The sequence below is a fragment of the Acinetobacter lwoffii genome, assembly GCF_029024105.1.
Lineage (GTDB): Bacteria > Pseudomonadota > Gammaproteobacteria > Pseudomonadales > Moraxellaceae > Acinetobacter > Acinetobacter lwoffii.
In genome coordinates this window covers 2701304-2758974 of the sequence record NZ_CP118963.1, presented here as the reverse complement: position 1 = coordinate 2758974, position 57671 = coordinate 2701304, and the positions used below count along the sequence as shown (strand labels likewise).

Below are 57671 nucleotides of genomic sequence, written 5' to 3'. Positions count from 1 at the left end.
CGTGATGTCTATCATCTGGTAGAAAATAACGAAGATTTTCGCAAGATGTATCCACGCTTTGCCGGACAGGTGATGCAGCAGGGCCAGAAAATTTATAAAGGCTTTGTTAATGCAGGCCTGATGGACATGACCGATTCAGAAATTGAAGCCCTGATCATTAACCTGTGGATTGTACTGACCAACTGGACCAACTTCCTGTATATGTCAGGTCATTTAACCGATTCCAATACGCTGGAAGAAAAATGGGTCTGGCAGGCACTCCGTCAAATGGTATTCCTGGAAGGGGCGTATTTACGTGGTGAAAGTCGTCAAACCTATGAAGGTTTATTGAGTAGTTTGGGCTCTTCGGAACTTTTTGCCAGCCTGTCGTCATCTAAAGATTCTGAATCTGAACAAACTATTCAGAATATCCAAGAAACGCGCTAGAATACTCGGCTTATTTTTAATTTAACTGATTAGTGACTTAAACCAACATGAATATGACGACTGCTAACACCGCACGTTTATTGATTACTTGTGAAGACAAGCCGGGCATCGTGCAGGCTGTTTCGAGCTTCTTGTATCATCAAGGTGCCAACATTACTGCGCTTGACCAATATGCGACAGCAGCGCAGGGCGGACGTTACTTCATGCGCGTTGAATTTGAATTAGATAATCTTCAAAGTCGTAAAGAAAGTATTATCCAGACTTTTGCAGCGAATGTGGCAGAACGCTATGGCATGCAATGGCGTCTGGCTCTGGTCAGTGATGTGAAAAAAGTCGGTATTCTGGTGTCTAAAGTCGATCATGCCTTGCTTGAGCTGTTATGGCGTCATGCGCGTGGTGGTCTGCCTTGTGAAATTACCAAAGTAGTATCGAATCACGAGACTTTACGCGAAGCAGTTGAAAATTTTGGCATTCCATTCGAAGTTGTGCCGGTGACCAAAGACAACAAACCTGAAGCTTATGCAGAAATCGACCAGTTGATGCAAGGCAATGACCTGTTGGTGCTGGCGCGTTATATGCAGATTCTGGATGAAGAATTTGTCAGCAAGTGGGAAATGAAAGTGATCAACATTCACCATTCTTTCCTGCCAGCTTTCGTAGGTGCCAATCCGTACAAACAGGCCTATGAAAAAGGTGTGAAGCTGATTGGTGCAACTGCACACTATGTGACTGCTGATCTGGATCAAGGTCCGATCATCGAGCAGGATGTGGAGCGCGTGAACCATGACTTTACCGTTGAGCAGTTACGTGAACTCGGTCAGGATGTGGAACGTAATGTATTGGCCCGTGCGGTAAAATGGCATTTGGAAGACCGTATTATTGTCGATGGCAACAAGACTGTCGTGTTCCAATAAGACTTGCATTGAGTTTTAAAAAGGCATACTTTTAGTGTGCCTTTTTTGTTTTGATGCAAAAAAGTCAGTTAAAGGTAGGATTAGCGGTTGCAAATGAAAACACTTCTCATTTATTATTGGCATACTTTAATTGTGCTAACCGATGAGCTTGATAGTTTGTTCCACATCATCTCCTCAAGGTAATAGATTTAATGAGTCAAGTTGCTGCGCCCCAAATGCCTACACCGCCGAATCAGATGAAAAAGAAAGTCATCTCTATCGTGGCGGCTGTACTGATTGGGCATGTGGGTGTGTTATATGCGATCAGCCAGATGAAAGCACCTGAGCTGACACCCATTGATAAGCAACCCTTAAAAGTGCGCTTTGTAAAACTCCAGGAAGCGCCAAAACCTTTACCGTCAAAGCCGAAGGCCGAGCCACAAAAAGAGCCGCCTAAGCCTAAAGAAGTCAAAATTGTCGATAAACCGCTGCCACCACCACCGAAAAAAGTAGAAAAAATCGAGCAGGTGAAAAAGGCTGAAGCGCCAAAAGTGGTTAAAGCACCACCAGTTGAAGCAAAACCAACCCCAAGTCCGGTTGTACCGACAGTGGTCACTGAAACTAAAATTAAACCGGCACCTGCTCCGGTCGCGCCACCTGCGCCTGTGACACCGCCAGCACCTGCTGCGCCGCCATCCCCGAAAAGTGTATCGATTGGTGGGGGCGTGTCCTGGCAGCGTTCACCCAAAGTCTCGCTCTCTGCAGGTGAATTAAAATCAGCCTGTTCACTGGTAGTAGATGTTTCAGCGAATGAGCAGGGTAAAGTGGTTTCTGCAACTGCACGAAATTCAAGTTGTAGCCCGGCAGTAACGCGCAAAGTAGAAGCCGCGGTACGTCGTGCACAACTCACTAAATATGTTGAAAATGGTGTGGCTTATCCAACCCGTGTGGAACAGCCTTTCGATTTTCAGGTTAAATAACGGCTCACCCATTAGGAGTTCGAATATGAACTTTTCAGTTTATTGGCAACACGCTGATGCAGTCAGTAAAACGCTGTATTTCGTGTTATTGGCAATGTCGATTGCGACATGGACCATTTTTGTGCTGCGTTTGATGGGCACTCGCCAACTGAAACAGATTGCCTATGCTCAGTTATCTCAAGCATTGGAAAAACTGAAAACCAAGCTGGCTCCTTTGGGCTTTGAACAGCGTAAAGCAGTGGCAGAACAGGCGCTGTTACGCCAGATTTCAGCAGAAAAAGCCAATGCCGAAAAAGGTGTATCAGTTCTGGGTACCATCGCATCGATCTCTCCATTTGTCGGTTTGTTCGGTACAGTATGGGGCATCTTCCATGCGCTGGTTGCTGTTGGTAAAAGTGGTCAGGCAGGTCTGGCACAAGTGGCAACCCCAGTCGGTGAAGCGTTGATTATGACTGGCTTAGGTCTGGCAGTCGCGATTCCTGCGGTACTGGCTTATAACATCTGTGTCCGTGCTAATCGTGGCTTGGCTCATGAATTACAAGATCAGGCACATGGTCTGTTGATTGATACCATGCTGCAACAGGAATCTGCTGCAAAAAAGTCTGATGAAAAAGTAACACAACAGAGTTTCGTGGGAGGTCAAGTTTAATGGCTTTTCAACTGGGTGAAGACAACGATGTAGGCATGAATGAGATGAACCTCATTCCCCTCATCGACATTATGTTGGTATTGATGATCATCTTTCTGGTGACAGCGACCGTTGCGAACCCATCAATTCCATTAACCTTGCCACAAACCACTGCGGAGATTATCGATCTGCCGCCTGAAAATGTCACGATCAGCATCAATGCCGAAGGTGACATTGCTTGGAATGGTGATGTACTGACGCTAGAACAACTTGAAACCCGTTTTAATGAAGCGGGCCAAGCTGAACGTCAGCCGACCATTGTGCTGAAAGCGGATAAAGAATCACGTTATGACTCAGTGGCGCAAGTCATGTCGCGTGCGAGTGGAGCCGGACTCAGCGATATTGCTTTTGCAACCGATAACTAAGATTCAGGTAATAAAAAAAGCGACTGATTGCAGTCGCTTTTTTTATGCCCATTTTTCATGAATCTTAATGAGTTTTTAGCAAGGTCGTAAATTTGCTGCGTAATTTATTCAATTTTGGCGGAATGGCAAAATTGCAATAGCCCTGGGTCGGGTTCTTGGCAAAGAAGTTTTGATGATAGTCTTCCGCCGGATAGAAAGTCGGGGCAGGGCTCAGTTCAGTTACCACATTGATGCCATCGGCTTTCAGGGCATCCATCGCCTGCTGCGCCTGTTGCTGCTGTTCATCATTCAGATAATAAATCACAGAACGATACTGGGTGCCGACATCATTGCCTTGACGGTTTAATGTGGTTGGATCATGGGTCGCAAAAAAGACATCGAGCAATTGGTTATAGTTAATCTGGTTTTCATCGAAATCGATCAGAATGACTTCGGCATGGCCGGTATTGCCACCACAGACATCATCATAGTTTGGCTGAGTTGTGTGCCCACCTGCGTAACCGCTGACGACTTGCTGAACTCCCTGAATCTGTAAAAATACGGCTTCAGTACACCAAAAGCATCCCCCACCGAAAAGTGCCTGTTGCATGGTTGATTCCTCATTCAATTAAATAACTCAATCGGGCTGATGGTTAAATTCCAGCTCATCAGTATGAAAGATAAAAAAGCCTGTCCATACAGGCTTTTTGTAGGGAAGTATTAACGCGGCTGAACAGCACTTTCCAGCTGGATCAAGAGATTTCCATGGCGATCCAGTAATTTTAAGGTTTTACCAAACACTTGATAATGAGTCACTTTGGCTAAAGCTTCATTAAATTTCTGATCAAGCTGATCGTTGTTCATACAGGCCATACGGGTAGTGGCCATCTGGCTCAGGGTCAGCGTGTCTTTTGCTGCTGTGTAGCTGCCCATAATCCGGTTACAGCTATCTGAACCTGAAACGCGCTGGGTACTGGCATCAAATTGCAGACTCGGAACATTGCGTGCGGTTGGCACCGTCTTGATTTCAGTATTGCCAATCTGGGTTGCAATCCAGATACGATTTTGCAAAAGTTGTAAATGATTCGCGGTTTGTGTCGTGGCTGTATTGGGTACAGTTTCGCAGCCCATGACCGTTAAAACCGAGCCTAGAATCGCGATTGCAGTTAATTTTTTTAGCATGAGAGATACTCTGATCATTGACTAGCTGTTTGTATATAAACAAAAAAATGATCAAGGTTCCAGTTGATTTTGTATCTTTATTGAAGTGGATTTGCTACACAGTTATTGCATGTCGGGTTTTGGTAGGCCCTGCCGGATCAGGCGTGAATAGTCCTGACTGGAGAGATTAGCGGTGCGTTCTACCCGTGGATTGACATGTGCCCGTTGATACCAGGTGTGCATATCCCAAGACTGTTCCAGTACTTTAAGATCATAGAGATAATTCGGTAAATAGCCGGAGGCAAGCAACCGGTAATCTGAGGGTAGCTGTTGTTGCGATATCGCCTGAACCATATCAAAGACTAGTGTGGTGCAATTACTGGTCAGGGTATTGTACCATTTTGGCTTTTGGGCCAGTTCATCGGCCTGACGCAGATATTCCTTGAATAGCGCTTTAGCCTGAGCTTGCGGCATTTTGACTGGGAAAAAATAGACCTGTTCACCACGGACATTGCTACGGGTATAGACAATATCCTTTTCATCCGATGCGACCAGACTCAGTTCATATTTTCGGAAAAAACCACCAATCGCTGAAAACTCTTCATTCTTTTCCTTGCGAATTTCAATCGAGAAGGTGAGTGGCTTTTGATTGGCAAAATCGAAGCTGACCAGGGTATGGGCAATTTTAGGCCCCATCCAGTAGGAAGTAATGATGTTCACGCCAGTAATCTGATTCAGATCAAAACTGCGGCTTTCCCAGCGTTCGATATAGCGACCATCGGCCTGCCAGTCAAAGTTGCGGATATTGTGTAAGGTAACCTGATCGCCTTGCTGCTCATAATGCAGAAGCTGGGAAACCTCAGGATTCCACTCTCGATCCTGACGCGCTTCCAGACTGAAATATCCCAGCAGACAGAATAAAAAGGCCAGAAGATAAAGAACGCTATCCACTTGGCGGGAGATCAGATGCCGGGTGAAATAAATCCCGAGAACGACCAGTGCAAAGGTCAGCCAGAGTCCAATCAGCATCAAGCTGCCGATTTTTCCAATAGGTTGATGCACCCAAAGCATCAGGCTGAGCCACAAACTCGACAGAATGACGAATAAAGTAAACAGACTGCCCAGCAGCCACAGACTCCAGTGCCTGGAAATATATTCGCGTCCCTGCATCATCACTTTTTCATGAGAAATAGGTTTTATTTTCTGTAGGTTGCGAACTCAAAAGCAATGCCGGTTTTGTCGTCGATATGTTGCTCGGCGGCGACCTTTTTAAATTCCGCTGGAATCTCTGGATAATAGGCATCGCCCTGTACATCCAGTTCGACATGCGTCAGTTCTAGACGGTCTGTAATATTCATGGTCTGTTTAAAGATTTCACCGCCACCAATGATGAAAATGGTTTCGGGTTTTTCTGAAGCCTTTACATCTGCAACGGCCTGACTCAACGCATCTTCAATGCTATAAGCGACTTTGGTGCCTGCAAATGCCCAGTCTGGATCACGGGTAATCACCCAGTTCACCCGTTTAGGCAGAGTACGTCCCATCGATTCTAGTGTCTTGCGACCCATCACCACCACACCGCCTTGGGTGATTTCCTTGAAGTGTTTCAGGTCGGCAGAGATATGCCAAGGTAGATCATTGCCCTTGCCGATACAACGCTGCTGATCCATGGCAACGACGTGTACAACTTCTAAATCTTGAAATGACATGTATTGAATCCTTCTTATCAAGCCCAAAGTCCTTCGTGTAATTTTTTACTGGTACGAAAGAAAGGTTAAAAATCTATATTGATTGCCTTCATGCTTTAGGGCTAGGAATATATTTTGAAAGGAGGTGGCGATTCACGCGTGGTAAAAAACCTCTTCCTAGCCCTCTCCTAGGAGGAGGGGGAACTTTATAATAAAGAAAATTAAACAGCGACAGGGGCTTTAATTCCTGGATGAGATTCATAACCGACAATTTCGATATCTTCAAATTTGAAATCGAACAGGTCTTTAATCTCGGGATTTAGTTTTAATTGACAAAGGCCGAGTGGCTCACGGCTGAGCTGTAATTGTGCCTGTTCAAAATGATTGCTGTACAAGTGGGTATCGCCACCAGTCCAGACAAAGTCACCAACCTCCAGATCACAGACTTGCGCGATCATATGCGTCAACAAAGCATAGCTGGCAATATTAAATGGTACACCCAAAAATACATCGGCACTGCGCTGATACAACTGACAAGACAATTTGCCATTGTGCACAAAAAACTGGAACAGGGTATGGCAAGGGGGTAAGGCGACCTGACCCGCTTCATTCGGGTTCCAGCCGGACACGATCAGACGACGCGAATTCGGATTAGTTTTAATTTCATTGATCAACCATTTGATTTGGTCAAAACCGTCCTGATTATAGCTATTGTCTGCATTCTTGCTGGCCCCAAAATTGCGCCATTGGTGACCATATACTGGGCCTAATTCGCCTTCAGGACGGCCAAAACGCGCAGTTTGTTCTGCGGTCGCCCATTCATCCCAAATCGAGACTTTATTGTCTTTTAAATACTGAACATTGGTATCGCCTTTCAGGAACCACAACAGTTCGATCACGATAGAACGGAAATGAACTTTTTTGGTGGTCAGTAAAGGAAAACCTTGGGAAAGATCAAAGCGCATCTGATGACCAAATACCGAACGTGTACCTGTACCGGTACGGTCGCCTTTATCGCCGCCGTTGTCGAGGATATGTTGTAATAGGTCAAGATATTGGCGCATAGGTCTCTCTTAAAAATTTGTTTAAATTACCTTTTTTTTCAGCAGAAAAAGTTTATCTCGGATAAATCCACTTTCTGTCGAGCTGGGTAAATTGAATTGAATGCATCATAACATTTTTTTCTAATATTTCTGATATTGCATCTTCTGCAAAAAAGATCGGCAAGCACCCAATCAAAAAAAATACCCAGTGCGGGTGCTTGTTGTAGAAAAGGTTTAAGCGGTTTTATGGCCAGTATGGACGGTATGAATCAGATCAGACAGATCATAACCTAAGGGTGCTGCATAACTTAAATATTCGCGTTGAATGGTTTCATCCAGACTGGTACCGCGATGCAGTAGCCATAAATATTCTTTATTCGGTTCGCCTACAAGCGCGGTCTGATAATCTGGATCGATTTTTAATACCCAGTAATCACCCTTGGTGAACGGAATCCAACGCAGGCCTTCAGGTAAAAAGCTGACTTCAAGCTTGGCATGTTCTGCATCGATAATGGTCGCTTCAGCAATGGCTTCATCCACCTTGCCATTTTCATTCAAGCTCTATACCGCAGAAATATCGGTGCTGTCTTCAGGTTGGCGCTTCATCGGCAAACGTGCAATTTCATACCAGGTCCCTAAATATTGTTCTAAATTAAAATTTGAAACGGTGCTTAAAGTCTGACTTATTTTTCTTCTCCGTTTGGTTCAATATTTAAAAATGCCGCATCAGTGTAATATAGGGTGCAAAGCTCAAAATGATGTAATCATGTAGTGAAATGTTGTCTGAAAATGGCCGAGCTACAAATTAAATCCATAAGGTTTAAGTAGAAAAAAATAAGGACTCATTTTGCGTATTTCAGGCTAAAAAGGCTTTGCAAGGCATCGAAGTTGGCTTTGCTTTACATTTTTTTTGCAAAGATGATGGGTTTTGTAACTGTATGAGAAAGAACGGCTTAATTTGAATGCCGGAAAAATAGACAAATTTATTTACATTTTTAATGTGAAAGATAACATTTAAACGACTAGTATTCTCGGCTTGTTAACAATATGAAAGCCTAAATTACAGGCGAGGAGCGGTTGGTAAGGCATGATCTATGATCATCAAGTAAACATGAGCGAAGTACATGCTCCTGTCCAAGCGAATATCATGGTGCGTTCCCAATCGGAGCAAAGACCTAAAAAGTCATCCCAAAAAGCCACTGTCCGTAACGCTTCAGGCGTAAGCAATGGCCATCGTATCAATATCGAGAAATTTACCAGTTATCTGCAAGGCATTACCCGAAATACCAGTACACAGAAATGTGCGCGCAGTATTCGTGTCGGTCTGCAATCTTCTGGTGCGAAAATTGTGAATCATCCGGTCGCAGCAGCAGATTGGGGAAGTACCCTGATGCAGCTGGGTTATAAGAAAATTAATGCTTCTTTTGATCGGCCGAAAAAAGGCGATATCTATATTATTGACCGTACTCAGGGACATAAATATGGACATATCGCGGCTTATTCAGGTAGTGCCTGGGTATCGGATTTTAAACAGCGAGATCATGCGGTTTATCGCAATAAAAACGTGACTTATAGTTACTATCGTCTGGAAACTTACTTCTAAGAAAACACTGCGAAGTGATCAGTCCTCAAAACGCTTCGCACGGCTTTCATAGATTGAAACGATAAATAATCCAATCGCGGCAAAGCCAAGACATTGCAGACCCAAGGCAAATTTGCCCCATTGCTGGTGCTGTTCTGGTAAATAGCCAAACAGGGTAATTAAGGCAATGATGGGAATCACCCGGCTCAAGGCGCTAAAGCCATTTGCATAGGGATTGGATTTTGAGATTTTCAGGCGGAAATGGTGCAGTAAATGCACGACAATCCCAATCGCTAAACTCACCCCAACAAATACCGGACTTAACTGGACCACAGTCGATGCTGCATAAATCAAAATACAGGTCGCGATGATGACGATGAGTTTGATTTGACGGGTACAGCGTTCGGAATACCAGAACTCAAGCACGGGGTGAACCCTCATCTGATTTGTTCTGATTGAGCAGCGACAATGGTGAAAACAGGCAAATCGCCAGTGCCATAAATGCAATGCCTTGTGCACCCGGAATCAGGATTTCGCCCTGTTGCATATTCATAAAAACTAAAGCAATCAATAAGGCAATTGGAATCCAGGTCAGTAATCTATACAGCAAACCGGTCGGGTTTTTGCTGGTAAAGTGGATTTTGCAGTAACGACAAATCAGAAAAATGATGCCGGTACCGATAAACATTAAAATCGAATCTAAGGGCAGTGGTTCCATCCAGTACAAGCCTGCAGCTGTCGCTGCAATCACAATAAAGATCAACAGTTTTTTGAGAACAGATACCTGCGGATTAAACCAGAACTCAAGCATAATGATGAAAGAATAGAAGAGATAATCGGCACTTTAGCATATTTTGAGTATAAAAAAGCGAGGCCTTTGCCTCGCTCAATTACGCGATTTTCTCAGCTATTTTTGTTTGGACCCCAGTCATATATTTTCTTCTGGTAGGCATACCACATCATCCACAAGCCAATCAGGATCATTGGTAGGCTCAGGAATTGTCCTTTGCTCATCCAGCCAATAAACAGTTGGCCATTGTCCGGCTCACGGAAGAATTCAACCACAAAACGTGCCAGGCCATAACCGATCAGGAACAGTGCGGAAACTGCCATACGTGGACGCGGCTTGGAGCTGAACCACCATAGGACAATAAACAGGATCAGGCCTTCACATAGCGCCTGATACAGTTGTGAAGGATGACGAACCAGTTGCAGGGGATCAGTCGGGAAAATCATGCCCCAGGCAAAGTTTGGGTCGGTCACCTGACGGCCATACAGTTCGCCACCAATAAAGTTACCAATTCGGCCAAACATCAAGCCTGTCGGTACGCAAGGTGCGATAAAATCCAGAGTCTGGAACCAGGTCATCTTATATTTCTTGCACCACCATAACATGGCCAGAATAACCCCGAGGAAACCGCCGTGGAAACTCATACCACCGGTCCAGATCTGGAACAGCCATAAAGGATCGGCCAGGAACTGGGAAAAACCGTAGAAGAAGACATAACCGACACGGCCACCGATGATCACACCGAGTGCACCGAAAAAGATCAGGTCAGACACCATATCCGGTGTCCAGCCACGTTGTTTGGCGCGAAACGTCGCCAATCCCCAGGCAAATAAAAATGCCAGTAAGTACATCAGTCCATACCAGTGGACTTGTAAGGGCCCGAGCGAAATCGCTACGGGATCAATATTGGGATAGGTGAGCATTCCTGTTCCTTGTGATTCTGTTTTGCACAGATTTTAGCTGAAAGCAAAGAAAAATGTTGTACATTCAATGTGTAAAGATCGAGAGCGTAAATTATGTGTATCGTGGCATTGGCTTGGAAGGTTCTGGATCAGAGCCCATTATGTCTGATTTCAAATCGGGATGAGTTCTATCAGCGTCCTACGCAGGAGCTGCATGAATGGGAGAATAGTCCTATAATTGCCGGGCAGGATCTACAGTCGGGCGGTACCTGGATGGGGATTACGGCTTCCGGTCGCTGGGCGGTGATTACCAATTTTCGTGATGGACAGGACAAAGGGCATTATCCGACTTCACGTGGACATATCATCCAGAACTTTTTAGATTCTGACTTAACGCCCATTCGTTTTGCCCAAGATCTGGAACAACGTCAATGTGACTATGCCGGCTTTAATCTTTTTATTGGAAATCAAGATCAGGCCGTATATATGAGCAATCGCGGTGAAGCACCACAAGTACTGGCGCATGGCGTCTATGTGGTTTCCAATGGTCTGATGAGTGAAGACTGGTACAAGACCCGACATTTGCGCAAACGCTTTACCCAGGAATTTTTACCGATGCTGCAACAACAGTCAGTTTCGGAAGCTGATCTGTATCATGCAGTCTGGGATATTCTGGAAGATGAACGCAAGGTGATTCCTGAACTTCTGCCAGATACCGGTATCTCGGTTGAAATGGAACAGCTGCTGTCTTCGACTTTTATTCAGAGTCCGGCCTATGGCACCCGCTGCTCAAATTTTTTGATAATGCAGCAGGAACAATGGCACTGGATCGAGAAGTCACAACAAGGTGCGACCACAGGTCAAACTATTGAGAAAATAATTAGCCTGAAATAATCACCGAATATAAAAAATGCCGACTAGAAGTCGGCATTTTTTAGGTCACTTCAGGGTTTAAGCTTTAGGGGTTTCTAACGATTCACCTGCAATGACACCGCCATCTTTACGGGTAATCACGACTGTTGCTGAGCGTGGACGTGAATATGCACGACCAGTACTGATTAAATGTTCAGCTTGGTTTGCAGGCCAAGTACCACCTGGATGTTGCACGTTTACAAAAATGGCTTTGTAGTCAGGTGTCATAGTGACCCCTGTAATTTCACAGCCAGCAGGACCAACCAAGAAACGACGTAGCTTCGAGTCATCGAGCTTCGCACCCATAGGTGTTTTTTGTGTGCCTGTCCCCGCTGTTGCGGTTTGTACAGAACCATCGCTCACTGAACCAGGAAGTGCTGCCAGCATCATGCAGTTGGTTGTATCCGTATATGCACCATCGTCAGTTTGTAACCATAATACGCCTCGGTCATCAAACCACATACCATCTGGGCTAGAGAAGTCATTTGCATCCGTCAAGCCAGAAAGGTTTACACCTGGGATTGAATCTGCTTCGGCACCAAATAGGAAAATATCCCATGTAAATGATGTTGCAGTAACATCGTCGCCTGTTTCACGGAAGCGAATCACGTGACCATTAATATTGCCACGTAGGCGGTTCGTTGTATCATCATCATCTGAATATTGGCGTGGATTAGCTGCATCAATTACATGTGCTGAACCGCGTTGTGAGTTATTAGTTAATGTGACATACACTTCGCCATTATGTGGATTTACCGCAACCCATTCAGGGCGGTCCATTTTAGTTGCGCCCGCTGCATCGGCTGCGATACGTGCATTGACCAAAATATCTGCTCGGTCTGCAAATTTGTATTCTGCATAGTTGGCAATCTTTGGATTAGACAAAGAGAGTTCTAACCATTGGCCTTTAGCTTCACCCGTTGCTTCATTGAAATCAAATTGCGCAACATAAAGCTTACCGTTATTCATGTATTTGTCGCCAGCCGCATAGCCACCGTTGACATCAGTAGGATTCCATGGAGTATCTGAGACAAATTTATAGATGTATTCGCCTTGTGAATCATCACCCATATAGAATGCAAGTGGTTTACCTGCAATGGCACGGCTAGCACGGCAGTCTTCATGAGCAAAGCGACCTAAAGCGGTACGTTTTACTGGCATACTACGATTATCAAACGGATCTATTTCAACAATCCAACCGAAAGTATTAATCGAGTTGCGATAATCCTCTTGTTCCGATGCACCGCTGATGACTGTGTTCCAACGGCTGAAATAATCTGGCGTAAAGATTTGTGGATTTCTAATGCTTTGCCAGTTATAACCACGTGCGCCATTATTGACTTTATAGCGTTTTAACGCATGTTCGGTATTGGCATCGCGTACATCCCCGCCTTCGGTGTCTTTTTGACGTGCGAGATATTGGTTGAAGTTTTCTTCAGTGGTGAGATAAGTGCCCCAAGGGGTATAGCCGTTACCACAGTTGTTGATGGTGCCACGTGTTTTGGTACCATCTGGGCTAAATGCTGTTTGTACCAACGTATTACCACGTACAGGGCCACGGTATTCCATTTCAGTTGCTGCTGTAATACGGCGGTTAAATGGCGAGTTTAAATCGACCGTGATTTCTTGTGTCTCAGGATTTTTGTTGATTGCAACAATAGAAACACCATGAGAGTTCACTTCACGGATCACTTCATCTTCAGTGATATCATCTTGATCAAATATGCTACCACGAGGGTGTAAGTCATCACGTTGTAAATATTCGTGATTCATCACCAATAAGCCAGTGTCCGATACAGTCGCATCAAAATTTTGCTTGCTGGTATTTAAACCAAAAAAGGTCATACCATCATGGTTGTCACCGACACGGCGTTCGTAGGATACACCACTAGGAATATTGTTTTCATCCCATACAGGTAGGCTTGGGTGTAAAGGATCACCTACCGCATGTAGGACTTTAAAATCATAGCCTTCAGCCACAGTAAATTGCTCTAAAGTGTTTTTATCCACTGGTTTGAAGGTTAATGATTTAGGTGTTGCAGTTAAATCTGGTTCATTCGGTGTTGCAGGTATGCTTGGCGGAGTTGATTCTTCATCATTATCGCTACAGCCCGTAAGTGAGGCTGCTAAGGTTAATGCTACTGCACCACCAGCCGTCTTTTTAATTAAATCGCGACGACTCATCTGTTGGTTAAACAGTTGGTGAAATTCTGGGTTCCCCGAAGTGTTGCTGTCATAATCATCATTAAAAGCAATTTGATCAGTCATATTTTGTTCCTAGCAGTATGTGCTTGGTTGTTTTAAATGGTTATGAGTAAATTAACGGCTAAAAATGACAGGGAAGTGAAAGAATTGTTTCAATAAAATTAAATAAATCAGTATTTTATTGAAAATTAAAAACAAAAAGACAGCAAGAGCTGCCTGAGTAAATCGATATTTTTGTTGTTTTGGCTGGTTATTGTTATTCGGTCTTTAAACGACGTTTCTCAATCAGTTTCCCTGCCAGCAAACCCAGTTCAAACAGTAGCCACATTGGGACAGCCAGCATGATCATCGACAGGGCATCCGGAGGTGTAACAAACATTGCCACAAAAAAGCAACCCACAATAATAAAGCGCCGTTTCTCTACCAGAGTCTGTGTCGAAACTGCGCCAATCAAGATCAGAACCAGGGTAATAATAGGAATTTCAAAGGTAAAACCAAAGACCAGAAACAGCTTTAAACAGAAGCTGAGATAACTGTTAATGTCGGTCATCGGTGCCACAGTTTCCGGCGAAACACTGATAAAAAAATGCAGAATTGAGGGCAATGCCACAAAGTAGGCAAAGCTGATGCCAGTATAAAACAGCACGATACTACCGATCAGAAGCGGCAAGGCCAGGCTCTTTTCTTTGGCATATAGTGCAGGCTTAATAAAGGTCCAAAGCTGATATAGGATAAACGGCATCGCGATCATCAGCGCGACAAAGAAGTTCAGCTTAAAGGGTGCCATGAAGGTTGCAGTGACATCCGTAGCAATCATGGTCGAGCTGGCAGGTAGCTGTGCACGCAATGGTTCAGACAACCATTGATAAGTCTGATTGGCAAAGGGTAATAAGCAGAAAAACAGGCCAATCAGGACAGTAACCACTTTAAACAGATGCTTTCTTAAGATGATCAAATGCTGGGTAATCGGCATCTGTTCAAGGTTCAGCGCTGCAGCATCATTTGAGGCTGGTGTGGTCGGTAAGGATGTCATACGGCCACCTTCATTTCTGTATAGCGTGGTTCTGAAATCACGGTTTGAGTTGCTCTAGGCTTAGGTAAATACACGGGGGATACAGGCTGTATCACCGGCTGATAGCTGAGCAAGGGCTGAACAGCTTGCGATTTTATTTTTACTTCATCGGTTGCCATCGGCTGCTGCAAATCTGTTATTTGTGCCTGCATCTTGGCTTCCAGTTCCTGAATCCGTTGCATTTCAGCTTGCATCTGTTCACGTAGCTCGGACAGGCGCAATTCACGGTCAAGATCATTCTGAACATTGCTCACCATACGCTTGATCTTGCCGTACCATGTTCCGACAAAACGGACTGCTTCCGGAAGCTTATCTGGCCCAAGGACCAAAAGTGCAATAATTCCGAAAATCAGCAGCTCGGTCATTCCAATATTGAGCATAGCGAACTCTTAACTTTTAACCGAATGTTCAGGCGTTTTGACTTGGGCCTCAATAGTGCGCGGCTCTGCAAGTTTGGCCTGTTCAGCTTCTTCATCTTTGACTGATTTTTTAAAGTCTTTAATCGCGCCGCCGACGTCTTTACCCAGATTTTTAAGTTTCGATGTGCCGAACAATAAAATCACTACAATTGCAAAAATCAGCACATGCCAAATTGATAATCCTGCCATTATTTTATCCTCTATATTTCATGCACCTATCTCAGCAGGCTTGTATGACAGCGCGGTGACGCTTTGATGACAGTTTGCCGACACAGCAGCGGGGTAATGAATCACTCAGATCAAAAATTCTATCATTTGAGAAAAACTAAGCTGTGCTAGCATACAGCCTGATATGGAAATCTCAGCAGCATTGTCATGGCCTTGATTCTTCCCCTCCTGTCTTTTCTGATCGGTTATTGGGGGGTGCAATATTTAAAACCGATTCGACCTTTTTTGGCTGCTTTATTGGCACGGGTACTGATTCCGGTACTCATTATCTACAACATGGTGTTTTACCAAGAGGGTAGTTTGTGGCTGATTGCCTTCAGTTTTTTCTGTTCCTGTCTGTTTTTTGCCTTATTTTATTTCACCCTGAAAAATAAACTGCGTGCCTTATGCCTGAGCTATTTAAATGGGGCATGGCTGGGAATTCCTTTTGCCTTGGCAGTTTTTGGTCCACAAGTGACCAGTACCGTGGTGGCGTTGTATATTGGTGGTTCTTTGTTTGGCAATGTCTGCGCAGTAATGGCAGTCAGTGAAGCCCGACAAGACACGCGTTATATTTTAAAAAATGTGTTGTTCTCACCTCCGGTGGTCGCTTTGTCGATGGCAGCTTTATTGTCATTTTGGGATTTGAGTCATTGGCAGCAAGTGCCTTGGATAGAGATACTGTATCAGGCCAATAAAGTACTGGTCACTTTTAGCGGCATGTGTGTGCTGGGAATGTGGCTGAGCAATGTGCGGATCAGCCGCTTCGATTTAATGCGCAGTCTGCAACTTATTTTTTGTCGTGGGCTATTTGCTGTTTTACTGTGTGTTGCCGCCTATTATTATTTACCTATTCCGCAGCAGACGCTGACCTATGCGGTACTGCTGATGTTCTTTTTATTGCCGCCTGCAGCCAATATTGTGGCACTGGAAACCCATTATCAGGGAACGGGCCATTCCGCCAAATATATTGCTTCGGGAACTTTGGCCAGCGCGATCTTGATTGCCTTATATGGGGTAATCGTGCATGCGTTGATGCCTACGCTATAGATTCCCTCTCTTTTTAGGAGATGAGAAACGCTGTTTCGCAAGGGGAGAGATGTATTTTAAAAATCCCTCACCCCAGCCCTCTCCCAAAGGGAGAGGGGGTAATGAGAGGAGGAACTTACTTCGCCAAACTCTTCTTAAACAACTGCATCGCCTGACCACGATGACTGATTTTATTCTTTTCTTCCTTGCTCATTTCTGCACTGGAAATTCCCAGTTCCGGTAACCAGAACAACGGGTCATAGCCAAAACCATTTTTACCACGTGCAGCTTCCAGAATTTCCCCGTGCCAGATACCCTGAAAGACTTGCGGTAAGGGATCTTCGGCATGTTGGACCAGTGCCAGTACACAAACAAACATGCCTTCAATTGCTTCACCATCTTGGCGTAAGGGTTTGAGATCGGCTAGCAGTTTTTCATTATTGGCGGTATCGTTGCCATGTTCCCCAGCATAACGGGCCGAGTAAATGCCGGGAACGCCTCCAAGAACTGGCACACAAATGCCTGAATCATCTGCAATAGCAGGTTTTCCGGAAATTTTAGCGGCATGGCGGGCCTTAATAATGGCATTTTCGACAAAGCTTAAACCGTCTTCGATGGCATCTTCGATATTCAACTTGCCTTGAGCCACGACTTCAACCGGGAGTTGTAGCTCGGCAAACAGTTTTTCAAACTCGGCAATTTTACCTTTGTTATTACTCGCCAATACCAGTGTGCCTTCGGATAACCAGTCAGTTGCAGCCATGTTAAAACTCATTATTAGATCAAGAATGAGTACTATTTTAGCAATGGATCAGGAACTTGCGGCAATAAAAAAGCACCCGAAGGTGCTATTTATACCATTCAGCTTATTGTGCCTGAATCCATCTGTCGGCACGATCACGCGCCTGACGGATCTGCTCTTGGGTTAAGTTCGCTGCCAAGGCAGTTTTTCTGCCTTCCGACAGCGTAATCACCTTATTGTCGAGCATGCCATCACGGGTAGACAGTTCATACCACTGGTAAGCGCCCATATAGTTTTTCTTTTTCTCTTCCATCATTGCCAGATTAAAGCTGGCACGGTTATCGCCACGGCTGGCCGCTTTTTCAAAATACTGACGCGCCAGCGCTTCATCTTTTCTGGTGCCAATACCATCTGCCAGCATACGGCCGACATTCAGCTGGGCAACTGCCAGACCTTGATCCGCAGCAGCTTTATACCAGGCAAAGGCCTGTCGTTCATCTTTTTGAATGTCTTTACCATACTGGTATTTGGTGGCCAGATAAAACTGTGCGCCGGCCTGACCAGCTTTCGCTGCTTTGGTCAGACTGTTGATATCCATGATGGAATACTGAGCCGCTTGACTGGCAACAGATGGACTAGGTGCAACATAATCTGCATGGGCTTGCATGCCAAAAAGTCCCGCCAGTAGCGTCGTACTTAATAATAATTTTTTCATAGCGCGCTCACTCGATAAATTGCGACTTCACCAAATAGATTAGGGAGATGCTTGCTCAGCAAACTATCTTCTTGATTCCCGTTCACAGCGAGTCGATTAATAATTTTGATGTTATTTTCCGCACAAAGTGCTTCAAAATCACGAAATGTACATAAGTGGATATTCGGGGTGTTATACCACATATACGGCAAGGCTTCAGAAACCGGCATTCTCCCTTTGATTGCCAAGAAAGAACGGGTCTTCCAGTGGGCAAAGTTCGGGAAGGTAATAATAGCCTGTTTCCCCACACGCACCATATCACGTAATAATACGTCAGGCGCATCTACAGCTTGCAAAGCTTGTGCCATGACCACATTGTCAAAAGACTGGTCAGCAAAGCGGCTTAAGCCGAGGTTTAAGTCTTGCTGGATGATATTTAACCCGCGACTGACTGCAATTGCAATCTTTTCCTGATCAATTTCTAATCCGTATGCACGAATATCGTGCTTTTTGCTCATTTGTGCCAGCAGTTCACCGTCGCCACAACCAAGGTCGAGTACGCTGGAACCTGGCTTGATCCACTTTTCAGCGAGTTGTTGATCGATACGCATTATATGGTCTCCTTCGGTGTTGCTTTCAGGTGTTCTTCACCACCCAAGAATGCACGCAAAGATTTTACATAGAGCGGAATCGGGAACAGGAAGGAGTCATGGCCTTGCTCCGCATCAATATCCAGATAGCTGACAGGTTTGTGATTGCTGATCAAGGCATCCACGATTTCCTGTGAGCGGGCAGGGGTAAAACGCCAGTCAGTGGTAAATGACACCACCAGGAACTTGCACTGGGTATTGGCCATGGCTTTTTTGAGCGACTGTTCATATTCACGCGACGGATCAAAGTAATCCAGTGCCTTGGTCATGATCAGATAGGTATTGGCATCGAAGTTACGGCTGAACTGTTCACCCTGATAACGCAGATAGCTTTCGACCTGAAATTCGACATCGAAACCATACATAAATTTGCCTGATTTTAAATCACGGCCAAACTTCTGCTTCATGGCTTCTTCGGACAGGTAGGTAATGTGGCCGACCATACGCGCCAGAATCAGGCCACGTTTAGGATAGCTGTCATTTTCCAGATAACGGCCATTATGGAAATCTGGGTCTGATAAAATCGACTGACGTGCCACTTCGTTAAAGGCAATATTCTGTGCAGAAAGCTTTGGAGCGCTGGCAATAATTACGCATTTTCTTAAACGGTTTGGATAATCCACTGACCATTGCAATGCCTGCATACCACCCAGTGAACCACCAATAATGGCATCCCAGGTATCAATCCCTAAACGATCAGAGAGCAGGGCCTGAGTTTTGACCCAGTCACGGACCGTAACCAAGGGGAAATCGGGACCATAAGGACGGTTATCATTTTCAGGGTTTGGCGAGATTGGGCCGGTAGAACCGCTACAGCCACCAATATTATTCAGTGAAACCACAAAGAATTTTGAAGTATCAATGGCTTTGCCGGGGCCAATGCATGAATCCCACCAGCCGGCTTTTTTATCATCTTCATGATGATAGCCTGCGGCATGGTGATGACCGGAAAGGGCATGACAAATCAGAATGGCATTGGACTTATCGGCATTGAGTTCGCCATAAGTTTCAACCATCAGTTCAAAACGTGGGAGGATGCGACCGCATTCAAGCTCTAACGGCTCTTCAAATTGGAACTTTTGTGGGACAACAATGCCCACTGAGTCAGCTGGAAAAGACACGGGGAGGATTCGCCTTAAATCTTTAGTATGAATAATAAAAGGATACCATTTGCCGGTATCCTTCTAAAGTCATTTTAGTGCTATGAATTATCGCAAATTCTAATACAGCCGTTTAGACTGCAGCAGCAATTACCTGATCAGTGCTTAATACACCCTGATCAATCAGGCGATTGGTCGAGGCAATAATTGCTTCAATAGAAGAGGTCACGATGTTGTCATGTACCCCGGCACCAAAGGCAGATTTACCGGTACCTTTCACCTGAAGTTCGATCAAGGCCAAGGCTTTGGCATGAGCACCTGAACTGATGCTGCGCTCTTCATAGTTCACCACGTCAATTGGCAACTGAAGTGCATCCAAAATCGCAGAAATTGGACCATTGCCTTCACCGCGAACACGACGTGACTGTCCATCAATTTCAAGATCAAGCTCAATCACCTGATTGCCATTATCATCTGACAATTTGTAATTTTTCGCAGAATAGTGAACGTTTTTAGCATCCACATAAGTTTCTTTGAATAACTTCCAGATTTCAGTCGCACTGATTTCAGTGCCTTGCTCATCGGTACGTTTTTGTACGATCTGAGAGAATTCAATCTGTAAACGACGCGGCAAGATCACGTTGTAGTTCGATTCTAACAAGTAGGCAATACCGCCTTTACCTGATTGTGAGTTAACACGGATCACGGCGTCATAGTCACGGCCCAAATCTTTCGGGTCGATTGGCAAGTACGGCATATCCCAGATTTCTTCGTTCTTCTGGAACTCGAAACCTTTTTTGATCGCATCCTGATGCGAACCCGAGAATGCAGTAAACACCAAATCACCGGCATAAGGATGACGCGGGTGCACAGGTAAACCAGTACATTCTTCCACAGTCGCAATGATTTCATTGATGTTGGAGAAATCCAAGTTTGGTGCTACACCTTGGGTATACATGTTCAAGGCAATCGCAGCCACGTCGACGTTACCGGTACGTTCACCATTTCCGAAGACACAGCCTTCAACTCGGTCAGCACCAGCCATAATTGCCAATTCTGAAGCGGCAATGCCACAGCCACGGTCGTTATGACAATGCACAGAAATGATCACACCGTCACGACGCTGAATGTTACGGTGCATCCATTCGATTTGATCGGCATAGATGTGTGGACCTGAAACTTCTACCGTTGCAGGTAAGTTTAAGATCACTTTATTCTCTGGAGATGCTTCCCAGATTTCAGTGACGGCATCGCAGACATCTTTCGCGACTTCTAATTCGGTTGCAGTAAAACATTCCGGGCTGTACTGAAATACGAATTCAGTTTCCGGCTGTTTTGCGGCATATTCTTTTACTTTCTGTGCAGCATTAATGGCTAACTGTTTTGCACCTTCAACATCAACATTCAAGACTTTGTTGCGGAATGTCGGCGAGTTGGAATTATAGATATGTACAATGGCACGTTTCGCACCTTGTAAAGATTCAAAGGTACGTTGAATCAAGTGATCACGTGCCTGAACCAATACCTCAATATAGACGTCATCCGGAATATGACCTTCTTCAATCAATTTACGGGTGAAATCGAAGTCAATTTGCGATGCTGACGGGAAGCCGATTTCAATATGCTTGAAACCGATTTTGACCAACATCTGGAACATCTTGAATTTCTGCTCCATGTTCATTGGCTCAAAGATCGCTTGGTTACCGTCACGCAGGTCGGTACTCATCCAGATTGGCGCTTTGTTGATTTCATTGTTCGGCCATTGACGGTCTGGTAAGTCCACACGTTGATACATGCGACGGTATTTTTTACTTGGATCAGCCAACATCATGAGAGAGCTCCTTATGCTAACTTGGGTACCGTAATCTTGGTTAAAGCGGTGCGTGGGTCAGCGACATAGATTTTGTCTATTCATCTTGGGTATTTAGTGACAATCTGGTTCAAACCTGAAATATGGTCTAAATATTGGTGGTTTAGCTTCGCCAAATGCACTAAATGCCTTACTTATAATTTAAAGTTTAATCCACTTATCCCGAAAAGTTTTTGCTATTTTTATGGATTTTAGTCGTATGGTAATAAAGATTTTCTTATAAAGTTTAAGTGGTGAGAAATATTTTCACTTATTTTAAATATTGTATTTTATATTTTCTCTATTTGGGCATAATTCGTTATTTATTACGTTCAATAGTGCCATAACGCAGTATATTTTAATAAAAAATAAATCCAATGATTTTCAAAGATCATTGACGTCAGGGCATCTTTTAAAGTTCAGCCCATTTACGCATTAAATTATGATACAGATTGGTCAGTTTCATGACCTCTGCATGCTGATCGCCCAGCTGCATTCTCAGGTTTTGAATACTCTGATCCAGATTAAACAGCATATGCCGTTCTGCATCATCACGGATCATGCTTTGTACCCAAAAAAATGAAGCAATTCGACAACCGGAAGTGATCGGGGTGACTTCATGCAGGCTGGTGGATGGATACAGAATCATATCACCGGCAGGCAATTTTACTTCGTGATAACCGTAAGTGTCTTCGACCACCAGTTCACCACCGACGTATTCTTCAGGTTCACTCAAGAAAACCGTACAGGATAAATCCGTTCTAAGGCGTTCATTGCTGCCGCGAATACGACGAATCGAATTGTCGACATGAAAGCCGAAAGCTTCATTATTTTCATAGCGGTTAAAAAGCGGGGGAATGATATCCAGCGGAATCGCCGCCGATAAAAACAAAGCATGCTGTCCCAGAGATTCAAGAATGATCGTGCTTAAATGCTGGGTCAGGGAATGATCTTCAGGCAGTTGCTGATTCTGTTTCACCGTTGCAGAGAGTGTACCTGCGGTAACCTTGCCATTGACCCACTCAATCTTATTCATCTCCTCACGGAAATATTGCACCTGTTCTTTGCTCAGTACATTTGGAATATGATGCAGCACTGGAAACCCCTGAATAATCGTATTTTAAAAATAACATAGCCCCCATCAGGAGGCTATGCGGTTGCATTGAATTAATATTTAAAGTTGACTGCCAGCACTGCGCTACGGCCTTCTGCTTCGGTCGCATAATGAGATGAATAGGCTTTAGTGAAGTAACGTTCATCAGACAGGTTGTTGACGTTCAATTGTAAATCAACGTTTTTATTCACGTTATAACGTGCCATGGCATCATAGCGAACATAGCCCGGTACAAACTTGGTATTAGTAGCATTACCATAGACTTTGTCCATTGCGACGGCACCAGCACCTAGAGTTAAAGCAGGAGTTACTGCATAAGTAGTCCAAAGGGTTGCACTGTTTTTCGCGACGTTTTGAACTTGGTTCCCATTGCTAGGATTTGGCGCATATACAGCAGGTTGACCTGTAGCGGCAGTATTTACAAATCCACCATCAATCATTTCACTGTCTAAATAAGTATAACCCGCAGATATAGCCCATTTATCCGTGATGTTGCCATTTACACCAAGCTCAATACCATCGACACGAGTTTCACCAATATTACTTGTGGTGCCATCATCTCCGGTCGCACGAGTATTGGTTTTTTCCGTGCGGAAAATAGCTGCAGTCAGATTAAGTTTGTCATTGAGTACATCCCATTTAGTTCCTAACTCCATGGTCCGGACTTCTTCAGGTTTAAGATTATTTATTGCAGCAGTAATCCCTTCAGAGCCATCGCCACCATCTACGCCGACTGGATTTGCAGATGTTGCATAACTTGCATAGATACTGCCATTTTCAACAGGTTTAAAGGTCAGGCCAGCTTGATAGTTGATAAAGTCTTTATCATTTTCAAGTTTAACAATTGTTCCTGCTGGAGTCGTAGTATTAAAACGACCTGCAAGCATGGTTTGCTCAGTTGAGTAGTGATCCCAACGTACGCCTAAATCTAAAAGCCACTGAGGGGTGAATTCAATACTATCCAGGAAATAAACAGACTTTGATTTGCTTTGAATATTGTACTGGTCGGCACCATTGGTACTTAATGTACCTGTCCATGGCCCACGGTTTGGGTTTTGTACCGAAGTACACCAGCCCGAAGTAATATCACCAGCGTTACAGGCATTGTGTACATTACCTGTAGCGTTAACCCCATCAATAATGTATTGGGTACGGTCAGTTTCTTGGTCTGAATATTCGGCACCTAGATTAAAACTATGTTTAAGCATACCGGTATTAAATTTACCGGTTAAAGCAAGTTGGTCGGTAAAAGCATCAGTATCTGCCACACGTGAGTTGGCACGTGCCCAGACATTTCCATTCAGTAAGAAGTTGCCTCTTGAGTCATCCGGGTTAGTCCACAGGTAATCATTTTTAGACGTGTTATACACTGCGGTATTGCTAATGGTTAAGTTGTCCGTCAGATCATGTTCTAATTTAAGCGTTCCTGACTGATTTTCCTGTTTCTGGAAGTCACGATCTTTCCAGCCATAGTATTGACCTTGTTTAATATCAATTGGCTTGCCGTTGCCATTCAATCCTACATTTGCATTTGTGAGCGCAAATGGATTGTTATAAGGAATACCTGAATCAGGTGTGTCATCGGTTTTTAAATAGTAATAACTTAAAGTCGCGCGGGTAGGAGTGTCCAGACCAAATACAATACTCGGTGCAATACCGGCACGTTTATATTCGGCACCATTTTTCTGGCCAGCTTTTTCATTATGGTGACCCATCACGGCCACACGTGCTGCTATACCATTTCCAAAATCTTTATTGCCATCCAAGGTTATGCGTTGATAGTTGTCAGTACCACCCGCGACAGAACCTTCTAGAAAGTCACCCGCTTTAGCAACTTTAGAAATCATGTTGATACTACCACCAGTCGTTCCTGCACCGCCCATAGCAGATGCAGAACCTTTGGTGACTTCAACCTGTTCGACAGCAAACATTTCACGGTTCTGTGAAGTGGCGTTGCGTACGCCGTCTACATACATCGAGCTTTCAGAATTATAACCCCGAATAAAAGGACGATCACCGTTTGGATTGCCACCTTCACCTGCGCCCAAGGTAATCCCCGGAACTGTACGCAAGGCATCACTTAAGGTAGTGACTTGTGTATCTTCAATTAACTGTTTTGAAATGACCGAAACTGACTTAGGGGTATCGAGTAAAGGCGCTACAAATTTGCTGTTTGCAGATTTGTTTACTTTTAAGCCAGGTGCTTGTTCAGCTCTAACCTCTTGATGAATAGTCTCTAACTGGATCACCTGTTCTTCTGCCATCGCAGATCCAGCCACCATTGATAAAGATGAAACAATTGCAGAGGAAACGATTTTTTTACGTGTTTTAATGAAGGTCATGTTAAACCTAGAAAATGAATATTAAAAAAGTATGAGAATAATAATGATTCTTGTTTTTATTTTTATCCTTTTGTCATGGGAATTCATGATCTTTAAGAAAATATTAAATGAGATTTTAAATGTAATGATATAACAATAAGTATTTAAGTTTTTGATTTTATTTAGTATTGATAAAGAAAGCGGATTGCTGGCTTTTTATTGAGAATAATGATGTTTATAAAAGGGCACAAATTAGGGAGGTTTCATGGAGTACTCATTGAGTGATAAAAAACCCTGCCGAAGCAGGGTTTTGAATCATGACTTTTATATTAGAAGTCGTATGAAACAGATAACCAGTAGTTACGGCCTGGAATATAAGTACCCGCTAAACCACTCGTCGTTTTAGTATATAGGAAAGCATTTTCAACTTCGTTATCACTATTAATAAATGACTTATAGTCGCCAAAGTCTTTGTTCAATAAGTTATTCACACGACCTGAAACAGTAACTTGATTGTTGACTTTATAAGATGCACCTAAATTAAATAGCTCATAGGCTTTTAACTTATTGCCGACAGCATCAATTTCACGACTTACATTGACATCGCTTAAATCAGGATCTATGAAACGTACACGGTCAGATTTATATTCAGCTTCTAACCAGGTAGTGAACTTATCATTCACATACCAAGTTCCTGTGAAGTTCAAAGCGTGACGAGGTGTATTTTCAATAGGATTACCTTTATTTTCACCTTCGGTAATTTCAGACTCTAACCAAGTATAGTTTGCTTTTACATCAAAGCTTGGAGAAATTTCATATTTAGCACTAAGTTCCACACCGTAGCTTTCAGCTTCGCCTGCATTGCCTTTAAAGCTAAAGTTTTGCTGATTATCAAAACTGCCTACAGTCATGCAGTTGTTTGCAGGTGCTTGTCCTGTTGGGCGACCTGCCCATAAACAGTTTTCAACGACGCGTGCATCACTGATGATAATATCTTTAAACTGAGTAAAGAACGCAGTGGTAGCTAAAGAGAAATTAGACAAGTTGTCGTAAACGAAACCAAGTTCATAGTTTGTGGTTTCTTCAGGCTTAAGATCTGGGTTGCCCAAAGTCACGTTTCGGCCTTGTGAGCTAAAACCATTGATTCCATTATGAAGGTCATTCGCTGTTGGAACTTTATAGCCAGTACTTATACCACCTTTTAAAATCAACTGATCATTGGTGTTCCAAACTAAATATGCGCGAGGTGTAAAGTGACCACCAAAAGCACTATGGTCTTCGTAGCGACCACCGAAAGTGAATGCAAGAGAATCCGTTAGATTCCATTCATCCTCAGCGAACACAGACCAAGAATCTTGTTTAAAAGCAACTCCATTACCTGCTGAGTTATCGATGGTTTCACCATCTTTATATTCAACACCAGCTGTAAGTTTATGGTTGCCAAGTGTTGAAATAATACGAGAATCAACGGTTAGGTCTTTATTTTCTAAAATACGATCTTGTGTACCATCTGAATAATAATTGTATTCAGGTACATTTCCTTTTGGAAGACGACGGCCTTCTTGTTTAGAAGAAACATAGTTTGCAAATGTTTTCCATTGACCTAAGCTAAGCTCAGCATCTACACCTGCAGAAATACGATCTCTTAAGAATTTGATCTCGTCTTTATATGAACCAATTCCTGATGGTAAACCTGTCGTACGGTTGAATTCGTAAAGTTCACCTAAACGGGCATCACTATTATCAAAACGTTGTTTAGCATGATCAAAGTCTACCCAAGTAGAGACATTATCATTTACATTTAGCGTAAGTTTTGTACCCACAGCATAATTATTTGCTTCTACTGTACGTGGGTCACGACCTTGGCTACCTTCATCAATAGTTTTTGCGGGGGTAACAAGTCGATCTGATTGATCGCGGTGGAAAAACTCGCCACGTACTTGTATACCAAGTTTATCTTGAATCACTGGACCATTAACAACTGCACTGGTTTTCCAGTTATTACCAATATCAGAATTTTCTTGAATATTCTGTTCAACAGAAACGTTACCATTCCATTCTGATGCAACTTTCTTGGTAATAATATTAATGATACCGCCCATGGCATCAGAACCATAAAGGGTAGACATAGGACCACGAATGACTTCAATACGTTCAATAGAAGCTAATGGTGGCATAAAGCTTGTACTAAATTCACCAAAACCATTTGGACCAATTGAACCAGAAGTATTCTGACGCTGACCATCGATCAAAATAAGAGTGTAAGATTGATTCAGACCACGCATTTGGATATTTAAACCACCAGTTTTGCCTTGGCCATTTCGTACGTCGACACCTGGTACTTCACTGAGCGCATCTGCAATACTGGTAATACCTTTTTTCTTTAATTCTTCTGCGGTTACTACACTAATTGAAGCAGGCGCATTTTTAATATCTTGTTCAAAACCCGCCGCTGAAACCACAATCGTAGACATTTGATGTGTTGTTGTAGGAGTCGCTGTCTCGTTCACAGTCTCTGCAAAAGTAGATGTTGCTGTAACCCCAAGAATTGCCAATGTAAGTGGACGAAGACTAAAACTATGCATGACCAGATTCCCGAACCGAAGAATAAATTAGTATTGTTGCTCAAATAAGAAACTGGATATTAATGATAGTATTTATCATTTGCAATAAAAATATACATTTTCTCTATTTAAATTGGGTTGACTAGGTATCTGGAAAGGTGGCAATTCAAGTGAAAAAAGGGCTTAAAAACTGGAACTCGCGCGTATTTTTTGTATATCCTTAAATGTTGTCATATAATGTGGCACATTTTTATAAACCTGTTATAACCTAATATATAGAGGAAGCCATGCAAGTAACTTCTGAAGCGGTTTCGGGCGTTGCCCGTCGTTTAAATGTTTCTGTACCGACGAGCCGTATTAATGAGCAATTTGAAGCTCGTTTAAAGCGCACTGCTAAAACTGCGAAGATCAACGGCTTCCGTCCAGGTAAAGTGCCTGTAAACGTAGTTCGTCGTGAATACGGCGCGGGTATCTACCAAGAAGTAGTAAACGATATTATTCGTGACACAGTTTTCGAAGCGATCCAGCAAGAAAAAATCAATGCTGTGGGCATGCCAAACATCGAAAAAACTGAAATGAAAGACGACGCGCTGGTATATACAGCGACTGTTGAAGTTTATCCAGAAATCGAAGTGAAATTCGACGGTTTGGAAGTTGAGCGTAAAGCAGCTGAAGTAAATGACAAAGACGTTGAGAAGATGATTGAAAATCTTCAAAAACAACGTGCTGCTTGGGCTGAAACAAAAGGCATGGCTAAAAAAGACATGCAAGTAACTTTTGATTTTGAAGGTTCAATCGACGGCGAAAAATTTGAAGGCGGTTCTGCAGAAGACTTCAAACTAGTACTTGGTTCTGGTCGTATGATCCCTGGCTTCGAAGACGGTATCGTTGGTATGAAGAAAGGCGAAGAGAAAGTGATTGATGTAACTTTCCCTGAAGACTACCAAGCTGAAAACCTTGCTGGTAAACAAGCTCAATTCAAAATCACTGTGAAGCTTGTTGAAAAGCAAAAACTTCCAGAAATCGATGCTGAATTCCTGAAAATCTTCGGTGTATCTGAAGAAGAAGGCGTTGAGAAGTTAAAAGCTGACGTTCGTAAAAACATGGAACGTGAAGTGAAGAATGGCCTTCGCAACCAGGTTAAAGGCGCGACTTTCGATGCACTTGTAGCTGCAAACGAAGTTGAACTTCCAGCTGCTATGCTTGCTCAAGAAATTGACCGTCAACGTCAACAAATGATCCAGCAGTTCACACAGCAGTTTGGTGCTCAAGGTGCGAAAGCATTTGATTCAAGCATGCTTCCAGACGAATTGTTCAAAGAACAAGCTGAAAAATCTGTAAAACTTGGCGTACTTGTAAGCCGTGTTTTAGCTGATGCGAAAATTGAAGTAGATGCTGCACGCGTTGAAGCGTACATCGAAGACATGGCTTCTTCTTATGAAGATCCAAACGAAGTAATTGAATACTTCAAAAACGATGCGCAACAACGTGCCCAAATCGAAGCAGTTGTACTAGAAGACCAAGTTGTTGATTACATTTTGGCTTCTGCTAAAGTAACTGATGCGACTGTAAGCTATGAAGACTTATTGAAAGAGCAGCAAGCTCGTCAACAAGGCTAATTTAGCTTTCGATAAAAAAGGCGCTTAATGCGCCTTTTTTTCATATTGATGCCTGAAAAAAGCATTTCTGTTTTTCACAAAACTAATGCAAAAAATATAATGGATTTGTTGGCGAATTTTTTGCAATTTCAGTGATTATCCCTCATATTGTGATTATGGGTTAGGTCACAAAAAATTTAGGAATAAATAAACGTATGTATGTTCCAACGATTGAAAACGCTTTAGTGCCAATGGTGGTAGAACAATCCTCTCGTGGTGAGCGTTCTTTTGATATTTATTCACGCCTTTTGCGTGAACGTGTAATTTTTATGACGGGCGAAGTTGAAGACAACATGGCGAACCTGATCGTTGCGCAAATGTTGTTTTTAGAGGCGGAAAATCCAGATAAAGATATTCATCTATATATCAATTCACCAGGCGGTTCGGTAACTGCGGGTATGGCGATTTATGACACCATGCAGTTTATCAAACCTGATGTCGTAACGTACTGCATGGGTCAGGCAGCATCAATGGGTGCGTTCCTGCTGAATGCCGGTACCAAAGGCAAGCGTTATTGCCTTGAAAATGCCCGTGTCATGATTCACCAGCCATTGGGTGGTTTCCGTGGTCAGGCTTCAGATATTGAAATTCATGCACGTGAAATCCTGTTTATTAAAGAACGTTTAAACCGTTTAATGGCTGAACACAGCGGTCAGGATTACGAGAAAGTTGCACGTGATACAGACCGTGACAACTTTATGACTGCTCAGCAAGCGAAAGAATACGGTCTTGTGGACGAAGTTTTAACTAAACGTCCATAAGTTTTAAAGATTGAGATAGTGGAGTAAATATGTCCGAACATCCTCAAGGACAAAAGCATTGTTCATTTTGCGGTAAAACGCAGTCTGAAGTCGGGAAGCTGATTGCAGGCGAGGACGCATACATTTGTAACGAATGTGTGGACGTATGCTTAGATTTGGTTCAAACCAGTCAGCAGGTGGAAACCAATGACTGGGCCAATCGACCTTTGCCGAAACCGCATGAAATTCGTGCGGCCTTGGATCAATATGTGATTGGTCAGGACGTCGCGAAAAAAACCTTGTCAGTTGCGGTTTATAACCATTACAAGCGCTTGAAAGTGCAAAATAATGGCAAGAAAGCTGATGATTCAGTCGAGCTTTCAAAAAGTAATATTATGTTGGTTGGTCCGACAGGATCGGGCAAAACCTTGCTTGCACAAACGCTGGCACGTCTTCTTGATGTTCCATTTGCCATGGCAGATGCAACGACACTGACCGAAGCCGGTTATGTGGGTGAAGATGTAGAAAACATCGTACAGAAGCTACTGCAAAAAGCCGATTACGATGTCGAAAAAGCGCAAAAGGGCATTATCTATATCGACGAGATCGACAAGATTACCCGCAAGTCTGAAAACCCATCCATCACGCGTGATGTATCGGGTGAAGGTGTTCAGCAAGCATTATTGAAAATGATTGAAGGTACGGTTGCATCAATTCCGCCACAAGGTGGACGTAAGCATCCGCAGCAAGAATTCATTCAGATTGATACCTCGAACATCCTGTTTATCTGTGGTGGTGCATTCTCAGGACTTGAGAAAATTGTACAGCAACGTCAGGAAAAAGGTGGCATCGGCTTTACTGCAGAAGTGCGTAAAAAAGATGAAACCAAGAAGCTGTCTGACTTGTTCCGTCAAGTTGAAGCAACTGATCTGGTAAAATTTGGTTTGATTCCAGAATTTATTGGTCGTTTGCCAGTAATTGCCACTTTGGACGAGTTGGATGAAGAAGCACTGATGCAGATTCTGACTGAGCCGAAGAACGCCTTGACCCGTCAGTATCAACATCTGTTTGATATGGAAGATGTGGATCTGGTCTTTGAAGAATCGGCATTACGTGCAGTGGCTAAGAAAGCAGTTGAGCGTAATACAGGCGCGCGTGGTCTACGTTCAATTCTTGAAAATTCATTGCTGGAAACCATGTATGACTTGCCAAGCCGTAGCGATGTCGGCACTGTCGTCATCAATGAAGCTGTGATTAAAGGTGAGGCAGAGCCGGAATACCGTGCTGAGCGTCAGCCACATGATCAGCAAGAGACAGCGACAAAAATAGATTTAAAGGTGGTAAATAGCAAATCTGCTTAATTGCTATTCGTCCGAAACGTGCGAAAACTCCGTGTTTTCGCACGTTTTTTATTTCCAAAAATAAAGCTCGGTGTTAATCTGATTCACTAGGCGTGGATGCCTAAAACTTATAAAAAACAAATCGCAAAGCACTTGCATACAAAAGAATAAAGACGCAGTGAGGGATAAGCATGCGTGGAGTCGCAATTGTACTCATCAGCAGTTTGGCATTGCTGGGGTGTCATGGTAAGAAAGCCGTGGTTGAGCCTACACAGCCACTCAGCACTTTAAAAAATATCGATCTTGAAAAAAAACCGGGCTTCGTCGAGCAGCATCGTATTGGCATGTTCACCATTGGCGGTTGGGTCAATCAAAAGCAGGGCAACCGTTTTCAGACCGTAAAAGCGCAGCATGATGAAGCCGCCATCGTGTATTTATACCGGCCCGATTCTAAATGGAATCGTCAGGAAATTGTCGCTGCCAGCCTGTTTATCAATCAAGAACATATTCCAAGCTTATTGCACAACCATTATTACTGGATTGAACTGCCTGCCGGAACTTATCGGTTGAGTACCAGTCGACCGCTAGGAGCGCTGCATTTCCAGAAGCCGAAATATCTGGATTTTACTGTCGAAGCGGGACAGTCTTATTTTATTAAATATGATGAAGAGAATATCAGTACACGCCGGAGTGTTTCAGGGCCACTCATGCTGATGCCGGAAAAAGTTGGTCTGAACGAAATTGCTTTTACTCAGCTAAAATCAGACAGTTTTAACTTTGTGGCACAAGATCAGGAAACAGGCCAGATTCGTAAAAAAGCCCAAAAAATTGAACCGACTGCTTATGATCCATCATTAGATGTACAGCTAAAAGCACCTTTTAAACTTTGGGATCCACGGACTTGGTAATTTGGACATTTCTTTAAGCAAACACAATAAAAAAGCACCCATTCAGGGTAATGCCAGTCAGTTAAGCAAAAAAAGTTAAAATGCTGTAAAAAGAGCGTATGTAAATACGCTCTTTTTTTATGAATTTATCTCAGAATCTAGATTTAACATTAAAACAAACCCTACCTTCACTTTCACAATTCAGTGAATTGATTGATTTAAACTGGATTGAAGATTGCTTAGACCAAACAGGTAAAGCATCAATTCGAAAAAGAAAACTGCCTGCTGAACATGTTGTTTGGCTGGTAATCGGACTTGCTCTATTTCGAAATCAACCGATTTGGTATGTGGTTCAACAATTGCAACTTGTTTTCGGTACGGCAGAATACTGTGTACCGAGTGCATCCGTACAAGCAAGACAACGCTTAGGCTTAGAACCCATGAGTGCTTTATTTTCGACATTAAGTCAGGCATGGTTTAAAGACTCACAACAACAATATAGCAACTTTCACGGTCTATGCGTTTGTGCTGTAGATGGTGTGGTTTGGTCTATGCCTCATACAGAAGAAAACTTTAAGCACTTTGGTTCATCCAAAGGCAAAACAGCAGCTGCACCTTACCCACAAGTTAGAGCGACTTGCCTGGTGAATACCAATACCCATGAAATGATTGATGCCCAAATGGGTAGTATGGATCAAGGTGAATTAACCTTAGCCAGTCAATTAAAAGCACCAGTTCGCAGTATTACCCTATTTGATCGTGCTTACTTCTCTGCTGATTTTTTAGTGAGCTGGCAATCTCAGGCAGAAGAGAGTCATTGGTTGATGCGAGCAAAGGACAACCTGCGTTATGAAGTGATTCATCATAATGCGGCCCATGACTTTCAGATCAAAATGCCTGTTTCAGCAAGAGCAAAAAAGATAAATCCGTCATTGGGTGACTATTGGGAAGCACGTTTAATTGAAGTTGAATATGCAGGAAAAATAAGACGTTACATTACATCATTAACAGATTCTAAAGTTTATCCATTCAAAGACCTTGCAATGCTTTATATCCAGCGTTGGGAAATAGAAATGTGTTATCGGGAAATTAAAAGTGATTTACAGGATGCAAGGATTTTAAGAAGCAAACAACCTGATTTGGTCTATCAAGAATTGTGGGGGGTATTTATTGCATATAATATCTTAAGAAGACAGATGAGGTTTATCGCTGAACATGCAAAGGTGAGTCCTTTAAGGATCAGTTTCCATATTGCATCTATGAGTATTATCAATATCTTAAGGCACACACCTTTAGAATCAGCAGGAAACCTACCCAAACATTTAGCGCAATTATTTGAACAATCTAAAATATTTGTATTACCTGAAAAAAGGCAAAGGCAATGTCCGCGAGTAGTGAAAATTAAAGCACAAAAATATCCAAGAAAATGCCAGTCAATTTCTTAACTGACTGGCATTACCCATTCAGGGTGCTTTTTTTCTTGCAGTAAAAATTAGCCCGCAGCAGCGTCAACTACTGGAATCTTACCAATTTTTGCTTGCCAGATTTTAGGTGCAGTCGCGTGAATAGAAGTACCATTCACATCAACTGCTACCGATACCGGCATATCTTTTACCACAAACTTGTAGATCGCTTCCATGCCTAGGTCAGCAAAGGCAACCACTTCAGCTTCACGGATGGCTTTAGATACTAAGTAAGCAGCACCACCGACAGCCATAAGGTAAGTCGCCTGGTTATCTTTAATTGCTTCAACGGCAGCAGGACCACGGTCTGCTTTACCGATCATGCCGAACATGCCAGTTGCTTCAAGAACTTGACGCGTAAATTTATCCATACGCGTAGCCGTTGTTGGACCTGCAGGACCAACTACTTCATCACCGACTGGATCGACTGGACCTACGTAGTAGATAAACTTGCCTTTCAGATCAACAGGAAGTTCTTCACCGTTGTTCAGCATGTCGACCATACGTTTGTGTGCAGCATCACGACCTGTATAGATTGTACCGTTAAGAAGAAGTGTATCGCCTGGTTTCCAGCTATTCATTTCTTCTTGGGTAATCGTGTCAAGGTCAACACGTTTAGAAGATGAAGAATCCCAAGTCACAGCAGGGTAGTCTTCAAGTTTAGGTGCTTGAATATGTGCAACACCTGTACCATCTAACTGGAAGTGTGCATGACGAGTCGCAGCACAGTTCGGGATCATACCAACTGGTTTACCTGCAGCATGACATGGATAATCTTTGATTTTAATATCAAGTACAGTGGTTAAACCGCCAAGACCTTGTGCACCAATACCCAAAGCATTTACTTTTTCGAAGATTTCGATACGAAGCTCTTCCATTTTGCTTTGTGGACCACGACGAAGCAATTCGTCCATGTTGATCTCTTCCATCAATGCTTCTTTGGCAAGCATCATGGCTTTTTCAGCAGTACCACCGATCCCGATTCCCAGCATACCTGGTGGACACCAGCCTGCACCCATGGTTGGAACAGTTTTCAGTACCCAATCCACGATTGAATCAGATGGGTTTAACATTGCTAGTTTAGATTTGTTTTCTGAACCGCCACCTTTGGCTGCCACAGTGATATCTACTTTATTACCAGGCACAAGCTTGTGGTAAATCACGGCAGGAGTGTTGTCTTTGGTGTTCTTACGACCAAATGCAGGATCAGCCAGAACTGATGCGCGAAGCACGTTCGAGTTTTCTAAATAACCCTGACGTACGCCTTCATTGATTGCATCATCCAGGCTCATGGTTAAATCGAATTTAACGTCCATGCCCACTTCAACAAATACGTTGACGATACCGGTATCTTGACAGATTGGGCGGTGGCCTTCTGCACACATGCGTGAGTTAATTAAGATTTGTGCGATCGCATCTTTAGCAGCTTTGTTCTCTTCACGATCATACGCACGGCTCATCGCTTGGATAAAGTCTTGTGGATGATAATAAGAAATGAACTGAAGCGCATCTTTAACTGATGTGATCAAGTCATCTTGCTTGATAATAGTTGTCATACAAATATCTCTTGAGCGGGCTGATAGCTAGCGGGCTAAATTATAAGACAAAAGAATCAGGTTGTGGGCATTTTGGGCGAGCATTGGCCGAAAGTTTATAGTTTAAGCAATCTGAGCAAGGACTTTAGCTATTCCATGGGTCAAATATGACAGCAAGTTGTCATATTCAGTGTCATATTTCAGATTAAAAATACGCATAATTTTGCTTATTCCGTTTTAAGTAATTGAATTTTATTAATTATTTTAAATCTAATAAAAAACCAGATTGTCATATAACTGTCATAAAACTTTTACATAATGCAGCTATTGAAACGGGAGATCCTAACAATGGTTACAGGTATTTTGATGGCAGCTGGTTTTTGTGTATATATCGCTGCAACTTGGATGTACGGTCAGAAAGAAGATCAAGCCTAAGCTTTATCTTCTTTTTTATTTTAAGACCTCAAAGAATTAACCTATCTTCAAATCTTCAAATCTTCAAATCTTCAAATCTTCAAATCTTCAAATCTTCAAATCTTCAAATCTTCAAATCTTCAAATCTTCAAATCCAGTTATAAAAATATTTGAAAACTCAAATTTAAAAAGTATCTTGCCTATAGCTTACTCAAGCCATGTTGCCCATTTACATTTTTAACCCAGAAAAACTCAAAGCCTGAAAACCCTTACACATGCGGCATTTTTTATTGCTTAGACTGTTTCTCTCAACTTCTAGAAACAGGCAAGTAGAATGAACAATTTTAATGCAAGTGATATTAAAGAACATGCTTCAGTCATTGCTTCATGTGGTACTCAAGTCGGGAAGGTAGACCATTTAGAAGGTCAGGATTCAATTAAATTAACAAGAAGTGATGATGAAAATAATGAGCATCATCTGATTCCCTTGAGTTGGGTAAGTGAAATCAAAGACAATAGCGTGGTGCTCAATAAAACGGCGGAAGACGTGCATAAAGAGTGGACCACCTTATAAAAAACTAAAGTCAGTGGACTGAAAAACAGGGCTGCCTCAGCTTAATTTTTTATGTCACAGACTTTATGGGCAATCGTTGAAAATGCCAGTTCGAAAGACTGGCATTTTTATTGTTTATTAAAACGAGATAATGATCGCGTGCTGAATTTATTGAAGCTATGAGTGTTTTTTTATAAAAAAACCACCTGATTTTTCAATCAGATGGTTTGGAAAACTTAAATTCAAGAAGTATTAAGCTTCTTGCTGCTCGGCCTGAATCGCGGTTAAGGCAATGGTAAACACGATGTCATCGACCAAGGCACCACGCGACAGGTCATTGACCGGCTTATTCAAGCCTTGCAGCATTGGCCCGACACTGACTACATTGGCAGCACGTTGTACCGCTTTATAGGTCGTGTTACCGGTATTCAGATCCGGGAAAATAAATACATTGGCACGTCCAGCCACTTGTGAATCAGGTGCCTTTTGGCGCCCCACGCTTTCCACCGATGCTGCATCATATTGTAATGGCCCATCAATCAACAGGTCAGGACGACGTTCTTTGGCAATGCGTGTAGCTTCCGCGACTTTTTCCACATCTGCACCTGTACCAGATGTCCCTGTTGAATAACTGATCATGGCGATGCGTGGGTCAAGACCAAAGGCTTTGGCTGAGTCTGCGGATTGAATCGCAATTTCGGCAAGCTGTTCCGCATTTGGATCAGGGTTGATCGCACAGTCACCATAGACACACACTTCATCAGGCAATAGCATAAAGAAAATCGATGATACCAGTGAGTAATTCGGTGCGGTCTTAATGAGTTGAAATGCAGGTCGCACCGTATTGGCTGTGGTATGAATCGCTCCCGAAACCAGACCATCTACCTGATCCAAGGCCAACATCATGGTGCCAAGTACAACAGTATCTTGCAATTGTGCTTTGGCTTGCAACGCATCCAGCTTGCCTCTGCGTAACTCAACCATTGGCTCGATATATTGATCACGGATAGTGTCTGGGTCAATAATCTGTAGATCAGCAGGGAGCTGAATCCCACGTGCCTTGGCAACCTCGGCAACAGACTCTGGTTTTGCCAAAAGGATACATTGGGCAATGCCACGTGTCTGGCAAATCACGGCAGCCTGTACAGTACGTGGTTCATCACCCTCTGGGAGTACAATACGTTTTTTCGCTGCAATCGCTTTCTGTACCAGCTCATAACGGAAAGCTGATGGAGAGAGGCGAGGATGTAGGTTGTTCTGAGTATGTTGATCCAGCCAGTTATTGTCAATATGACTTGAAACAAAACGGGTAACCTGCTCAGCGCGTTCAATATCATCAATTGGAATTTCATTGCCAAAACGATTTAAGCGTTGTGCTGTTTCAAGTGTATCAAGTGAAGTATGCAGAATTGGCAAACCTTGCTTAATTGCACTTTGGCAAAACTCTAAAACATTGTCTGAGGGTGGCGCCTGTTCAGTTAAAACCAATCCTGCCAATGGTGTACCATTGCTACTGGCGAGACTGGCTGCAAGCAGGGTGTCGGTACGCTGTGAGGCACTGATGATCAGCTCACCCGCAATAAACTTGTGCAGTTCAGATTCAATATTTGAGGCAATCAGGCTGGTATGTAAAATACGGCGCTGTTTTGCTTCGCCCTGATGCAGCCATGTCCCCTCAACAATTGCTGCAATATCCAAACTACGTGGCACACTCAGGATATTGCTGAATGGAACCAGACCGATAATTGGCAATTCATCTGTTCCCATAAAGCGGTTATAGCGTTGCAGCTCTAATGAAAATTCGGCAATTTGCTGGTCCAGACGTAGGCTTGGGTCAAGTGTGACAGGAATTTCAGCCGTGCCGTCTGGAAGCCCCTTGGTTCGCATGAACAGAACCCCTGTAGTGCGGGGTGAGGCTGCGCCGCCAAACTGACGTAGATGGGCATCGACTTTTTCTGCTGTCTTGCGTGGATCAGCAAGATCGGCGGTACTGACCAAAACCACCTGGGCATCCAGCGCCTGCGCAAGCGCAGCATTGATTTCACTGGCAAAATGGTCTTGTCCATTGGGAACAAGGCCCTCGACAATAATTACATCATGATCAACCGCAATCTGGCGATGCAATGCAACCGCCTCTTCAAGCAGTTCATCTGTCTCACCTAATGCAATCAGTTGAGTCAATCTTTCATAAGTAATCGGTTCAACCGAACGACGATGGAATAGATGACGATATAGGGTGGTAGTGCGGTCAACCGTCGTATCTGCAATTTGTGAAAATGGCTTGAGGAACCCCGCATTAATTCCTTTACAGTCCAGTGCGTAAATCATGCCTAAACAGGCAGAGGTTAAACCAACACCCTCACCTGTAGGAATCAGTAAAATTGTATTCATAATGACCTTGGTATTATCTAAATATGATTGTTTAAGCTATTTGTGCAAGCACCTGACGGGTCTCTTTGGCGATACGACCTTCTTCATCAGTTGGAATCACCCAGATTTGTGGGCCTGTACCTGAATCAATTCGGCCTTCGGTACCGCGTTTCAGCTCATTATTGGCATTTTTATCCAGACTGAAACCGAAATGAGGCAGGTAAGTCATGGTTTTTTCGCGGATATACGCTGAGTTTTCGCCAATGCCGCCAGTGAAGAACAGACCATCAAGACGTGGCAGACCACAGCTCAACGCTGCCAGAGACTTAGCTAAACGGTAGCAGAATACTTCAATCGCCAGTGCGGCATCTTCATTGCCTTGCTCTGAAGCTTCAATCAGGGTACGCATGTCATTCGACAGGTCAGACAGACCCAAAAGACCACTTTGGCTATTCAGCATCTTGTCAATTTTATAAATGTCCCAACCCAGGTTTTTCGCCAAGAAACTATGCAGGCTTGGATCGACATCACCACTGCGTGTGCCCATAACAATGCCTTCAAGCGGAGTTAAGCCCATTGAAGTATCTACACTTTGCCCATTCCAAACGGCACAGGTCGAGCTACCATTACCTAAATGCGCAGTTAACCAGCCACCTTGTTTGAAACTACCTGCCAGTTCAGAACCACGTTCTGAAACATAGGCATGACTAGTCCCGTGGAAGCCATAGCGACGCACACCATGAGCAGTATATAAAAATTTCGGCAGGGCATAACGATAAGCATGCGCTGGCATGGTTTGATGGAAGGCAGTATCAAATACTGCAACTTGTGGTAATTCCGGGAATAAACGTTTGGTAGCTTCAATGCCAATCAGATGAGCCGGATTGTGTAATGGTGCAAGCGGTGTTGCTTCACGAATTTTTTCAATAATTTCGTCATTGATCAGTTCAGCCTTGGTCAGGCTGCCACCATGTACGACACGGTGACCGATCGCATCCGGACGGTAGTTGGCCAGACGTTCCAGACCCACTTCGAGTGCTTTTTTGTGGTCAGCAAATGGAATGTGGATATCGACCGGCTCATTGCCAACCGTCACGCCTTTAATGCGAGCATTCTCTGTGCCTAAGTTCTCAGCTAAACCATGAATACGGAAATTCTGCTCCTCAAGAAGTAATGCAAATTTGATTGAAGAAGAGCCACAATTAATAACTAATACTGACTTAGACACGATTGATTACCCAATTTTTAATTAAAATTCTCGTCCATTTGCTTGACCCAATTGCGAACAATGAAGCAGCAATCCAGATCAATGAATATGTTTTAACATTTGTTTTTTTTCTGTCCTAGATAGACTTTAGCAGATTAGACTTAAGCATTATCGACCGATTTAACAATAATAACTAAAATTTATCAGTTCATAGTTTTCATTTATAAATAAAATGATGCTAAAGAGATGATCAATAAGAATACTAAATTCTGCTTAAATTTAATTTTAGAACAAATTGGTTTTTAGTTTAGCGCCTGAAAAGGCAAATATTGTTTCTAAATACAATTCTATAAAGAGATTCATCAATAAAATGACCTGAAGGTTCTGATCCATGTATTTCAGTGTGAATTTATCTGTCCATAAAAAAACAGCCTCACACATGAGGCTGTTTTAAATGAGCGATCTGAATACTTATTGGCGAATCTGACCATCACCAAAGACAATCCATTTCTGCGAAGTCAGGCCTTCAAGACCGACTGGGCCACGAGCATGGATTTTATCGGTCGAAATCCCGATTTCTGCGCCTAAGCCATATTCAAAACCATCTGCAAAACGAGTAGAGGCATTGATCATGACCGAACTTGAATCTACACCCGCCAGAAATTCGCGTGCCAGACTGTAGTTTTCCGTAATAATAGAATCAGTATGATGCGAGCCATATTTGTTAATGTGCTCAATGGCTTCTTCTATACCAGAAACAACTTTGATCGCCAGAATCGGGCCCAGATACTCGGTATACCAGTCTTCTTCGGTTGCTGTAATGACTGCATCTCCAAGAATACGCTGGGTTTCCCGGCAACCACGCAGTTCGACTTTTTTCTCTTGGTATAGCTCTGCGATGCGTGGCAAGAATTCTTCAGCGACTTTTTCATCGACCAGCAGGGTTTCCATGGCATTACATACGCCATAGCGATGGGTTTTGGCATTGAGCGCAATCGGCAAGGCTTTCAACAAGTCCGCTTGAGCTTCCACATACACATGACAGTTGCCATCTAAATGTTTAATGACCGGTACGCGTGCTTCCTCGGTAATTCGTTCGATCAGGCTCTTGCCACCACGAGGCACAATCACATCCACATATTCGGTCATGGTAATCAACTGACCCACTGCAGCGCGGTCAGTCGTATTCACCACCTGTACGGCAGCCTCAGGCAAGCCTGCGACTTTCAGGCCATGCTGAATCGCGACTGCAATTGCCTGATTCGATTCCAGAGCTTCTGAGCCGCCCCGTAAAATAATGGCATTGCCTGATTTGAGCGCGAGTGATGCCGCCTCCAACGTGACGTTAGGACGTGACTCGTAGATCATGCCGACCACACCCAAAGGCACACGCATCTTGCCCAGTTGAATCCCGGATGGGCGATAAGCCATACCACTAATTTCACCAATCGGATCTTTCAGGCCAATGACATCTTTCAGGCCCTGTAACATACCTTTAAAGCGCGCGGGGTTGAGTTCTAAGCGATCAAGCAGGGCAGGGTCCAGATTGTTATTATGCGCCTTAGTCATATCTTTCTGGTTAGCAACCAAAATAGCAGCTTGGCTATTTTCCAAAGCCGTATAAATAGCGGATAACGCATTATTTTTAGTTTGGGTGGACGCGCGAGCCAAAATGCGAGACGCTTGGCGTGCCTGCTGTCCTACCGTTTGCATGTATTGTTCAATAGACTCTTGCATAGCGGTTTGATCACTTAGAAATTTCATTTCGATATTAACAGCCTGCTGCTGCACAATGAAGCCCATCTGTTAAAAATCATCCGTTTTCGCAGACTTCTAAACATTTTGAAAATGTTTTCTGTTTAAAAGCAGATAAGTGGTCACTGAAGCGGTTGCTTGTGAAAAGCAGCTCTGTATAGAATGAAACACGCGACATTGATGTCATTTATAATTATTAAAGAGCAGGATGCGTGTTCAGGCACACCGGAATGTGCCTGAATTATAAGATCTGTTAAGCATGACTTGCACAATAAAAATAAGGCAAGGACGGAGGAAAAGGAATATGAATTCCATTATCCACATGGACGCCCATGTATTGGAACAACATAGACACGATGGTTTTTTTGATTTTTATGATAAGCACAGTTTTAAGCAGCCACCACGCACCACCTGGATGGATGGCTGGAAAATCGAATATATGGCGATCGCCCGTCCGGATACCTTACATTTAAGACCCATGGTGATTATTGGGGGAGCTTTTCAGAATTTTAATTCCTACAAATACTGTGTAGAACAGCTTTTTGATGCAGGCCCCATTATTCTGATTGACCTACCATCCATGGGGGCCAACCAGCAGATTAGTAATGTCGACACAGGTCTGTCTGCCGGAACACTGGAGCTTGAAGACCTTGCTGCGATGCTGGGGCGCTGGCTGGAACAGATGCAGCTGCCGCAAGTGGCAATTCTAGGCATGTCCTTGGGGTCAGTGGTGGCTTCCTGTCTGGCAGATCAGCGTCCTGAACTGGTCGATCGGATGATTCTGATGGGTGTGATGCAGAAAACCCGTAAAAGCTGGCGAATGCTGCTGGAAGAATCCCTACACCTGATGAAAGAACAGCGTATGGATGAATTTGGTCAGGCCGTGATTTTATATCTGGTCAATCATGCACGTTTAACAGAAACCCGGATGTCACCGACTGCAAAGCGTTTATTCTTTAAACAGATGGCGGAATTTACGGCCACCGAACAGGATCGTTATGATATCAATTGCAACCGTTTATTACGTCTGACCAATGTGCCGATTCCACAGTGCAAAGTGCTGGTGGCATGTGGGCAATATGACAGTTTTACCTTGCCACATGAGAATGCCAATTTTGCCCTGCAATGTCCGAATATGCAGTATGTACAAATTGCAGGCGCCGATCATGTACCGCAGTTACAACGTCGTAAAGAAACCATGCATCTGTTTGCAACCTTCTTACGTGATGAACCGGTCGATCAGTTGCCGGGAATTATTCCGTTTAGCCCTGAGCAGATACAGCAGCTTGAACGTCGCGGTGAAGAGCGGATTCAGGTGCAAGATTCACAGCGTTTCCTCAGTCATCGTCATTCTGATCTCATTTTAAAAGCAGAGATCGTGGACATGAATTTCTTTGGGGTATTGCTGGAGTTAGATGTAGAACAGGCAGTATGCGCAACAACTTATCCACGTGATTTGGCCTTGCATCTGGAAGATGAAACAGGGGAATTTCAGATTGAATGCCTAATCTTTGAACAGGATGATACTCAGCTGCGTGCCTTATTCAAACATGGCAGTTTTGAAGTCGCAGAACGCTTATTACGCTTTGTACAAATGCAAAAAGTACTGTCACAAACTGAAGTATTTGATGCGGCAATTTAAAAACATCATCTTTAAAAAACAGCGTACTTAAACGCTGTTTTTTTTCACGGCATGAATCATCCAGACCAGATCACCTAAATGTTCATCCTGTTCATGAGTCGGGTTTGGCTGATGAGGCTCGGCAAAATAACGTTGTGGTTGTTGTACCTCAACCTGGTCAAATCCTGCATCTTGAAAAAAGTGCTGTAGTTCTTGAGGGGATTTAAAATGAAAGGTAAACGCACTTCGAGACATGAATTTAAGCAGACGGCTACTGCTCCAGATAAAGTTCGCTAGTTTATTTTTCACCGGTTCGGGGTAAATATCGCTGAGATAGTGAACTGCCGGGAAATACTGCGCATTTTCTGTAATACCCTGCATCAGAATGCGTAACATCTGCTGATCAAAATAATTAATCAGTCCTTCACTAATGACCACTAAGGGCTGGTTGCGGTCAAACATCTGAAAAATACAGTCCAGTTCTTCACTAAAAATATCGGCAGTCAGGACTTCAGGTGCATGCTGATCAATTTGCTGTAAAGCCTGCGTCTTGATCTTGGCCATATCCGGCAGGTCCAGTTCACGATAATTAATCTCTGGAAATTTCTGTCTGAAATTCCAGCTGCGTGGAGATAGTCCGCAGGCAATTTCAAGAACCTGAAGTTGTGGATGTTGCTCAATTAGTTGACACAAATGCTCATCAATCATTTGATGACGCTGCTTAAGTGTCGTACGCATGCTACCGCCGACATGGCGTTCTGCCCAGGATTCAAGTGGGTGAAGCAGTTTGGCCAGAATTTTACCTTTAGTGGTCGCAAAGGCTGGATGCGAGATCCCCATTTGATACCAGATATAGCCGGTATAGTGCGCCGTAAAAGAAATATGGCGATGTTGCGAAAGTGAGTCTGTCATATTTATTCTGACCTTATTGTTATTTTTAAATTGATTAAATAATTGTGTAACCTTTTCATTACTATAATTAAAAAGGAACACTTTGTCGTGTCCCTTTTTCCTATTGATTGGATTTAAAAAGCTTTAGCTCATCTGCTGTTTGAACGCCAGTATTTCATCACGGATCTCGCGCCATTCTTCACCCAGATCCAGTTCGTCACCAATCTGGATGTCCGGGATGTTGCCGCGCATGCGTTCCAGGCGTTGCTGGTTCGGGAGGGGCAGATTTTCAATTCCTTCCAGTGCGATACATTGTGCCGCACGATCATTGCAGACCAGCCCCATATCACAACCAGCTTTAAGGGCGGCCTGAATTCGGGCATCGGCACCGCCTGCGACACATGCTGCCTGCATGCTTAAATCATCCGAGAACAGGACACCGTCAAAGCCCAGCTCCTGACGTAAAACTTTCTGAATCCAGAATTCTGAGAAGCCTGCCGGATTTGGATCAACCTGGCTATAGATGACATGAGCCGGCATCAGTGCATCCAGTTGTGATTGTAACTGGATAAAGGTTTGCATATCTTTTTGCTGGATTTCTGCATAGGAGCGCGTATCAATTGCTGCAGCAACATGCGAGTCTGCTTTAACAGAGCCATGACCTGGGAAATGTTTACCAGTTGAAGCCATACCGGCACGTTTCATACCTTTTAGAAATGCGCTGGCGAGTGGAATAATGTCCTGAATATTTTGGGCAAAGCTACGATCACCGATCACATCACTGATGTCATTCAAGTCCAGTACCGGTGCAAAGCTGAAATCAATGCCAACAGCCAGCACTTCAGTCGCCATCAGCCAGCCGCATTTTTCAGCCAGCTCTAGGGCACGCTGTGGATCGCGCGTATAAAGTTCGCCAAATTTCCCCGTGGCAGGCAGCAGGGTAAAGCCTTGTCTTAAACGCTGGACACGACCGCCTTCCTGATCTACCGCAATTAAAATATCAGGATGCACCTGACGCATATGATCGGTCAAAGCACGGACTTGCGCCGGAGATTCAATATTGCGACCAAATAAAATCACTCCACCGACTTGCGGCGCACTTAATAGTTCAATATCTTCTTGAGTGAGGGTTGTGCCTGCGATGTCGAGCATCAATGCGCCAATCATATGCGGAATCCGTTTTAGAGTTTTCGGAGAAAACAATACCTGAATTCTGCAATGATTTGCTACACTTTGTCAGCACAGAATATGATAAAACTACACGACATAAACATATTAAGTTGTTTAAGATGCTGAATACGTTAAATTCTGGTCGAAAAGCAACACGGTCACATTGGTCTCTAGGCCAAGGAAGTACGAATTATTTATGAAATTTCAAACTATAGCTTGCGCAGTTGCGATTGCGACAGGTGGATTCTTTTTTACCCATGTAGTGAATGATGCGATTGCGGCCAATAGTAATGAAGTGGTCAGTAAAGCAATTCAGCCATCTCAAGAGCAGGCGCTGGTGTCACGTCAGCTGGCAACCCTGGTTGACCGTCAGCATTATTTAAATATGCGTCTGGATGCCCAGACTTCGCAGCGTATTTTTGATTTCTATATTGATAGTCTTGATCCGGAACACAGTCTGTTTCTGGCCCCAGAAGTTGAAAACTATAAGAAACGCTACGGTGCCAATTTTGGTGCCAATCTGAAAGCTGGCAATTTGTCTGGTCCTTATGAAATGCATGCGCAATATCAACAGCGCTTGCACCAGTTCTACACCTATATGTTGAATGAGCTGAAAAAACCGCAAAATCTGAATCAGCCGAATGTTTATATCGAAACGGATCGTGAAAAAGCACCGTTCTTTAAAACTGAAGCTGAACAGCGCGCGCATTGGTCAAAAATGCTGGTGTCTCAGTTGATCAATCTGACCATTAGTAAAGAAGAGGAATTGGCCAAGCAGAAAGCCCTGAAAGCCAATCCGGAACTGGCCAATGGACAAGACCTCACGGGTCCTGAAGATCTAACGCCTGCGCAAACCTTGACCAAGCGTTATACCCGTCAGCTGGAACGTCTCAGCCGCGTCAAAAGTGATGATGTGCTCGACAAGACACTGAACGCGATGATGCTGACTTATGATCCGCACAGCAATTATTTCCCGCCTGTGGATGCGATGGAGCTGAATCGTCAGACGACTTTACAGCTGGAAGGCGTCGGCGTATCGATTCGCCCGGAACGTGGCAATGAAGATTACACCAAGATTGAAACCATCGTTGAAGGTGGTCCAGCCAGCAAATCCGGTCAGGTGAAATCAGGTGATCGTATCATTGGTGTGGCCCAAGACGGCGAGCAAATGGTCGATGTCATTGGCTGGCCAAGTAATGAAATTGTCGGTCTGATTCGCGGTAAACGTGGCACTAAAGTCACTTTACGCTTACTCGGTGCGGGTGCTGCCATGGGGCAGGCACGTAATGTGACCATTACCCGTGACGTGATTCAGGAAGAAGATGCCGGTGTACGTACACGTGTAGTCGACATTCAACGCGATGGCAAGAAATATCAATATGGTGTGATCGAAATTCCGTCGTTCTACCTGAACTATCGCGCACGCCGTGCCGGTACCGATTATCGTTCGGTGTCTGAAGATACCAACAAAGCCTTGAAAGAGCTGGCAGCGAAGAATGTTGCCGGAATTATTGTCGATTTGCGGAATAACCCAGGTGGTTCACTGGAAGAAGTGGCACGTATGTTGGGGCAGGTAATCAAGTCTGGTCCAGTGGTACAGATCCGTGATGGCAATGGCAATGTCAGCGTCTTTGAGGATGATGATGGCGGCGCACAAACCTATGCAGGTCCACTGGCAGTGATGGTGAATCTTGCCTCTGCATCGGCCAGTGAAATTTACTCTGCTGCGATTCAGGATTATGAACGCGGGATTGTGATTGGCAGTACTACCACCGGTAAAGGTACAGCACAAGTACAATTGGATAGTCTGGCGCATGGTCAGGCGACATTGACGCAGCGTAAATTCTACCGTGTGACCGGTGGCAGTACCCAGAATAAAGGGGTCGTTCCGGACATTAAACTGGTCGATATTTATAACGAGGAGTTTGGTGAGCGTAAGGCCAAAAATGCCCTGCAGTGGGATACTATTTCAACGGCACCATTTAAACGCGAAGGTGCAGTACAGAAATACGTTCCTGAATTGGCTAAACTTTCTCAGCAACGGGTCACACTGGATTCTCAGTTCAAGTATTTAGAACAGCGTAAAGCCGTGATGAAGAAAGCTGAAGAAGAGAAACGTCAGGTACTGGACTTGCAACAGCGTAAAGCTGAGTTGATTGCCATGGAGCAAAAAACGCTGGACGCAGAAAACACTCGTCGTGCTGCAACAGGTCTGAAACCTTATCCAAACTGGGAAAGTTATCAGGCTTCACTGGATGCCTTGATTGAAACACGTGCCAAGATGAAGGCCAAAGAACGTCCGGCTCTGCCTGAAGAAGAAGCGTTTGTGATTGAAGCGGCAAATGTGTTACTGGACTATGCCAAATTACAGGCAAAACCCTAAGTTTTAGCCTCATTGATCGTTGATAAAAATAGCCTGTTTCGACAGGCTATTTTTTTATTTTGCAAATCTGCATAAAAATCCAAATAAAATTTTGCTATGAAGTGCCATCTGTCTAAATAAAAAGAAAAAAATTGTGATGGTGATCGAATAAATGAGCTAAAAAAATGAAGCTAAATATTTGCTTAAATTTGAAACACTTCTAATATATAAGTTGTATTTTATTTTTCTGTTGAGTTTTATTTTTGGGGCAATTCTCAACTTCAAAAGAAAGAAATATAAATTCTAAATTTTAGTTAAGACTGATGTTGTTGCAGACCAATTGGCTTGCATGGATAGTCAGTCTTGAGATTTTACTGAGTTCAAATTTGACCGGGTGAAAATGGAAATATCAGTGCAGAGAATAATAAAAATGATCACCGATGGGGAACATTTTTTATGATTGATATTCAGCATGATATTGGTCTGTTCATCGGGTCCATTCTTTCTGCATTGGTTGCTTGCTATCTCATCGCACGGATTAAAAAATTTGCTTCAGGCGCTTTACAGCTAAACTTTAAAACCTTCAATTTAATGCTAACCGCCATGCTATTGGGCCTATTCATATGGTTGATCCATTTTATTGGGCTGACAGCAAGTTTTGTGCTGAATAAATATGAGATGGATTTGGGCCTGATGCTCCTGTCTGTTCTGGTGATATGCATTGCATCTATGTTTATCCTCTGGTTAAGTACCAGAAGTACCTGGTCATTTTTCCGGTCAGTTCTCGTATTAGGTGTGATCGCACTCAGCATCTTTGGCATGCACTCTATTAGCATGATGTCATTCAATTTTACTGCCGCCCATATGCAACAGTCACCGGAATTAGTTCAGGCACATGATCAGCTATTTCTGGCCATGATACTGATGAGTGGATTGCTGCTGGTAACGCTGATTTGTATCATCGTGTCCGAACTGCGTGTGGGATTACGCAACCGTCAGCTTGCATGGGCCAATCAACAAATTGAAAATCAGACCATTCAGGACAATCTGACCAAATTACCTAACCGTTTGTATCTGGCTGAATATGCAAATCTGCTGTTTTCAGGTCAGTCCGAACAGCAGCATGAAATTGCTTTTTTATATATCGATCTGGATCGTTTTAAGGCAGTCAATGATGTGTTTGGCCATCTGGTCGGCGATCAGTTGCTGATTCAATTGACCACGCGGATTCATCTGTTATTAGGCCATCATTCCAAGCTGCTCAGAATCGGTGGGGATGAATTTCTGCTGGTACTGGAAAATACTTCAGTCGCCAAAGCTGCAAAAATGTCAGAACAGATTCTTGAACTGATTCAGGAAAGTTTCCTGATTGAAGGCAAGAGTATTCATATCTCGGGCAGTATTGGTATTGCCATGTATCCGGAGCACGGCAAAAATTTACAGGATCTGCTGGTCAATGCTGATGCCGCGATGCTGAGTTCCAAGTATCAGGGACGCAATACCTATTCAGTCTTTAATTACTCTACCGATCAGGATGAAAGCAAGAGTCAGAGTACCCTGATTAATGATCTATATAAAGCCGTGGAAGAACAGCAGTTTGTGCTGTTTTATCAGCCCAAGTTTTGGACCAAGGATCGTAGCTTGTGTGGGGTAGAGGCATTAATTCGCTGGAACCATCCCCAGTTTGGGCTGCTCGGCCCGAATCTGTTTATCAATGCAGCTGAAAAAACCGGACTGATTATTCAAATGGGCTATTGGGCATTGGAACTGGCTTGTCAGCAGATTCAAAAATGGCAACGGACACATACTGAATTTTTCCCTATCGCGGTCAATTTGTCTGCGGTACAATTTGAACATAAGCATCTGTTTAGTACTTTAGAAAAGTTATTTGCACAATATAAAATCAGTCCTCAGCATTTAATGATCGAGATTACTGAATCGACTGCCATGCATCATATTGATGTGAGTATGCGCAGCTTTAAGCGCTTAAGACAAATGGGCATCCGTCTAGCCATTGATGATTTTGGTACAGGGCATTCCAGTTTTCTCTATTTAAAGAATTTCGCCGTAGATGAGTTAAAAATTGACCGTGAGTTTATCAAAAATCTGGCAGTCGGCTCCACAGAAGAAATGATTCTGGAAAGCATTATTCAGCTGGCCATAAAACTGGGCTTGGTGGTGACCGCCGAAGGTGTTGAAACAGAAGCGCAAGCAGAAATTTTAACCCGGCTCGGTTGTGAACAGTTACAAGGCTTTTTGCTGGGCTTGCCGGGAGATGAACAACGACTAGAAAACTTACAATTCCATGAATAGCGCTCTAATTCATTGAGCGTCAGGATAGATAGACAACATGGCTCACGGAACTCCACCCTGAAACTCTGCTACAATATCGCCAATTTTTTTCATATTGATCGAATTTGATCTCGAATGCTGTGCATTGAGCAGTAGGTATATTTCATGAGCTTTAAGCAAGAACTGGCGGCACAAGTCGCCCAGCGACGTACGTTCGCTATTATTTCCCACCCCGATGCCGGTAAAACCACCATGACAGAAAAATTGCTGTTATGGGGTCAGGCCATTCAGGTTGCCGGGATGGTAAAAAGCCGTAAATCTGACCGGGCCGCAACATCGGACTGGATGGAAATGGAAAAAGAGCGTGGTATCTCGATTACGACCTCGGTAATGCAATTCCCTTTTAAAGACAAGATGATCAATCTTCTGGACACCCCGGGACATGAAGACTTCTCGGAAGATACCTATCGTACCCTAACCGCAGTAGACTCTGCGCTGATGGTGATTGACGGGGCAAAAGGTGTCGAAGACCGTACCATTAAACTGATGGAAGTGTGTCGGATGCGCGATACTCCGATCATCTCATTCGTCAACAAAATGGACCGTGAAATCCGTGAACCGCTTGAGCTTCTGGATGAAATCGAAAACGTTCTGAAAATTAAATGTGTCCCGATCACCTGGCCGCTCGGTACAGGCCGTGATTTTGCAGGTGTATTCAATTTAATCGAAGAAAAATTCTACGTGTATAAAGCCGGTTTCGGTTCAGTCATTACCGAGATCGAAGTGCGAGATGGTTATGACTATCCTGATCTTCGTGAGAAAGTGGGTGAACTGGCTTGGGCGGCATTTGAAGAATCGCTGGAACTGGTACAAATGGCCAATGAGCCTTTAGATCGTGAAGAATTCCTGGCCGGTCGTCAAACGCCTGTGTTGTTCGGTACAGCCTTGGGTAACTTTGGTGTCGACCATGTTCTGGATGCCTTCAGTCAATATGCACCATCTCCTAAAGCCCATCCGACCCAAGATCGTGTTGTAGAAGCGGATGAAGAAGGCTTCACCGGTTTTGTCTTTAAAATTCAGGCCAATATGGATCCGAAACACCGTGACCGTATTGCTTTTATGCGGATCTGTTCAGGCAAGTATGAAAAAGGTCTGAAGATGAAGCATGTACGTCTGGATAAAGATGTGCGCATCAGCGATGCCTTAACTTTCCTTGCCGGCGATCGTCAGCATCTGGAAGAAGCTTGGCCAGGTGATATTATCGGTCTGCATAACCATGGCACCATCCAGATCGGGGATACATTTACCTCGGGTGAGAAACTTCAGTTTACCGGTATTCCACACTTTGCCCCTGAAATGTTCCGTCGTGTCCGCTTGAAAGATCCACTAAAATCTAAGCAGCTGCAAAAAGGTCTGAAAGAGCTTTCAGAAGAAGGGGCGACGCAGGTGTTTATGCCGCAGAATAACAACGATCTGATCGTTGGTGCTGTAGGTGTGCTACAATTTGAAGTGGTGGCTTACCGTCTGAAAGAAGAATACAAAGTTGATTGTGTTTACGAACCGGTCAGCATCAACACAGTACGTTGGGTGTCTTGCGATGATGAGAAGAAATTCAACGAATTCAAGAAAAAAGCTCATGACCAGTTGTCTGTCGATGGTGGTGGTCATTTGACATATCTCGCACCAAGCCGCGTGAATTTGCAGCTGATGCAAGAACGTTATCCGGACATCGTGTTCCACAATACGCGTGAACACTAAACTTTAACGTTCCGCAGCTAAAGTTTAAAAATATCAAACAGCTTCTCCGGAAGCTGTTTTATTTTATGCTACATTTAAGCAATTAATAACTCGATAGATATAGCAAAGAGAATGAAGCTCAGCAAGGAAGTCGTCCTCGGTTCTGTGATTGGTTTAAGTCTTGTCCTGAGTGGCTGTGATCAAAGCGAAAAAGAGCCTGTTAATACTCCGCAAAATGAGAAAATGACCGCAGCTCAGCAGACCGCAGATGTTTTGCCTTATCTGAATATTCAAGAGCAGCCGGCTAAAATTGCCTTGCCATTTTGTGAAAATAAAAACTGTATCAATCTGGATATTCAGACCTTGCATACGGTTGATCCATGGATGAACCAATGGATTGAAAAGCAGCAGGCCAAAGTGATCCAGGATCAAATTGGGTTGAAACAGGACATGAATTTACAGCAGGCGATCAATGCCTATGTAAAAAAATCGGATGCCTGGCAGGCGCAGCTCAATCTGAACAAGGCTTATGAGTTATCGCTATATACCCGCATTCCCTACCAGCGCAATCAATATGTATTGATGCAGATTGGGGTCGATACCAAACAGGAAAATGTCAGCGTGCATGAGCGCTATTATTTTTTTGTGGCTGATCGTCGCCAGCAGAAAATGCTGACTCCACTGGATATTATTGATCCTAAGCAACAGTTATTAATGGATCAGATTATTCAACAAGCTTATGAGACATGGCTCAAAGAAAACGATCAGCAAGTTCAGCAGAAAGCACCGAAAAAACTGTATTGGGGACAGGCTGACTGGTTCTTTGATCAGGAAGGCATTGGTCTGCATTTTCGCAGCCATGAAATTAGCAAAGATGCCAAACAACTGGATATTTATTTAACAAAACAACAAACACAACAGGTCTTGAAAGCTGATATCTATCAGCATATGTTTTAAAGCTCATGATCCTGCGAGATTACAGGTTCCAAAAAGGTGAATGAATGCCAAAATACAAGAATATCTTTTGTCTATCTATCCTGGCATCAGCGATCTTGCTGAGTGCGTGCCAGCCGAAGAGTAATGAGCCGGAAGAATCAAGTGCTTCCGAGGTGCTACAAGCCGAAGCTGAAGCACTTAAACTCAGCGGCGATACCGAAAAGCTCAAGCTGGCGATTCCAGAATGTGAAGACAAAAGCTGTCCGGAAATCTCGATCGAACGTCTGAACAGTAATCAGAGCTTTATTGATGAATGGATCGACCAGCAGATTCTGCAACAGTTGAAAAATATCCTGTCTCTTGATGCGATTGAACCGGCAAAAGTGAGCGCTGCCAGCGAAGCGGACGTTGCCGCCTCTGAACCCAAAGCTGCTTTAGCAACAGTGGTGACACCAAAACAGCAGCTTGAGCAGCAAACTCAACCTTATATGCAGACTTTCTTGAATCTGGATAAAGAGCTCAAGGCCCTGAGTGCCAGTCATAGTATTAGCCTGATGATTAAGCCCAAGATTCTGCATTCGGGTGATCCTCTAGCGACAGTAGTTTTGAACAGCAGTTATTATCTGGGAGGCGCACACGGGGCATCTGCACAGACTTATTATAATTTTGATCTGGAACAGAAAAAGCTGATCAAGCTGGATGACATTATTGCGGTCAAACAGAAAGCCCAACTGGAAGCGCGTGCTTATGATGCGTTTAAAACCTGGGTGGTAGAGTCCAAGCTGGCCAAAGATGTCGCCGAATATGAACAGGCCTGGAAGTTCAAGCTTACCGATAACTTCTATCTGGGCAAAGACGGCTTGATATTGCAGTATGCCGAATATGAAATTGGGCCATATGTTGTTGGCTTGCCACGTCTGATGATTCCTTATGAGCAGTTACAAGGTGTGCTGAAACCCGAATATCTGCCTCAAACTGAAAAAGCTGCCTCCGAGGCACAGCCAGCATCTGCTGCAAAAGCCAAATGACCTTAAAACTGTTTGATACGCATACCCATTTTGATGTTCCCGATTTTGATCCTGATCGGGAACAGTTGGCCTATACGGCCAAAGCGGTAGGTGTCGATCATCTGGTTTTAATTGGTTTTTTGCAAAACCGTTTTCAAGATTTGTTAAGGACCCATCACTTCATCAATGATCTGGAAAATGCCCCGCAAAGCCATTTGGCACCCGGCTTGCATCCGTTTTATATTGAACAGCATCAGGCTGAACATCTATACGATTTGGAACGGCTGCTCAAAACTGAACCATGCATTGCCATTGGCGAAATCGGTCTGGATACCTTTTTAAAACAGCACAAACAGGCGGAAATTTTTCAGAAGCAAAAAGATTTTTTTGCTGCACAGCTTGAACTGGCACAGCAATTTGATAAGCCGGTTTTGCTGCATATCCGCAAATCGCATGCGGAGGTTTTGCAGATTTTAAAACAGCAGCAGTTTAAACAGGGCGGCATTGCGCATGCCTTTGGTGGTGGGATTGAGGAAGCCAAGGCTTTTATCAAGCTGGGATTCAAACTGGGCATCACCGGGCAAATCACCAATCTAAATGCCAAAAAATTGCATCAAGTGGTGCAGTATGTCGGACCAGAACATTTGGTATTGGAAACTGACTGTCCGGATATGACGCCACTCTGTTGTCAAAGCTCGACCGAGCAACGTACCCGAAATACACCTGCAAATTTACCTTATGTGCTGCAAGGACTGGCAAAGAGCCTGCATATGCACAAAGAGGAACTGGCTGAACAGCTCTGGCAAAATACTCATCAGGCCCTGCATCTGACCATTTAAGTTAATACTCTTAACTCAGTCTTAAATTCCCAGTTCATCATAAATCGAAAAAAAGGTGCATTATGCAATTTCTAAAATGCTTCAGACTTGGCATCATGCCATATACATTCTTTTAGGTGAGATTCACATGGCACAAGGACTTTTGGCGGGTAAGCGCTTCTTGATCGCGGGCATTGCGAGTAAATTATCGATTGCTTTTGGTATTGCTCAAGCATTGCATCGTGAAGGTGCTGAATTGGCTTTTACTTATCCAAATGAAAAGCTGAAAAAGCGGGTAGATGACTTTGCTGAACAGTTTGGTTCGAAACTGGTTTTTCCTTGTGATGTGGCAGTCGATGCTGAAATTGACCATGCATTTGCCGAACTGGCTAAACACTGGGATGGTCTGGACGGCGTAGTGCATTCTATCGGTTTTGCACCGGCACATACGCTAGATGGTGACTTCACCGAGATCACGGATCGTGAAGGCTTTAATATTGCACATGACATCAGTGCTTATAGCTTTATTGCAATGGCACGTGCGGCAAAACCTTTGCTGCAAGTCCGTCAAGGCTGTTTGCTGACATTGACCTATCAAGGTTCTGAGCGTGTAATGCCAAACTATAACGTGATGGGTATGGCCAAAGCCTCTTTAGAAGCAGGCGTACGTTATTTGGCGTCTAGCTTGGGTCAGGAAGGTATTCGTGTGAACGCGATCTCTGCGGGTCCAATCCGTACCTTGGCAGCTTCAGGTATTAAATCATTCCGTAAAATGCTTGACCTGAATGAGAAAGTTGCACCACTGAAACGTAATGTGACGATTGAAGATGTCGGTAATGCCGCATTATTCCTGTGCTCGCCATGGGCTAACGGAATTACCGGTGAAATCCTGTATGTCGATGCCGGTTTCAATACGGTAGGTATGAGCGCTGATTTGATGGCGGATGCGGAATAAGTCCTATAAATCCTCTCTCCCTCAGGGAGAGAGTTAGAGAGAGGGGAATGACTTCTTTCTCTGAGTGAGGAAATGATTAAAATCCCCCTCATTCCCCCTTTGATAAAGGGGGAGGCCACTCAAGGCAATAAAAAAGACCGCATAAGCGGTCTTTTTTAGATTTGAAGAACAGCGATTAAGCTTGACCATCCACAGCAGCAGCTTGCGCACGTTGCATATTGGCTTCAAATTCAGCATCAAAGTTGATTGGAGTCAATAGCAATTGTGGGAAGCTGCCTTTAGTCACCATATCATTCACTGCTTCACGTAGGAAAGGGAACAGGATGTTCGGGCAGTATGCACCTAGGATGTATGGAAGACGCTCTTCTTCAACGCCATCTACCAGGAAAATACCGGCTTGAGTCACATCAACGATAAACGCGGTATCACCTTCGTTGGTCGCTTGAACCACGACTTTCAAAGCTACTTCAAAATGAGTTTCATCAATTTTTTCTGCAGAAGAAGAAAGATTGATGTTTAACTCAGGTTGCCATTGCTTGGTAAAAACTTGCGCCCCAGGAACTTCAAAAGAAATATCTTTGGTATAAATACGCTCTAATGCCAATTGTGGTTGAGCTTGTTGTTCTTCACTCATTTTTTGATCCTTAATATGAAGTGATAATTTTAGTAAGGTTAAGCCAGCAATTCATCAAGTTTGCCTTCACGCTCTAAAGCATAAAGTTGGTCAAAACCACCGATGAACTGATCATTAATAAAAATTTGTGGCACGGTACGGTGATTGGTACGCTGCATCAATTCAAGACGTACTTCAGGCGCTTCTTGAGACAAGTTAATCTCTTTATATGCCACACCCTTACGTTCCAGTAGCTGTTTTGCACGCACGCAATAAGGACACACTGTCGTCGAGTAAATAGTAACTTCAGCCATGATCAATCTCCTGTTCGTGGATTATTTGCTTTTCACCAAAGGTAAACCTTGAGCTTTCCAGTTGCTGACGCCGCCATCAAGACGGTAGGCATCGGCATGACCAACCTGCTGTAATGCAGTACCAGCCACCTGTCCAAGGTTACAAATGAACACCAAAGGGCGATCAGATGCTTTCAGCTCTTCAACATGTTTTGTAATCTGGCTATATGGAATATTACGGCTGCCGCTGATATGACCTTCACGGAAGTCTTTGGCATCACGTAGATCAACCAGCATGGCATTTTTTGCTTTGACTAAAATTCCCAGCGATTGCGGAGAAATTTTGCGACCGTTACGTTGACCTTCGATAATGAAGAACAAAACCACTAATACCGCGAGTGTTCCAAATAAGAAGGGGTGATTCCCCATAAACTCGAACCAACGTTCCACAATTCACCTAATTACAATTTTAAAATTGCCAAGAGTATAGCTCATAAATATGGTGATCAAAATCACCGCTTCAAGGGCCAAGGGTTAAGAAAATTAATTTTTTTGCTGTGCTTCAGTGATTTCGTCGATTAAACGTAAATAGCTGTCCAGTCGGCGCGGCAAAATTTCACCTTCGGCCGCAGCCTGACGCAAAGCACATTGTTTTTCATGCTTATGGGTACAGTTACGGAACTGACAATGGCCGAGCAGATTTTCAATTTCAGGAAAGCCGCTTTGTACCTTATCTAAAGTCAGATGCCACAGGCCAAATTCACGAATTCCCGGAGAGTCAATCAGGGCCGCACCTTCACCAAAACCGATCAAGCGCGTTGACGTCGTGGTGTGTTGACCGAGTGCCGAGTTTTCCGAAATAATATTGGTTTTCTGTGCGGCATCCGGCACGATCGCATTAATCAGCGTGCTTTTACCCACACCAGATTGACCAACAAAAGCCACCGTTTCATTTTCCAGACGATTAGATAGTGCAGTCAAGTCGCCATCGGATTGGGTCTGCATCACCTCATAACCAAGGTCTTGATATTCTTGCAGCAGAGTCAGAATCGGATCGTTTTCTTTCAATAAATCGGCTTTATTCATTACCAGCAATGCGGGAATGTCGGCATCGGCACAGGCCACTAGATAACGGTCGATTAGACCTGGCGCCGGCTCAGGCAATGGTGCAAACACAATCACAATCAGTGAAATATTGGCCGCTACCGGTTTAACCTTGTGATAGCGGTCAGGACGGGTCAATAAGGATTTACGGGGATGAATCGCGGTGATAATCCCTAAACCGGTATTCGGATCGGCTTGCCATTTGACCCGGTCACCCGTTACCAATAAATCCAGATTGGTTCGGGTATGACAGCGCCAGACGCTGTCCAGTTCAATCTCTTTCCAGAAGGGTTCAGGCTCACCATCGGCGACCACAGGTTTTTCAGGGTGAATGTCAGGACGAGACAAAGCTTGCACTTCAAGTTGGCGGCCATAATGTTGCACTACTAAACCTTCAAGATCACTGGAGGTATCGAGATCTTCTTGACGTGTTTTCTGTTGTTTCTGAATGCGGCGCTGTTGTTGCTCTGTCAGACGACGCTTACGTATTAAGGCCATTCATATCCTAAAAAAACCGGGTAAATCAGATGGCAAAAATAGCATGAAGCAGCCCCCGAATGACACCCAAGATGTAA

52 protein-coding genes and 1 pseudogene (1 of these 53 cut by a window edge) are annotated in these 57671 nt (G+C 43.7%); 22 read left to right on the top strand and 31 right to left on the bottom strand.

The features are described 5' to 3' along the window. The 5 genes from PYW33_RS13300 to PYW33_RS13280 form a co-directional block, all read left to right on the top strand. Positions 1-426, top strand: the 3' portion of a protein-coding gene (locus tag PYW33_RS13300; RefSeq protein WP_034437998.1) for a TetR/AcrR family transcriptional regulator. The gene continues 306 nt to the left of window position 1, outside the view; the window shows 426 of its 732 coding nt (coding positions 307-732); the start codon falls outside the window, past its left edge; its stop codon occupies positions 424-426. A 47-nt stretch (positions 427-473) separates the two neighbouring features. Then, a complete protein-coding gene (gene purU, locus PYW33_RS13295) occupies positions 474-1340 on the top strand; it encodes a formyltetrahydrofolate deformylase (RefSeq protein ID WP_004647410.1) in 867 nt (288 codons plus the stop codon). Between the two features lie 191 nt (positions 1341-1531). Continuing rightward, positions 1532-2299, top strand: a complete 768-nt coding sequence (locus PYW33_RS13290; RefSeq protein WP_004647411.1) for an energy transducer TonB — start codon at positions 1532-1534, stop codon at positions 2297-2299. A 25-nt stretch (positions 2300-2324) separates the two neighbouring features. Next, the gene (locus PYW33_RS13285) at positions 2325-2948 is read left to right on the top strand and encodes a MotA/TolQ/ExbB proton channel family protein (protein WP_004647413.1); all 624 of its coding nucleotides are present in this window, start codon (positions 2325-2327) and stop codon (positions 2946-2948) included. Further along, positions 2948-3352 (top strand): ExbD/TolR family protein, encoded by a 405-nt coding sequence (locus PYW33_RS13280; RefSeq protein WP_004278434.1) that lies wholly within the window; start codon positions 2948-2950, stop codon positions 3350-3352. The genes PYW33_RS13285 and PYW33_RS13280 overlap by 1 nt, the downstream gene beginning before the upstream one ends. A 64-nt stretch (positions 3353-3416) precedes the next feature. Here the strand turns inward: PYW33_RS13280 and msrA are convergent, their stop codons facing one another. The 6 genes and pseudogenes from msrA to PYW33_RS13250 form a co-directional block, all read right to left on the bottom strand. Beyond that, positions 3417-3941 (bottom strand): peptide-methionine (S)-S-oxide reductase MsrA, encoded by a 525-nt coding sequence (msrA, locus tag PYW33_RS13275; RefSeq protein WP_004647414.1) that lies wholly within the window; start codon positions 3939-3941, stop codon positions 3417-3419. A gap of 110 nt (positions 3942-4051) precedes the next feature. Then, positions 4052-4513: an META domain-containing protein gene (locus PYW33_RS13270; protein WP_004647415.1), complete on the bottom strand. Its 462-nt coding sequence runs from the start codon at positions 4511-4513 to the stop codon at positions 4052-4054. A gap of 102 nt (positions 4514-4615) precedes the next feature. Beyond that, positions 4616-5665, bottom strand: coding sequence for an Lnb N-terminal periplasmic domain-containing protein (locus tag PYW33_RS13265; RefSeq protein ID WP_004647416.1), 1050 nt, complete (start codon positions 5663-5665; stop codon positions 4616-4618). A gap of 23 nt (positions 5666-5688) precedes the next feature. Next, on the bottom strand, positions 5689-6201 hold the full coding sequence (locus tag PYW33_RS13260) for a dihydrofolate reductase (protein WP_004647417.1): 513 nt from the start codon (positions 6199-6201) through the stop codon (positions 5689-5691). Between the two features lie 200 nt (positions 6202-6401). After that, positions 6402-7244: a thymidylate synthase gene (gene thyA, locus PYW33_RS13255; protein ID WP_004278429.1), complete on the bottom strand. Its 843-nt coding sequence runs from the start codon at positions 7242-7244 to the stop codon at positions 6402-6404. Between the two features lie 213 nt (positions 7245-7457). Next, a pseudogene (locus tag PYW33_RS13250) lies at positions 7458-7910 on the bottom strand (lipocalin family protein). 400 nt (positions 7911-8310) lie between these two features. Between PYW33_RS13250 and PYW33_RS13245 the strand changes: the two are divergent. After that, positions 8311-8826: a hypothetical protein gene (locus PYW33_RS13245; protein ID WP_004278427.1), complete on the top strand. Its 516-nt coding sequence runs from the start codon at positions 8311-8313 to the stop codon at positions 8824-8826. 18 nt (positions 8827-8844) lie between these two features. On the opposite strand, the gene PYW33_RS13240 is transcribed toward PYW33_RS13245, so the two are convergent. From PYW33_RS13240 to lgt, 3 genes are all read right to left on the bottom strand, one after another. Further along, on the bottom strand, positions 8845-9231 hold the full coding sequence (locus PYW33_RS13240; RefSeq protein ID WP_004278426.1) for a hypothetical protein: 387 nt from the start codon (positions 9229-9231) through the stop codon (positions 8845-8847). After that, positions 9224-9616, bottom strand: coding sequence for a hypothetical protein (locus PYW33_RS13235; RefSeq protein ID WP_004278425.1), 393 nt, complete (start codon positions 9614-9616; stop codon positions 9224-9226). The genes PYW33_RS13240 and PYW33_RS13235 overlap by 8 nt, the downstream gene beginning before the upstream one ends. Before the next feature lie 92 nt (positions 9617-9708). Continuing rightward, entirely contained in the window at positions 9709-10518 is an 810-nt protein-coding gene (lgt, locus tag PYW33_RS13230; RefSeq protein ID WP_004278424.1) for a prolipoprotein diacylglyceryl transferase, read from the bottom strand. A gap of 93 nt (positions 10519-10611) precedes the next feature. On the opposite strand from lgt, the gene PYW33_RS13225 reads away from it, so the two are divergent. Further along, positions 10612-11391 carry an NRDE family protein gene (locus PYW33_RS13225; protein ID WP_004278423.1) on the top strand — a complete coding sequence of 260 codons (780 nt, stop codon included), beginning with the start codon at positions 10612-10614 and terminating at the stop codon, positions 11389-11391. Between the two features lie 57 nt (positions 11392-11448). On the opposite strand, the gene PYW33_RS13220 is transcribed toward PYW33_RS13225, so the two are convergent. The 4 genes from PYW33_RS13220 to tatA form a co-directional block, all read right to left on the bottom strand. Beyond that, positions 11449-13677 (bottom strand): PhoX family protein, encoded by a 2229-nt coding sequence (locus PYW33_RS13220; RefSeq protein WP_004278422.1) that lies wholly within the window; start codon positions 13675-13677, stop codon positions 11449-11451. Positions 13678-13870: 193 nt separating this feature from the next. Next, entirely contained in the window at positions 13871-14647 is a 777-nt protein-coding gene (gene tatC / locus PYW33_RS13215; protein ID WP_004278421.1) for a twin-arginine translocase subunit TatC, read from the bottom strand. Then, on the bottom strand, positions 14644-15066 hold the full coding sequence (gene tatB, locus PYW33_RS13210) for a Sec-independent protein translocase protein TatB (protein ID WP_004278420.1): 423 nt from the start codon (positions 15064-15066) through the stop codon (positions 14644-14646). Before tatB ends, tatC begins: the two co-directional genes overlap by 4 nt. 9 nt (positions 15067-15075) lie before the next feature. After that, complete coding sequence (gene tatA / locus PYW33_RS13205; protein ID WP_004278419.1) at positions 15076-15294, bottom strand: Sec-independent protein translocase subunit TatA; 219 nt, start codon at positions 15292-15294, stop codon at positions 15076-15078. Between the two features lie 186 nt (positions 15295-15480). Here tatA and PYW33_RS13200 point away from each other — a divergent pair, with 186 nt between their 5' ends. Then, entirely contained in the window at positions 15481-16362 is an 882-nt protein-coding gene (locus tag PYW33_RS13200) for an AEC family transporter (protein WP_004278418.1), read from the top strand. A gap of 115 nt (positions 16363-16477) precedes the next feature. Here the strand turns inward: PYW33_RS13200 and rdgB are convergent, their stop codons facing one another. From rdgB to PYW33_RS13160, 8 genes are all read right to left on the bottom strand, one after another. Further along, positions 16478-17104, bottom strand: a complete 627-nt coding sequence (gene rdgB / locus PYW33_RS13195) for an RdgB/HAM1 family non-canonical purine NTP pyrophosphatase (protein ID WP_004647419.1) — start codon at positions 17102-17104, stop codon at positions 16478-16480. Positions 17105-17207: 103 nt separating this feature from the next. Then, a complete protein-coding gene (locus PYW33_RS13190; RefSeq protein WP_004647420.1) occupies positions 17208-17798 on the bottom strand; it encodes a tetratricopeptide repeat protein in 591 nt (196 codons plus the stop codon). Then, a complete protein-coding gene (gene metW, locus PYW33_RS13185) occupies positions 17795-18388 on the bottom strand; it encodes a methionine biosynthesis protein MetW (protein ID WP_004278415.1) in 594 nt (197 codons plus the stop codon). Before metW ends, PYW33_RS13190 begins: the two co-directional genes overlap by 4 nt. Continuing rightward, the gene (gene metX / locus PYW33_RS13180; protein WP_004647421.1) at positions 18388-19548 is read right to left on the bottom strand and encodes a homoserine O-succinyltransferase MetX; all 1161 of its coding nucleotides are present in this window, start codon (positions 19546-19548) and stop codon (positions 18388-18390) included. The genes metW and metX overlap by 1 nt, the downstream gene beginning before the upstream one ends. Before the next feature lie 112 nt (positions 19549-19660). After that, a complete protein-coding gene (leuA, locus tag PYW33_RS13175; RefSeq protein ID WP_004278413.1) occupies positions 19661-21358 on the bottom strand; it encodes a 2-isopropylmalate synthase in 1698 nt (565 codons plus the stop codon). Positions 21359-21788: 430 nt separating this feature from the next. Next, on the bottom strand, positions 21789-22472 hold the full coding sequence (locus PYW33_RS13170; RefSeq protein WP_004647422.1) for a Fe2+-dependent dioxygenase: 684 nt from the start codon (positions 22470-22472) through the stop codon (positions 21789-21791). 71 nt (positions 22473-22543) lie between these two features. Beyond that, a complete protein-coding gene (locus PYW33_RS13165) occupies positions 22544-24832 on the bottom strand; it encodes a TonB-dependent receptor (protein ID WP_004647424.1) in 2289 nt (762 codons plus the stop codon). Between the two features lie 308 nt (positions 24833-25140). After that, positions 25141-27396 (bottom strand): TonB-dependent receptor domain-containing protein, encoded by a 2256-nt coding sequence (locus tag PYW33_RS13160; protein ID WP_004647425.1) that lies wholly within the window; start codon positions 27394-27396, stop codon positions 25141-25143. A 266-nt stretch (positions 27397-27662) separates the two neighbouring features. Between PYW33_RS13160 and tig the strand changes: the two genes are divergently transcribed. From tig to PYW33_RS13135, 5 genes are all read left to right on the top strand, one after another. After that, the gene (gene tig / locus PYW33_RS13155; protein WP_004647426.1) at positions 27663-28994 is read left to right on the top strand and encodes a trigger factor; all 1332 of its coding nucleotides are present in this window, start codon (positions 27663-27665) and stop codon (positions 28992-28994) included. 194 nt (positions 28995-29188) lie between these two features. After that, a complete protein-coding gene (gene clpP, locus PYW33_RS13150) occupies positions 29189-29794 on the top strand; it encodes an ATP-dependent Clp endopeptidase proteolytic subunit ClpP (protein ID WP_004647427.1) in 606 nt (201 codons plus the stop codon). A gap of 29 nt (positions 29795-29823) precedes the next feature. Continuing rightward, positions 29824-31134: an ATP-dependent protease ATP-binding subunit ClpX gene (gene clpX, locus PYW33_RS13145; protein ID WP_004278407.1), complete on the top strand. Its 1311-nt coding sequence runs from the start codon at positions 29824-29826 to the stop codon at positions 31132-31134. 170 nt (positions 31135-31304) lie between these two features. Further along, on the top strand, positions 31305-32021 hold the full coding sequence (locus PYW33_RS13140) for a DUF2846 domain-containing protein (RefSeq protein WP_004647428.1): 717 nt from the start codon (positions 31305-31307) through the stop codon (positions 32019-32021). A gap of 119 nt (positions 32022-32140) precedes the next feature. Next, positions 32141-33445 carry an IS4 family transposase gene (locus PYW33_RS13135; protein WP_004282307.1) on the top strand — a complete coding sequence of 435 codons (1305 nt, stop codon included), beginning with the start codon at positions 32141-32143 and terminating at the stop codon, positions 33443-33445. Between the two features lie 47 nt (positions 33446-33492). Here the strand turns inward: PYW33_RS13135 and PYW33_RS13130 are convergent, their stop codons facing one another. Next, positions 33493-35019, bottom strand: a complete 1527-nt coding sequence (locus tag PYW33_RS13130) for a fumarate hydratase (protein WP_004278405.1) — start codon at positions 35017-35019, stop codon at positions 33493-33495. Between the two features lie 727 nt (positions 35020-35746). On the opposite strand from PYW33_RS13130, the gene PYW33_RS13125 reads away from it, so the two are divergent. Continuing rightward, on the top strand, positions 35747-35986 hold the full coding sequence (locus tag PYW33_RS13125) for a DUF2171 domain-containing protein (protein ID WP_004278404.1): 240 nt from the start codon (positions 35747-35749) through the stop codon (positions 35984-35986). Between the two features lie 231 nt (positions 35987-36217). Here PYW33_RS13125 and pta read toward each other — a convergent pair whose 3' ends face one another. From pta to PYW33_RS13110, 3 genes are all read right to left on the bottom strand, one after another. Next, positions 36218-38356, bottom strand: coding sequence for a phosphate acetyltransferase (gene pta, locus PYW33_RS13120; protein WP_004278403.1), 2139 nt, complete (start codon positions 38354-38356; stop codon positions 36218-36220). Between the two features lie 31 nt (positions 38357-38387). Then, on the bottom strand, positions 38388-39563 hold the full coding sequence (locus tag PYW33_RS13115; RefSeq protein WP_004278402.1) for an acetate/propionate family kinase: 1176 nt from the start codon (positions 39561-39563) through the stop codon (positions 38388-38390). A 450-nt stretch (positions 39564-40013) separates the two neighbouring features. Beyond that, positions 40014-41279, bottom strand: coding sequence for a glutamate-5-semialdehyde dehydrogenase (locus PYW33_RS13110; RefSeq protein ID WP_026055791.1), 1266 nt, complete (start codon positions 41277-41279; stop codon positions 40014-40016). A 322-nt stretch (positions 41280-41601) separates the two neighbouring features. On the opposite strand from PYW33_RS13110, the gene PYW33_RS13105 reads away from it, so the two are divergent. Continuing rightward, the gene (locus PYW33_RS13105) at positions 41602-42939 is read left to right on the top strand and encodes an alpha/beta fold hydrolase (RefSeq protein ID WP_004647432.1); all 1338 of its coding nucleotides are present in this window, start codon (positions 41602-41604) and stop codon (positions 42937-42939) included. A 27-nt stretch (positions 42940-42966) separates the two neighbouring features. Here PYW33_RS13105 and PYW33_RS13100 read toward each other — a convergent pair whose 3' ends face one another. Together PYW33_RS13100 and nagZ are read right to left on the bottom strand one after the other, a co-directional pair. Next, complete coding sequence (locus PYW33_RS13100; RefSeq protein ID WP_004278398.1) at positions 42967-43830, bottom strand: class I SAM-dependent methyltransferase; 864 nt, start codon at positions 43828-43830, stop codon at positions 42967-42969. A gap of 123 nt (positions 43831-43953) precedes the next feature. Next, positions 43954-44976, bottom strand: a complete 1023-nt coding sequence (gene nagZ / locus PYW33_RS13095; RefSeq protein WP_004278397.1) for a beta-N-acetylhexosaminidase — start codon at positions 44974-44976, stop codon at positions 43954-43956. 199 nt (positions 44977-45175) lie between these two features. Here nagZ and PYW33_RS13090 point away from each other — a divergent pair, with 199 nt between their 5' ends. The 7 genes from PYW33_RS13090 to PYW33_RS13060 all read left to right on the top strand — a co-directional run bounded on the left by PYW33_RS13090 (position 45176) and on the right by PYW33_RS13060 (position 55086). Then, the gene (locus PYW33_RS13090; protein WP_004278396.1) at positions 45176-47362 is read left to right on the top strand and encodes a carboxy terminal-processing peptidase; all 2187 of its coding nucleotides are present in this window, start codon (positions 45176-45178) and stop codon (positions 47360-47362) included. 435 nt (positions 47363-47797) lie between these two features. Next, positions 47798-49654 carry a putative bifunctional diguanylate cyclase/phosphodiesterase gene (locus PYW33_RS13085; RefSeq protein ID WP_004278395.1) on the top strand — a complete coding sequence of 619 codons (1857 nt, stop codon included), beginning with the start codon at positions 47798-47800 and terminating at the stop codon, positions 49652-49654. Between the two features lie 144 nt (positions 49655-49798). Continuing rightward, the gene (locus PYW33_RS13080) at positions 49799-51391 is read left to right on the top strand and encodes a peptide chain release factor 3 (RefSeq protein WP_004647433.1); all 1593 of its coding nucleotides are present in this window, start codon (positions 49799-49801) and stop codon (positions 51389-51391) included. 111 nt (positions 51392-51502) lie between these two features. After that, positions 51503-52327, top strand: coding sequence for a hypothetical protein (locus PYW33_RS13075; RefSeq protein ID WP_004647434.1), 825 nt, complete (start codon positions 51503-51505; stop codon positions 52325-52327). Positions 52328-52371: 44 nt separating this feature from the next. Continuing rightward, entirely contained in the window at positions 52372-53334 is a 963-nt protein-coding gene (locus tag PYW33_RS13070) for an RsiV family protein (RefSeq protein ID WP_004647436.1), read from the top strand. Further along, on the top strand, positions 53331-54152 hold the full coding sequence (locus PYW33_RS13065; protein ID WP_004647437.1) for a TatD family hydrolase: 822 nt from the start codon (positions 53331-53333) through the stop codon (positions 54150-54152). The genes PYW33_RS13070 and PYW33_RS13065 overlap by 4 nt, the downstream gene beginning before the upstream one ends. 127 nt (positions 54153-54279) lie before the next feature. After that, a complete protein-coding gene (locus tag PYW33_RS13060; RefSeq protein WP_004647438.1) occupies positions 54280-55086 on the top strand; it encodes an enoyl-ACP reductase FabI in 807 nt (268 codons plus the stop codon). 175 nt (positions 55087-55261) lie between these two features. Here the strand turns inward: PYW33_RS13060 and secB are convergent, their stop codons facing one another. The 4 genes from secB to rsgA form a co-directional block, all read right to left on the bottom strand. After that, the gene (gene secB / locus PYW33_RS13055) at positions 55262-55720 is read right to left on the bottom strand and encodes a protein-export chaperone SecB (protein WP_004647439.1); all 459 of its coding nucleotides are present in this window, start codon (positions 55718-55720) and stop codon (positions 55262-55264) included. 38 nt (positions 55721-55758) lie between these two features. Beyond that, a complete protein-coding gene (gene grxC / locus PYW33_RS13050) occupies positions 55759-56013 on the bottom strand; it encodes a glutaredoxin 3 (RefSeq protein WP_004278388.1) in 255 nt (84 codons plus the stop codon). A 21-nt stretch (positions 56014-56034) separates the two neighbouring features. Next, positions 56035-56442, bottom strand: a complete 408-nt coding sequence (locus tag PYW33_RS13045; protein ID WP_004647440.1) for a rhodanese-like domain-containing protein — start codon at positions 56440-56442, stop codon at positions 56035-56037. A 93-nt stretch (positions 56443-56535) separates the two neighbouring features. Then, the gene (gene rsgA, locus PYW33_RS13040) at positions 56536-57594 is read right to left on the bottom strand and encodes a ribosome small subunit-dependent GTPase A (RefSeq protein WP_004278384.1); all 1059 of its coding nucleotides are present in this window, start codon (positions 57592-57594) and stop codon (positions 56536-56538) included. Between the last annotated feature and the right edge of the window lie 77 nt (positions 57595-57671).

Bases quoted from the DNA above. Each gene is read 5' to 3' on its own strand.
- purU (WP_004647410.1), top strand. From the start codon at position 474: ATGAATATGACGACTGCTAACACCGCACGTTTATTGATTACTTGTGAA.
- PYW33_RS13290 (WP_004647411.1), top strand. From the start codon at position 1,532: ATGAGTCAAGTTGCTGCGCCCCAAATGCCTACACCGCCGAATCAGATG.
- PYW33_RS13285 (WP_004647413.1), top strand. From the start codon at position 2,325: ATGAACTTTTCAGTTTATTGGCAACACGCTGATGCAGTCAGTAAAACG.
- PYW33_RS13280 (WP_004278434.1), top strand. From the start codon at position 2,948: ATGGCTTTTCAACTGGGTGAAGACAACGATGTAGGCATGAATGAGATG.
- msrA (WP_004647414.1), bottom strand. From the start codon at position 3,941: ATGCAACAGGCACTTTTCGGTGGGGGATGCTTTTGGTGTACTGAAGCC.
- PYW33_RS13270 (WP_004647415.1), bottom strand. From the start codon at position 4,513: ATGCTAAAAAAATTAACTGCAATCGCGATTCTAGGCTCGGTTTTAACG.
- PYW33_RS13265 (WP_004647416.1), bottom strand. From the start codon at position 5,665: ATGATGCAGGGACGCGAATATATTTCCAGGCACTGGAGTCTGTGGCTG.
- PYW33_RS13260 (WP_004647417.1), bottom strand. From the start codon at position 6,201: ATGTCATTTCAAGATTTAGAAGTTGTACACGTCGTTGCCATGGATCAG.
- thyA (WP_004278429.1), bottom strand. From the start codon at position 7,244: ATGCGCCAATATCTTGACCTATTACAACATATCCTCGACAACGGCGGC.
- PYW33_RS13245 (WP_004278427.1), top strand. From the start codon at position 8,311: ATGATCTATGATCATCAAGTAAACATGAGCGAAGTACATGCTCCTGTC.
- PYW33_RS13235 (WP_004278425.1), bottom strand. From the start codon at position 9,616: ATGCTTGAGTTCTGGTTTAATCCGCAGGTATCTGTTCTCAAAAAACTG.
- lgt (WP_004278424.1), bottom strand. From the start codon at position 10,518: ATGCTCACCTATCCCAATATTGATCCCGTAGCGATTTCGCTCGGGCCC.
- PYW33_RS13225 (WP_004278423.1), top strand. From the start codon at position 10,612: ATGTGTATCGTGGCATTGGCTTGGAAGGTTCTGGATCAGAGCCCATTA.
- PYW33_RS13220 (WP_004278422.1), bottom strand. From the start codon at position 13,677: ATGACTGATCAAATTGCTTTTAATGATGATTATGACAGCAACACTTCG.
- tatC (WP_004278421.1), bottom strand. From the start codon at position 14,647: ATGACATCCTTACCGACCACACCAGCCTCAAATGATGCTGCAGCGCTG.
- tatB (WP_004278420.1), bottom strand. From the start codon at position 15,066: ATGCTCAATATTGGAATGACCGAGCTGCTGATTTTCGGAATTATTGCA.
- tatA (WP_004278419.1), bottom strand. From the start codon at position 15,294: ATGGCAGGATTATCAATTTGGCATGTGCTGATTTTTGCAATTGTAGTG.
- PYW33_RS13200 (WP_004278418.1), top strand. From the start codon at position 15,481: ATGGCCTTGATTCTTCCCCTCCTGTCTTTTCTGATCGGTTATTGGGGG.
- rdgB (WP_004647419.1), bottom strand. From the start codon at position 17,104: ATGGCTGCAACTGACTGGTTATCCGAAGGCACACTGGTATTGGCGAGT.
- PYW33_RS13190 (WP_004647420.1), bottom strand. From the start codon at position 17,798: ATGAAAAAATTATTATTAAGTACGACGCTACTGGCGGGACTTTTTGGC.
- metW (WP_004278415.1), bottom strand. From the start codon at position 18,388: ATGCGTATCGATCAACAACTCGCTGAAAAGTGGATCAAGCCAGGTTCC.
- leuA (WP_004278413.1), bottom strand. From the start codon at position 21,358: ATGATGTTGGCTGATCCAAGTAAAAAATACCGTCGCATGTATCAACGT.
- PYW33_RS13165 (WP_004647424.1), bottom strand. From the start codon at position 24,832: ATGACCTTCATTAAAACACGTAAAAAAATCGTTTCCTCTGCAATTGTT.
- PYW33_RS13160 (WP_004647425.1), bottom strand. From the start codon at position 27,396: ATGCATAGTTTTAGTCTTCGTCCACTTACATTGGCAATTCTTGGGGTT.
- tig (WP_004647426.1), top strand. From the start codon at position 27,663: ATGCAAGTAACTTCTGAAGCGGTTTCGGGCGTTGCCCGTCGTTTAAAT.
- clpP (WP_004647427.1), top strand. From the start codon at position 29,189: ATGTATGTTCCAACGATTGAAAACGCTTTAGTGCCAATGGTGGTAGAA.
- clpX (WP_004278407.1), top strand. From the start codon at position 29,824: ATGTCCGAACATCCTCAAGGACAAAAGCATTGTTCATTTTGCGGTAAA.
- PYW33_RS13140 (WP_004647428.1), top strand. From the start codon at position 31,305: ATGCGTGGAGTCGCAATTGTACTCATCAGCAGTTTGGCATTGCTGGGG.
- PYW33_RS13135 (WP_004282307.1), top strand. From the start codon at position 32,141: ATGAATTTATCTCAGAATCTAGATTTAACATTAAAACAAACCCTACCT.
- PYW33_RS13130 (WP_004278405.1), bottom strand. From the start codon at position 35,019: ATGACAACTATTATCAAGCAAGATGACTTGATCACATCAGTTAAAGAT.
- PYW33_RS13125 (WP_004278404.1), top strand. From the start codon at position 35,747: ATGAACAATTTTAATGCAAGTGATATTAAAGAACATGCTTCAGTCATT.
- pta (WP_004278403.1), bottom strand. From the start codon at position 38,356: ATGAATACAATTTTACTGATTCCTACAGGTGAGGGTGTTGGTTTAACC.
- PYW33_RS13110 (WP_026055791.1), bottom strand. From the start codon at position 41,279: ATGCAAGAGTCTATTGAACAATACATGCAAACGGTAGGACAGCAGGCA.
- PYW33_RS13105 (WP_004647432.1), top strand. From the start codon at position 41,602: ATGAATTCCATTATCCACATGGACGCCCATGTATTGGAACAACATAGA.
- PYW33_RS13100 (WP_004278398.1), bottom strand. From the start codon at position 43,830: ATGACAGACTCACTTTCGCAACATCGCCATATTTCTTTTACGGCGCAC.
- nagZ (WP_004278397.1), bottom strand. From the start codon at position 44,976: ATGATTGGCGCATTGATGCTCGACATCGCAGGCACAACCCTCACTCAA.
- PYW33_RS13090 (WP_004278396.1), top strand. From the start codon at position 45,176: ATGAAATTTCAAACTATAGCTTGCGCAGTTGCGATTGCGACAGGTGGA.
- PYW33_RS13085 (WP_004278395.1), top strand. From the start codon at position 47,798: ATGATTGATATTCAGCATGATATTGGTCTGTTCATCGGGTCCATTCTT.
- PYW33_RS13080 (WP_004647433.1), top strand. From the start codon at position 49,799: ATGAGCTTTAAGCAAGAACTGGCGGCACAAGTCGCCCAGCGACGTACG.
- PYW33_RS13075 (WP_004647434.1), top strand. From the start codon at position 51,503: ATGAAGCTCAGCAAGGAAGTCGTCCTCGGTTCTGTGATTGGTTTAAGT.
- PYW33_RS13070 (WP_004647436.1), top strand. From the start codon at position 52,372: ATGCCAAAATACAAGAATATCTTTTGTCTATCTATCCTGGCATCAGCG.
- PYW33_RS13065 (WP_004647437.1), top strand. From the start codon at position 53,331: ATGACCTTAAAACTGTTTGATACGCATACCCATTTTGATGTTCCCGAT.
- PYW33_RS13060 (WP_004647438.1), top strand. From the start codon at position 54,280: ATGGCACAAGGACTTTTGGCGGGTAAGCGCTTCTTGATCGCGGGCATT.
- secB (WP_004647439.1), bottom strand. From the start codon at position 55,720: ATGAGTGAAGAACAACAAGCTCAACCACAATTGGCATTAGAGCGTATT.
- grxC (WP_004278388.1), bottom strand. From the start codon at position 56,013: ATGGCTGAAGTTACTATTTACTCGACGACAGTGTGTCCTTATTGCGTG.
- rsgA (WP_004278384.1), bottom strand. From the start codon at position 57,594: ATGGCCTTAATACGTAAGCGTCGTCTGACAGAGCAACAACAGCGCCGC.